48 protein-coding genes, 1 pseudogene and 1 riboswitch are annotated in these 57264 nt (G+C 67.9%); of the genes and pseudogenes, 38 read left to right on the top strand and 11 right to left on the bottom strand.

The annotated features are described in order from the left end of the window. The first annotated feature begins 211 nt into the window (after positions 1 to 211). The 10 genes from HAV18_RS07265 to HAV18_RS07220 all read left to right on the top strand — a co-directional run bounded on the left by HAV18_RS07265 (position 212) and on the right by HAV18_RS07220 (position 13376). Entirely contained in the window at positions 212 to 1795 is a 1584-nt protein-coding gene (locus HAV18_RS07265) for a Na+/H+ antiporter (protein WP_166954288.1), read from the top strand. Between the two features lie 482 nt (positions 1796 to 2277). Next, positions 2278 to 3411 carry a hybrid sensor histidine kinase/response regulator gene (locus HAV18_RS07260; protein ID WP_166954286.1) on the top strand — a complete coding sequence of 378 codons (1134 nt, stop codon included), beginning with the start codon at positions 2278 to 2280 and terminating at the stop codon, positions 3409 to 3411. 123 nt (positions 3412 to 3534) lie between these two features. Next, positions 3535 to 5211, top strand: a complete 1677-nt coding sequence (locus tag HAV18_RS07255) for a methyl-accepting chemotaxis protein (RefSeq protein ID WP_166954284.1) — start codon at positions 3535 to 3537, stop codon at positions 5209 to 5211. Continuing rightward, positions 5208 to 5723: a chemotaxis protein CheW gene (locus HAV18_RS07250; RefSeq protein ID WP_166954282.1), complete on the top strand. Its 516-nt coding sequence runs from the start codon at positions 5208 to 5210 to the stop codon at positions 5721 to 5723. The genes HAV18_RS07255 and HAV18_RS07250 overlap by 4 nt, the downstream gene beginning before the upstream one ends. Then, entirely contained in the window at positions 5720 to 7123 is a 1404-nt protein-coding gene (locus HAV18_RS07245; protein WP_166954280.1) for a protein-glutamate O-methyltransferase CheR, read from the top strand. The genes HAV18_RS07250 and HAV18_RS07245 overlap by 4 nt, the downstream gene beginning before the upstream one ends. Positions 7124 to 7169: 46 nt before the next feature. Further along, positions 7170 to 7877 (top strand): chemotaxis protein CheW, encoded by a 708-nt coding sequence (locus tag HAV18_RS07240; RefSeq protein WP_166954278.1) that lies wholly within the window; start codon positions 7170 to 7172, stop codon positions 7875 to 7877. Next, complete coding sequence (locus HAV18_RS07235) at positions 7874 to 10183, top strand: hybrid sensor histidine kinase/response regulator (protein WP_166954276.1); 2310 nt, start codon at positions 7874 to 7876, stop codon at positions 10181 to 10183. Before HAV18_RS07240 ends, HAV18_RS07235 begins: the two co-directional genes overlap by 4 nt. After that, on the top strand, positions 10180 to 11199 hold the full coding sequence (locus tag HAV18_RS07230) for a chemotaxis response regulator protein-glutamate methylesterase (RefSeq protein WP_166954274.1): 1020 nt from the start codon (positions 10180 to 10182) through the stop codon (positions 11197 to 11199). Before HAV18_RS07235 ends, HAV18_RS07230 begins: the two co-directional genes overlap by 4 nt. Before the next feature lie 86 nt (positions 11200 to 11285). Then, a riboswitch (Fluoride riboswitch) is annotated at positions 11286 to 11391 on the top strand. Positions 11392 to 11470: 79 nt separating this feature from the next. Next, a complete protein-coding gene (locus HAV18_RS07225; RefSeq protein WP_166954272.1) occupies positions 11471 to 12712 on the top strand; it encodes a voltage-gated chloride channel family protein in 1242 nt (413 codons plus the stop codon). A gap of 70 nt (positions 12713 to 12782) precedes the next feature. Further along, positions 12783 to 13376: a shikimate kinase gene (locus HAV18_RS07220; protein WP_166954270.1), complete on the top strand. Its 594-nt coding sequence runs from the start codon at positions 12783 to 12785 to the stop codon at positions 13374 to 13376. Positions 13377 to 13390: 14 nt separating this feature from the next. Here the strand turns inward: HAV18_RS07220 and HAV18_RS07215 are convergent, their stop codons facing one another. Together HAV18_RS07215 and HAV18_RS07210 are read right to left on the bottom strand one after the other, a co-directional pair. After that, positions 13391 to 14104 (bottom strand): riboflavin synthase subunit alpha, encoded by a 714-nt coding sequence (locus HAV18_RS07215; protein ID WP_166954268.1) that lies wholly within the window; start codon positions 14102 to 14104, stop codon positions 13391 to 13393. A 207-nt stretch (positions 14105 to 14311) separates the two neighbouring features. Then, positions 14312 to 16174 (bottom strand): ABC transporter ATP-binding protein, encoded by a 1863-nt coding sequence (locus tag HAV18_RS07210; protein ID WP_166954266.1) that lies wholly within the window; start codon positions 16172 to 16174, stop codon positions 14312 to 14314. Positions 16175 to 16663: 489 nt separating this feature from the next. On the opposite strand from HAV18_RS07210, the gene HAV18_RS07205 reads away from it, so the two are divergent. Further along, positions 16664 to 17545: a Dyp-type peroxidase gene (locus HAV18_RS07205; RefSeq protein ID WP_166954264.1), complete on the top strand. Its 882-nt coding sequence runs from the start codon at positions 16664 to 16666 to the stop codon at positions 17543 to 17545. Positions 17546 to 17650: 105 nt separating this feature from the next. On the opposite strand, the gene HAV18_RS07200 is transcribed toward HAV18_RS07205, so the two are convergent. Together HAV18_RS07200 and HAV18_RS07195 are read right to left on the bottom strand one after the other, a co-directional pair. Beyond that, positions 17651 to 18052 carry an OsmC family protein gene (locus HAV18_RS07200; protein WP_166954262.1) on the bottom strand — a complete coding sequence of 134 codons (402 nt, stop codon included), beginning with the start codon at positions 18050 to 18052 and terminating at the stop codon, positions 17651 to 17653. 98 nt (positions 18053 to 18150) lie between these two features. Next, positions 18151 to 19074, bottom strand: a complete 924-nt coding sequence (locus HAV18_RS07195; protein WP_166954260.1) for a LysR family transcriptional regulator — start codon at positions 19072 to 19074, stop codon at positions 18151 to 18153. A 498-nt stretch (positions 19075 to 19572) separates the two neighbouring features. Here HAV18_RS07195 and HAV18_RS07190 point away from each other — a divergent pair, with 498 nt between their 5' ends. The 6 genes from HAV18_RS07190 to HAV18_RS07165 all read left to right on the top strand — a co-directional run bounded on the left by HAV18_RS07190 (position 19573) and on the right by HAV18_RS07165 (position 25588). Then, the gene (locus HAV18_RS07190) at positions 19573 to 20517 is read left to right on the top strand and encodes a helix-turn-helix domain-containing protein (protein WP_407062407.1); all 945 of its coding nucleotides are present in this window, start codon (positions 19573 to 19575) and stop codon (positions 20515 to 20517) included. 56 nt (positions 20518 to 20573) lie between these two features. Next, entirely contained in the window at positions 20574 to 21890 is a 1317-nt protein-coding gene (locus tag HAV18_RS07185; RefSeq protein ID WP_166954258.1) for an Nramp family divalent metal transporter, read from the top strand. Positions 21891 to 21971: 81 nt separating this feature from the next. Then, complete coding sequence (locus HAV18_RS07180; RefSeq protein WP_166954256.1) at positions 21972 to 22562, top strand: phosphatase PAP2 family protein; 591 nt, start codon at positions 21972 to 21974, stop codon at positions 22560 to 22562. A gap of 459 nt (positions 22563 to 23021) precedes the next feature. Then, entirely contained in the window at positions 23022 to 23810 is a 789-nt protein-coding gene (locus HAV18_RS07175) for an SDR family oxidoreductase (protein WP_166954254.1), read from the top strand. Between the two features lie 37 nt (positions 23811 to 23847). After that, the gene (locus tag HAV18_RS07170) at positions 23848 to 24864 is read left to right on the top strand and encodes an NADP-dependent oxidoreductase (protein WP_166954252.1); all 1017 of its coding nucleotides are present in this window, start codon (positions 23848 to 23850) and stop codon (positions 24862 to 24864) included. A 208-nt stretch (positions 24865 to 25072) separates the two neighbouring features. Then, a complete protein-coding gene (locus HAV18_RS07165; RefSeq protein WP_166954250.1) occupies positions 25073 to 25588 on the top strand; it encodes a thioesterase in 516 nt (171 codons plus the stop codon). Positions 25589 to 25631: 43 nt separating this feature from the next. On the opposite strand, the gene HAV18_RS07160 is transcribed toward HAV18_RS07165, so the two are convergent. The 4 genes from HAV18_RS07160 to HAV18_RS07145 all read right to left on the bottom strand — a co-directional run bounded on the left by HAV18_RS07160 (position 25632) and on the right by HAV18_RS07145 (position 30122). Continuing rightward, complete coding sequence (locus tag HAV18_RS07160; protein ID WP_166954248.1) at positions 25632 to 26684, bottom strand: AI-2E family transporter; 1053 nt, start codon at positions 26682 to 26684, stop codon at positions 25632 to 25634. Between the two features lie 251 nt (positions 26685 to 26935). Continuing rightward, positions 26936 to 27520 (bottom strand): YSC84-related protein, encoded by a 585-nt coding sequence (locus HAV18_RS07155; protein ID WP_166954246.1) that lies wholly within the window; start codon positions 27518 to 27520, stop codon positions 26936 to 26938. 64 nt (positions 27521 to 27584) lie between these two features. Next, entirely contained in the window at positions 27585 to 27971 is a 387-nt protein-coding gene (locus HAV18_RS07150; protein ID WP_166954244.1) for a YqjD family protein, read from the bottom strand. Between the two features lie 285 nt (positions 27972 to 28256). Further along, positions 28257 to 30122: an ExeM/NucH family extracellular endonuclease gene (locus tag HAV18_RS07145; RefSeq protein WP_166954242.1), complete on the bottom strand. Its 1866-nt coding sequence runs from the start codon at positions 30120 to 30122 to the stop codon at positions 28257 to 28259. A gap of 204 nt (positions 30123 to 30326) precedes the next feature. On the opposite strand from HAV18_RS07145, the gene HAV18_RS07140 reads away from it, so the two are divergent. From HAV18_RS07140 to HAV18_RS07105, 8 genes and pseudogenes are all read left to right on the top strand, one after another. Next, positions 30327 to 30680: a YciI family protein gene (locus tag HAV18_RS07140; RefSeq protein ID WP_166954240.1), complete on the top strand. Its 354-nt coding sequence runs from the start codon at positions 30327 to 30329 to the stop codon at positions 30678 to 30680. Between the two features lie 125 nt (positions 30681 to 30805). Beyond that, a pseudogene (locus HAV18_RS07135) lies at positions 30806 to 31213 on the top strand (YciI family protein); the annotation flags it as partial. Positions 31214 to 31261: 48 nt separating this feature from the next. Next, positions 31262 to 31678, top strand: coding sequence for a VOC family protein (locus tag HAV18_RS07130; RefSeq protein ID WP_166956624.1), 417 nt, complete (start codon positions 31262 to 31264; stop codon positions 31676 to 31678). Next, complete coding sequence (locus HAV18_RS07125) at positions 31675 to 32943, top strand: DUF6596 domain-containing protein (protein WP_166954238.1); 1269 nt, start codon at positions 31675 to 31677, stop codon at positions 32941 to 32943. Before HAV18_RS07130 ends, HAV18_RS07125 begins: the two co-directional genes overlap by 4 nt. A gap of 432 nt (positions 32944 to 33375) precedes the next feature. Beyond that, positions 33376 to 33798: a rubrerythrin family protein gene (locus HAV18_RS07120; RefSeq protein WP_048250182.1), complete on the top strand. Its 423-nt coding sequence runs from the start codon at positions 33376 to 33378 to the stop codon at positions 33796 to 33798. Positions 33799 to 33917: 119 nt separating this feature from the next. Then, on the top strand, positions 33918 to 35255 hold the full coding sequence (locus HAV18_RS07115) for a heterodisulfide reductase-related iron-sulfur binding cluster (RefSeq protein WP_166954236.1): 1338 nt from the start codon (positions 33918 to 33920) through the stop codon (positions 35253 to 35255). A gap of 31 nt (positions 35256 to 35286) precedes the next feature. Continuing rightward, the gene (locus HAV18_RS07110) at positions 35287 to 35868 is read left to right on the top strand and encodes a DUF3501 family protein (protein WP_166954234.1); all 582 of its coding nucleotides are present in this window, start codon (positions 35287 to 35289) and stop codon (positions 35866 to 35868) included. Between the two features lie 733 nt (positions 35869 to 36601). Continuing rightward, complete coding sequence (locus tag HAV18_RS07105) at positions 36602 to 37543, top strand: transposase (RefSeq protein WP_166956622.1); 942 nt, start codon at positions 36602 to 36604, stop codon at positions 37541 to 37543. Positions 37544 to 37666: 123 nt separating this feature from the next. On the opposite strand, the gene HAV18_RS07100 is transcribed toward HAV18_RS07105, so the two are convergent. Then, on the bottom strand, positions 37667 to 39193 hold the full coding sequence (locus HAV18_RS07100; protein ID WP_166954232.1) for a mannose-1-phosphate guanylyltransferase/mannose-6-phosphate isomerase: 1527 nt from the start codon (positions 39191 to 39193) through the stop codon (positions 37667 to 37669). A gap of 428 nt (positions 39194 to 39621) precedes the next feature. Here HAV18_RS07100 and HAV18_RS07095 point away from each other — a divergent pair, with 428 nt between their 5' ends. From HAV18_RS07095 to HAV18_RS07045, 11 genes are all read left to right on the top strand, one after another. Further along, complete coding sequence (locus tag HAV18_RS07095; RefSeq protein WP_166954230.1) at positions 39622 to 40995, top strand: undecaprenyl-phosphate glucose phosphotransferase; 1374 nt, start codon at positions 39622 to 39624, stop codon at positions 40993 to 40995. Positions 40996 to 41068: 73 nt separating this feature from the next. Then, positions 41069 to 42481, top strand: coding sequence for a UDP-glucose/GDP-mannose dehydrogenase family protein (locus HAV18_RS07090; RefSeq protein WP_166954228.1), 1413 nt, complete (start codon positions 41069 to 41071; stop codon positions 42479 to 42481). A gap of 31 nt (positions 42482 to 42512) precedes the next feature. Next, entirely contained in the window at positions 42513 to 42956 is a 444-nt protein-coding gene (locus tag HAV18_RS07085; RefSeq protein ID WP_166954226.1) for a low molecular weight protein-tyrosine-phosphatase, read from the top strand. Next, positions 42950 to 44128, top strand: a complete 1179-nt coding sequence (locus HAV18_RS07080) for a polysaccharide biosynthesis/export family protein (RefSeq protein ID WP_166956620.1) — start codon at positions 42950 to 42952, stop codon at positions 44126 to 44128. The genes HAV18_RS07085 and HAV18_RS07080 overlap by 7 nt, the downstream gene beginning before the upstream one ends. Before the next feature lie 50 nt (positions 44129 to 44178). Then, on the top strand, positions 44179 to 46404 hold the full coding sequence (locus HAV18_RS07075; RefSeq protein WP_166954224.1) for a polysaccharide biosynthesis tyrosine autokinase: 2226 nt from the start codon (positions 44179 to 44181) through the stop codon (positions 46402 to 46404). Positions 46405 to 46468: 64 nt separating this feature from the next. Then, complete coding sequence (locus HAV18_RS07070) at positions 46469 to 47428, top strand: glycosyltransferase family 2 protein (protein WP_166954222.1); 960 nt, start codon at positions 46469 to 46471, stop codon at positions 47426 to 47428. Positions 47429 to 47477: 49 nt separating this feature from the next. Beyond that, positions 47478 to 48614: a glycosyltransferase family 4 protein gene (locus HAV18_RS07065; protein ID WP_166954220.1), complete on the top strand. Its 1137-nt coding sequence runs from the start codon at positions 47478 to 47480 to the stop codon at positions 48612 to 48614. A gap of 10 nt (positions 48615 to 48624) precedes the next feature. Further along, a complete protein-coding gene (locus tag HAV18_RS07060; protein WP_166954219.1) occupies positions 48625 to 50091 on the top strand; it encodes an O-antigen ligase in 1467 nt (488 codons plus the stop codon). After that, entirely contained in the window at positions 50088 to 51272 is a 1185-nt protein-coding gene (locus HAV18_RS07055; RefSeq protein ID WP_166954217.1) for a glycosyltransferase family 4 protein, read from the top strand. Before HAV18_RS07060 ends, HAV18_RS07055 begins: the two co-directional genes overlap by 4 nt. Continuing rightward, complete coding sequence (locus tag HAV18_RS07050) at positions 51272 to 52438, top strand: glycosyltransferase family 4 protein (RefSeq protein ID WP_166954215.1); 1167 nt, start codon at positions 51272 to 51274, stop codon at positions 52436 to 52438. The genes HAV18_RS07055 and HAV18_RS07050 overlap by 1 nt, the downstream gene beginning before the upstream one ends. Positions 52439 to 52444: 6 nt before the next feature. Continuing rightward, complete coding sequence (locus HAV18_RS07045; RefSeq protein WP_166954214.1) at positions 52445 to 52780, top strand: hypothetical protein; 336 nt, start codon at positions 52445 to 52447, stop codon at positions 52778 to 52780. Here the strand turns inward: HAV18_RS07045 and HAV18_RS07040 are convergent. Continuing rightward, complete coding sequence (locus HAV18_RS07040; RefSeq protein WP_166954212.1) at positions 52767 to 54002, bottom strand: MFS transporter; 1236 nt, start codon at positions 54000 to 54002, stop codon at positions 52767 to 52769. The two genes, HAV18_RS07045 and HAV18_RS07040, sit on opposite strands and share 14 nt — an antisense overlap. 153 nt (positions 54003 to 54155) lie before the next feature. On the opposite strand from HAV18_RS07040, the gene HAV18_RS07035 reads away from it, so the two are divergent. Both HAV18_RS07035 and HAV18_RS07030 read left to right on the top strand, forming a co-directional pair. Continuing rightward, complete coding sequence (locus HAV18_RS07035) at positions 54156 to 54626, top strand: helix-turn-helix domain-containing protein (RefSeq protein ID WP_208101842.1); 471 nt, start codon at positions 54156 to 54158, stop codon at positions 54624 to 54626. A 68-nt stretch (positions 54627 to 54694) separates the two neighbouring features. Further along, the gene (locus HAV18_RS07030) at positions 54695 to 55630 is read left to right on the top strand and encodes a hypothetical protein (RefSeq protein WP_166954209.1); all 936 of its coding nucleotides are present in this window, start codon (positions 54695 to 54697) and stop codon (positions 55628 to 55630) included. Positions 55631 to 55640: 10 nt separating this feature from the next. Here HAV18_RS07030 and HAV18_RS07025 read toward each other — a convergent pair whose 3' ends face one another. Beyond that, positions 55641 to 57089 (bottom strand): MFS transporter, encoded by a 1449-nt coding sequence (locus HAV18_RS07025; RefSeq protein WP_166954208.1) that lies wholly within the window; start codon positions 57087 to 57089, stop codon positions 55641 to 55643. Between the last annotated feature and the right edge of the window lie 175 nt (positions 57090 to 57264).

The raw sequence follows: 57264 nt of genomic DNA, 5'->3' as shown, positions 1-57264 counted from the left end.
CACGCGGGCAGGCGATCGGGCCGGCCCGCGTGCCGTTTTTCATGGCGTTGCGCGCAGCGGGCCGGCGCCGGGCTTGCATCGTGCCCGCACCGCGTGGCGGGCCGCCAGAACGCGCTCGACTGCGGCACTCGCCTCGTGATGTAATCGCGCGAAACTGCCGACCGGGGTACGACGCCGGAACGCGCGAATTCATTCTTCACGAGGTCGATTCATGTCTCCCGTCTCGGCATTCAAGCTGGTTTTGTTGTCATTCCTCGCGATCGTCGCGCTCGAATGCCTCGCCAAGCGGCTGCGGTTGCCGCCCGCGGCCGCGCTGCTGGTCGGCGGCATCGGCATCGCGTTCATCCCCGGCCTGCCGCCGATCAATCTCGATCCCGAACTGGTGCTGCTGGTGTTCCTGCCGCCGCTGCTGATGGATGGCGCGTACTTCTCGGTGTGGGAGGAGTTCAAGCGCAACGTCGGCGGCATCCTGCTGCTGGCGATCGGTGCGGTCGTGTTCACGACGTTCGCGGTCGGCTTCGCCGTGCACTGGGTGGCGCCGTCACTGCCGTGGGCCGCGTGCTTCGCGCTCGGCGCGATCGTGTCGCCGCCCGACGCCGTTGCCGCGAAGGCCGTGCTCGAACGCGTCGCGCTGCCGCGCCGGCTGATGGTGCTGCTCGAAGGCGAGAGCTTGCTGAACGATGCGGCGGGCCTCGTGCTGTTTCGCTTCGCGGTCGCGGCGGCACTCACCGGCGCGTTCAGCGTCGAGCACGCGGTCGTGCGCTTCGCGGAGCTCGGGCTCGGCGGCGTGGCGATCGGCTTCGCGGTCGGCAAGCTCGTCGTGTGGTTCCTGAAGCAGCTCGACGACGACTATCTCGTGATCACCGTCGCGGTGATTGCCGGCTGGATCGCCTATATCGCGGGCGAAATGGTCGAGGTGTCCGGCGTGATCGCCACCGTCACGGCCGGCATGATCATCGGCTGGCATCAGCACGAGGTGTTCTCGGCGGCCGTGCGCACGCGCGGCACCGCGTTCTGGCAGGTCATCGTGTTCCTGCTCGAAGCGATGGTGTTCGTGCTGATCGGGCTGTCGCTGCGCGGCGCGATCCACCGGCTCGGCGGCTTCGAGCAGGTGCTTGCCACGATGGTGCCGCCGATGCTCGCGGTGCTGGCGGCGGTGATCGTGTCGCGCTTCGTGTGGATCTACGCGGTCGAGATGCTGAAGTGGCCGGTGCGCGGGATCGCGCGGCGCGGCGAAGCGCCCGACTGGAAGGCCGCGACAATCATGAGCTGGGCCGGGATGCGCGGCGTCGTCACGCTGGCGATCGCGCTGTCGCTGCCCGAGGCGATGCCCGGCCGCGACGTGATCCTGGTCGCGTCGTTCGCGGTGATCCTCGTCACCGTGCTGCTGCAGGGCACGACGATCGGGCCGTTGATCCGGCTGCTGCGCCTGCCGCAGCGTGAAGAACGCGCGGCGCATCACCTGACCGAGCCGCAGACGTGGGCGTACGTCGAGGCTGCGCAACTCGCGGCGATCCAGCCGCTCGTACGCGACGAGAACGGGGTCGTGATCCATCCGCGCCTGCTCGAGCAGTACACGTATCGCGCGGAATTGACCGAGCGGGCGAAGGACGAGCCGGCATACCCGGCAGAAGTGCGTACCGCGCACTACGACGTCGTGCTGGCCGCGATCAAGGCCGGACGCGTGGAATTGTTGCGCCTGCACCGATCGGGGCGCATCCACGACGAAATGCTGCACGCGCTCGAACGCGACCTCGACCTGCAGGAAGTGTCCGCGCAGCACGCGCGCGGGTAAGGCAGCACCCCAGCGGCATCCCGCCATCGAGCGGCCGGTGCCAGCCGGCCCGAAGCGCGCACGGGCGATCGTTGCCCGGCGCGCTTTTTTCATTTCTCACACCCACCGATTCGACGTATTTCCATCCGGCCCCAAATGCGACGGGGAGCCAGCCTTGCAGCGCATGCAAACCTTATGGCGCTGGTCTCGCAAACGTTATCGTCTTTCGAATCCGGAAATGATCTGATTTAACTGATTCCGTCTCTTTCTGCATATTTGGCAAAACTAAACCGGAAGGAGATAGATGCTGTGTTCTAATTTCATTTAGAATCAGCCGGTTATGTTTATTGAGAGAAAGGATGCGGAGGTAATGCGGCCGCCAACGGGGAGAAATCGGCGTCCGGAGCCCTGCAAGGCGGTGCTGACAGGCCAAGTCGGCGGAATCAGGCGGGTTTTTCAACCGTCGAATTAAGATAGCGTCCAAAGTCTGATAAACAACTCCTATGAAAGAATCGATTGGAGAATCGGCGTTTGAAACTGTATTTATGAAAGAATCGAGCGGTGATAATGCCTCGGATTGTCTTGAATCGGGGTTGTCGGTTCTTCTCGTCGACGATCAACCGTTCGTCGGTGAGGTGATCCGCCGCGCGCTGCGCAGCGAACACGACATCGACCTGCACGTGTGCACTGACGCGCACCGGGCGATGGCGGTCGCGCGCGACGTGAAGCCGACGGTCATCCTGCAGGATCTCGTGATGCCGGAGATCGACGGCCTCGATCTCGTCCGCGCGTGGCGTGCGGACGCCGGCACCGCTCGCGTGCCGATCATTGTGCTGTCCGCGAAGGAGGAGCCGATCGTCAAGCGCGAGGCGTTCATCGCCGGCGCGAACGACTATCTGGTGAAGCTCCCCGACGCGATGGAGCTGGCCGCACGTATCCGCTATCACTCGAATTCGTACCTGATGTCCCGGCAGCGCGACGAGGCGCTCGATTTCCTGTCGCACGACATGCGTTCGCCGCAGACCTCGATCCTCGCGCTGCTCGACGTCTACCGGTCCGAGCACGGCGAGATGCCGGCGATCATGGAGCGCATTGCCGGCCATGCACGGCGCGCGCTCGCGCTTGCCGACGGCTTCATCCACCTGACCCGCGCGCAGTCCGAGCGCCGCGCACACGAGGTCGTGAGTCTCAACGAGATCGTGCTCGACGCCGTCGACCAGCTGTGGGAGAAGGCGGCCGGGCTCGGCAGCCGGGTCGCCGCGCACGTGCCCGACACCGAGTGCGTGACGATGGGCGACCGCATGATGCTGACGCGCGCCGTCGCGAACCTGATCGACAACGGGCTGAAGTACGGCCCGGCCGGCACGGACGTGCACTGCTCGCTGAGCAGCGAGGACGGTGCATGGCTGATCGGCGTCGAGGATACCGGCTCGGGAATCGCGCCGGAGCAGCGCACGGCCGCGACCGAGTCGTTCGTGCAGCTCGAATCCGCGCATGGCGCGGCACGCGGCGGCTTCGGCCTCGGGCTCGCGTTCGTCCGCGCGACGGCGGCACGACATCGCGGCCAGATCCTGATGCGCAATACGGCGCGCGGCTTCATGGTCGCGCTTCGGCTGCCGGCGCAAGCGGAGCGGTGATTTCGCGGCGCGGCCTGCCGGCGCCGCGCTGCCCGCAGACCCCGATGCGCTCGTGGCGCGCCGTCCGGCGCGCAGGCGGGTGCGGATTTTTTCAACGCTGATTTTAGAAAGCCCATAACGAACATGGCCACCGTGACGCCCCGCGCGACCAATGAAAGCCTGCATCCGACGATCGGCGCTGCCCGGCTGACGCTCGGCAATCGCATCCTGCTCAGCTTCGGCGTGCTGTTCGTGCTGATGCTGGTGACAGCCGGCGTGTCCTACGAGCGATTGCGCGCGATCAACAGCGAAGCCGTCAGCATCGAGCGCGACTCACTGCCAGGCGTCTACCTCGCGTCGTCGCTGCGCGGCGCGGTGAATGAATCATTCATGCTGCTGCAGCAGGCGACGTTCGTCGAGACCGATTCCGAAAACATCCAGCGCGATCTCGCGAAGATCGCCGATTCGGCGAAGGACGTCGATTCGTTGTCGGTCGAGTACCAGAACTCGATGTTTCGCGACGACGACCGGCAGCGCTTCGCGACCTTCCGGGGCGCCTACGACCACTACCTGCCGCTGCTGAACGAAGCGGTGCAGCGGCACCGTCAATCGCGCGACGATGCGGTTGCCGCGTATGCGAAGGTGCAGCCCGCATGGGCCGAGGTCGTGCGCAACGCGAATATCCTGGTGCAGGAAAACCGCAAGTTCGCCGATCAGTCGGCGAAGCTGATCCGCGAATCCGTGCAGGACACCGAAGCGGTGCTCGCGACCGCACTGGCGGTCATGCTGCTGTCCGCGCTGGGGTTCGGCTACATGCTGTTCCGTTCGGTAACGGTACCGATGGCGCGGCTCGTCGAGGTGCACGACGTGATGCGTACCGGCAACCTGACGCGCCGCCTCGACCTGCGCCGCCGCGACGAATTCGGCACGCTCGAGACGGGCTTCAACCGGATGGCCGACGAACTGACCGAGCTCGTTGCGCGTGCGCAGCAGTCGTCGCTGCAGGTGACGACGTCGGTCGCCGAGATCGCGGCGACGTCGCGCGAGCAGCAGGCGACCGCGAACGAAACCGCGGCGACGACGACCGAGATCGGCGCGACCTCGCGTGAAATCTTCGCGACCTCGCGCGACCTGGTGCGCACGATGAACGAAGTGGCCGGCGTGGCCGAGCAGTCGGCGACGCTCGCGGGCGTGAGCCAGAGCGGGCTCACGCGGATGGGCGAGACGATGCGCAGCGTGATGGACGCGGCCGGTTCCGTGAACGCGAAGCTCGCGATCCTCAACGAGAAGGCGCTGAACATCAACCAGGTGGTCGCGACGATCACCAAGGTGGCCGACCAGACCAACCTGCTGTCGCTGAACGCGGCGATCGAGGCCGAGAAAGCCGGCGAATACGGCCGCGGCTTCGCGGTCGTCGCGACCGAGATCCGCCGCCTCGCCGACCAGACGGCGGTCGCGACCTACGACATCGAGCAGACGGTGAAGGAAATCCAGTCGGCGGTGTCGGCGGGCGTGATGGGGATGGACAAGTTCTCCGAGGAAGTGCGCCGCGGGATGCTCGACGTGCAGCAGGTCGGCGGGCAGCTCTCGCAGATCATCGCCGAGGTGCAGACGCTCGCGCCGCGCTTCCAGATGGTCAACGAAGGGATGCAGACGCAGGCGAACGGCGCGGAGCAGATCACGCAGGCGCTGTCGCAGCTGTCGGAGGCCGCGCAGCAGACGGCCGAATCGCTGCGCCAGTCGTCGCAGGCGATCGACGACCTGACGCTGGTGGCGAACCAGTTGCGCACCAGCGTGTCGCGCTTCAAGGTCGACGCGTGACGCGCGCCGATACGCAGAACGGCGCACACGCGCTGTTCCTGATGTTCGAACTCGACGGCGAACGCTATGCGCTCGACGCGGCCGGCATCGGCGAGGTGCTGCCGCTCGCAGTCACGAAGGCCGTGCCCGGCGCCCCCGAATGGATCGCCGGGCTGCTGATGCGCGGCGGCCAGCCGGTGCCTGTGATCGACGTGCCGATGCTGGCGCTCGGGCGCCGCGCGCATGCGCTGCGCTCGACGCGGCTCGTGATGGTCCGCTACCGTGCCGACGAGGCAGGCGGCGAGCGCACGATCGGGCTGATCGTCGAGCGCGCGACGCAGACGATGCGGATCGATCGCGCGGCGTTTCGCGCGAGCGGCATCTCGACCGCGCGCACGCGCTGGCTCGGGCTCGTCGCGAACACGCCCGATGGCGTCGTGCAGCAGGTATCGGTTGCCGACCTGATCGACGATGTTGCACGCCTGTATCTGTTCGACGGCGGCCTGCCGGGCCATGGGGGAGAGTTCGCATGAAAGAGTCCGAATCGCGATTTCACGGCTGGCTGTTGCGCGAGACCGGCATCGACCCCGATTCGCTCGGCAACGATTTCATGACCCGCGCGCTGACGGAGCGCGTGCATGCGCTGCAGGCGGACGGCGAGCGCCTGCCGTCGGCGGCGCGGCCGCCCGTGACGCAGGACGCGCTCGACGCGTACTGGCAGCAGCTCAACGCGTCGGCCGACGAGCGGCGTGCGCTGATCGAGCTGTTCGTCGTGCCCGAGACCTGGTTCTTCCGCGACCGCGAGGCCTTCGCGACGCTCGCGCGGCTCGCGCTCGAACGGCTCGCCGCGCTGCCCGGGCGCGTGATCCGCGTGCTGAGCGCACCGTGCTCGACGGGCGAGGAGCCGTATTCGGCGGCGATGGCGCTGCTCGACGCGGGGCTCGACCCGGCCAGTTTCACGATCGACGCGATCGACCTCAGCGCGCGCGCGATCGAGCATGCCCGGCTCGGCTGCTACGGGCGCAATGCGTTCCGCGGCACCGCGACGGAGTTTCGTGCGCGGCACTTCACGCCGACCCGCGATGGCTGGCTGCTCGACGATCGCGTGCGAGCATGCGTGCAGTTCAGTCAGGCGAACCTCGTCGAACCGGCTGTGGACACGGGCATTCGCTACGATTTCGTGTTCTGCCGCAACGTGCTGATCTACTTCGATCGCGACGCGCAGGATCGCGTGATCCGCTCGCTCGACGAGCGTCTTGCCGACGACGGCATGCTGTTCGTCGGGCCGGCCGAAACGGGCGTCGCGATGCGGCACGGGATGCGCTCGGCGCGCGTGCCGCTGGCATTCGCGTTTCATCGCGAGCCCGCCGCCGCGGTGTCCGACGCATACGCGGCCCGGCCGGCGGCGCCGCTGTCCGTGGCGACGGCGCCGTACCGGCGCGCGGAGCGCTTCACGGTCGCGCCGCCCGCTGCGACGCGCCCGGTGCTGGCGGTCGCGCCGCCGGCCTGGCTCGGCGACGCGCGTCAGCCGTTCACGGTGCCGCCGCCCGCCATGCGCGCGGCCGCGTTCGACGCACGGGCCGACCTGTCGGCAGTGGCGGTCGAACCGGCCGCACCGGTTGCCGAAAGCGCCGCGCCGACGCTGGAAGATGCGCAGGCGCTTGCGAATGCCGGCGCGTTCGACGAGGCCGAGCGCGTGCTTGCGCAGTTCTCGGCACGCGTCGGGCCGCATGCCGATGCGTTCTACCTGAACGGGCTGATCGCGGATGCGCGCGGGCGTGCCGCGGAAGCCGGCGACTTCTACCGGAAGGCGTTGTACCTGCGGCCCACGCACCACGAAGCGCTGACCCATCTTGCGACGCTGCTCGACGTCGGCGGCGATCGCGCGGGCGCGCAATGGCTGCTCGAGCGCGCACGGCGCTCGGCCGGCTGACAAGACTACGGGTTGGGGACCGACACAGCGATGACCAGAGGAATTCATGAACCGCGCCGCCGCTGCCATTGACGAGACGACGATCGACGTCGACGATTGCTGGAACCGGATCGGCACGCGCGGCGACCGCACGTGCGAGCGGCTGAACGACTGCCTGCGCTGCCTGAACTGCCCGGTGTACGCGTATCACGCGGCGAAGCTGCTCGAGCGCCCGCTCGACGGGGCCGAGATGGCCGACACCACGCGCCGGATGAGCGCGCCCGGCGCGCCGCACGTGCACGACGCCGACGCCGATACGCGCCATGCGGCGCTGGCGTTCCGCGTGGCCGGCGAATGGCTCGCGCTGCCGATCGGCGTGCTGCGCGAGATCGCCGGCACGCGTCCGATCCATTCGCTGCCGTATCGCCGCAATTCGGCCGTGCGCGGCGTGGTCAACATCCGCGGCACGCTGCGCATCGCGATCTCGATCGGCGCGCTGCTCGGCCTCGATGCCGGCAAGGGCGGCACCGGCGGCGGCGATGGCCGCTTCACGCGGCTGCTGGTGGCCGCGCACCAGGGCGATCCGGTCGTGTTTCCGGTCGACGAAGTCGAGGGCGTGCTGCGCTTCGGCGCATCCGACTGGGTGCCGGTGCCGGCAACGGTCGGGCGCGCGAGCGCCGGCCTGTCGCGCGGTGTGCTGTCGTGGCGCGGCAAGTCGGTGGGCCTGCTCGACGACGACCGCCTGTTCGACGCCGTCACACGGAGCATGCGATGAGCGGCGATGACGACCTGAGCCACCTGTCGCTGCTCGAGCTGTATCGCGAGGAAACGCGCACGCAGACCCAGGCGCTGTCCGAGCGGCTGCTCGCGCTCGAATCGGGCGAGCCCGATTCCGTCGCGCTCGAGGCCTGCATGCGCGCCGCGCATTCGCTGAAGGGCGCCGCGCGCATCGTCGGCGTGCCGCTTGGCGTCGACATCGCGGGGCGGATGGAGGAGTGTTTCGTCGCCGCGCAGGCCGGCACGATCGCGCTGACGGCCACGCACGTCGACGTGCTGCTGGCGGGCGTCGATTTGCTGGTGCGCGTCGGCGATCCGCAGGCGCAGCCCGTGACGCAGACGGAGATCGAGGTGTTCGCGGCGGCGCTCACAGGCGCCGACGGCGCGCAGACGATGCAGGCGCCGGGCGCCGTCCCGCCGCCGGCGCCGCCGTCGGTCGTGCCGTATCGCGAGCACGACGGTGCCGCGAACGAGCCTGTCGGGGCCGGTGCCGCGGTGCCACCGCTTGCGGTATCGGGCGCGGTGCCCGATCCGGCCCAGGCCGGCCGCGTGGCCGGCGCCGGCGCGATGCGCCGCGTGCGCGCGGATACGCTGAACCGGCTGCTGAGCCTGTCCGGCGAATCGCTGGTCGAATCGCGCTGGCTCAAGCCGTTCGCCGAATCGATGCTGCGCGTGAAGCGCGCGCAGCGCGACGCAGCCCGCTCGCTCGATTTGATGTACGAACAATTCGCCGACGATCTCGACTCGGGCATGCTCGCGTCGATGAACGAAGTGCGGCACATGCTGAACGACCTGCAGCGTTCGCTTGCCGAGCGCATGGACGAATTCGACCGCTTCGAGCGGCGCAGCACGCATATCGCCGAGCAGCTGTACGACGAGGCGCTGCAATGCCGGATGCGGCCGTTCGGCGACGCGACGCGTGCGTACCCGCGCATCGTCCGCGATCTCGCGCGCTCGCTCGGCAAGCAGGTGCGGTTCTCGATCGTCGGCGAGAGCACGCAGGTCGACCGCGACATCCTCGACCTGCTCGACGCGCCGCTTGGCCACCTGCTGCGCAACGCGATCGACCACGGCGTCGATTCGCCGGACGCGCGGCGTGCCCGCGGCAAGCCGGCCGAGGCGAGCGTGACGCTGGAGGCGCGCCACAGTGCCGGCTCGCTGCTGGTCAGCGTGATCGACGACGGCCCGGGTGTCGACATGGACGCGCTGCGCGCGGCCGTCGTGCGCCAGCGCCTGACGGACGACGAGACGGCCGCGCGGCTGTCCGATCCCGAGCTGCTCGAATTCCTGCTGCTGCCGGGTTTCTCGATGCGCGATGCGGTGACCGACGTGTCGGGCCGCGGCGTCGGCCTCGACGCGGTGCAGGAGATGGTGCGCGGCGTGCGCGGCGCGGTGCGGATCTTCAACGAGCCGGGCGCGGGCATGCGCTTCGTGCTGCAGTTGCCGCTCACGCTGTCGGTGATCCGCAGCCTGCTCGTCGAGGTCGGGGGCGAGCCGTATGCGTTCCCGCTCGCCCACGTGCGCCGCACGCTCGAACTCGCACACGACGATATCGACGTGCTCGAAGGGCAGCCGCATTTCCCGTTCGACGGCCGGCGCGCGGGCCTCGTCGCCGCCCACCAGCTGCTCGACGCGGGCGAGCCCGACGCGGCTCGCGGGAGCACGGCGGTCGTGGTGGTCGGCGCCGAGCCGGAGCTGTACGGCGTCGCGGTCGACCGCTTCCTCGGCGAGCGGATGCTCGTCGTGCAGCCGCTCGACAGCCGCCTGCACAAGATCCAGAACATCGCGGCCGGCGCGCTGCTCGAGAACGGCGACCCGGTGCTGATCGTCGACGTCGAGGACCTGATCCGCTCGGTCGACAAGCTCGTGCGCGGCGGGCAGCTCGCGCGACTCACGCGTGACCCGCAACTCGCGCTGACTGACCGGCGCCGCCGCGTGCTCGTCGTCGACGATTCGCTGACGGTGCGCGAGCTCGAACGCAAGCTGCTGGAAAAGCGCGGCTACGACGTGACGGTCGCGGTCGACGGGATGGAAGGCTGGAACGCGGTGCGCAGCGATGCGTTCGATCTCGTCGTCACCGACGTCGACATGCCGCGCATGGACGGCATCGAGCTCGTCACGCTGATCAAGAGCGATCCGATGCTCAAGCGCGTGCCGGTGATGATCGTGTCGTACAAGGATCGCGACGAGGATCGCCGTCGCGGGCTCGATGCGGGCGCCGACTACTACCTCGCGAAGAGCAGCTTCCACGACGAGGCGTTGCTCGACGCCGTGCATGACCTGATCGGGGACGCGCGAGGATGAACATCGGTATCGTCAACGACTTGCCGCTCGCCGTGGAGGCGCTGCGCCGCGTGATCGCGCTGCGCACGGATCACCGCGTGCTGTGGGTCGCGACCGACGGCGACGAGGCGGTGGATTTCTGCGTCGCGCATCCGCCCGATCTCGTGCTGATGGATCTCGTGATGCCGAAGGTCGACGGCGTCGCGGCGACGCGCCGGATCATGGCGCGCGCGCCGTGCGCGATCCTGATCGTGACGGCGAGCGTCAGCGCGAACACGTCGTCGGTCTACGAGGCGATGGGCGCAGGCGCGCTCGATGCGGTCGACACGCCGACGCTCGCGCTCGGGCTGTCGGCCGACGCGTCGCCGCAGGCGCTGCTCGCGAAGATCGACCAGATCGGCCGGCTGCTCGAAAGCCGCACCACGACGCTCGTGCCGCCGGGGCCGACGCCCGAGCGCGGCCAGCCGACGCTTGTCGCGATCGGCGCGTCGGCGGGCGGGCCGACCGCGCTGACCGCGCTGCTGCGCGCGCTGCCGGCCGATTTTCCGGCGGCCATCGTGATCGTCCAGCATGTCGACCAGGCGTTCGCGCTCGGGATGGCCGAGTGGCTCGACGGCTATACGCGGCTGCCGGTGCGCGTCGCGCGACAGGGCAGCGTGCCGCAGTCCGGCGAGGTGCTGCTCGCGGCGACCAACGATCACCTGTACCTGTCGCCGCGCGGCGTGCTCGGCTATACGCGGCATCCGGTCGAGACACCGTACCGGCCGTCGATCGACGTGTTCTTCAACAGCGTCGCCGACGGCTGGCAGGGCGAAGCGTTCGGCGTGCTGCTGACGGGCATGGGGCGCGACGGCGCGCTCGGCCTGAAGGCGATGCGCGCGAAGGGCTGCTACACGATCGCGCAGGACGAGGCGACGAGCGCCGTCTACGGGATGCCGAAGGCGGCCGCGGCGATCGGGGCGGCGTCGGCGATCCTGCCGCTCGAACGGATCGCCCCCCAGCTGATCTCGCGCATCACACGCCCGCTGCGCGACTGACGGGGCGCTCGAGGGGCGCGCGACGCCGTCCCGTTCCGCTGCGCCGGCGGCCGCATTGCGGGCGGCGCGGGGCGTCGCGTACAATGGCGGCCAGCGGAGATGGCATGCCTCCCTGCGGTCGTACGTGGCGCGTTGCGCGCGCGGTGCGGCCCTCAACCGCCGGTCAGCCCGGCTGATGATGCCTGCGTGTTCCTGGGTCGTCAGGAGGTCGCAGGCCGTCCATGCGGTATTCTGCCGCCCAGGTTTTGATGTTCCGTCGAATCTGGAAATCATGTTCTTCACGACTTCTGCCGATCTTCTCGCGACCGTGCGCTACGTGTGCCGCTGGCTCGCGCTCTCGGCCCTGCTCGGCGCGCTGGCCGGCACGGCTTCCGCCCTGTTCCTGATCGCGCTCGACTGGGCCACCGGCACGCGCGTTGCGCATCCGTGGCTGCTGTGGGGGCTGCCGGCGGCCGGTTTCGCGACCGGCTGGATCTACCATCGCTTCGGCCAGTCCGTCGCGCGCGGCAACAACCTGCTGATCGACGAGATTCACGACCCGAAGGCGCTCGTGCCGAAACGGATGGGGCCGCTCGTGCTCGTCGCGACCGTCGTCACGCACCTGTTCGGCGGCTCGGCCGGCCGCGAGGGCACGGCCGTGCAGATGGGCGGCGCGCTCGCCGATCGCATCACGCACGTGTTTCGTCTCGATCGCGAACATCGCCGCGTGCTGCTGATGGGCGGCATCGCGGCCGGTTTCGCATCGGTGTTCGGCACGCCGCTCGCGGGCGCCGTGTTCGGGCTCGAGGTGCTGGCGATCGGGCGCGTGCGCTATGACGCGCTGCTGACCTGTGTCGCATCCGCGATCGTCGCGGACGTCGTCTGCCGCGCGTGGGGCGTGCATCACACGGCCTATGCGATTCCGTTCGTGCCGGCCGTATCGGCGACGGGGCTGGCCGTGACGGTCGTCGCGGGCATGGCGTTCGGCGTGGTCGGGCGGCTCTTCGCGTTTGCGACGCATGCGCTGACCGCGTGGTTCCGCCGCGTCGTCCGCTATGCGCCGCTGCAGCCGGTGCTCGGCGGCCTGCTGGTCGCCGCGGCCGCCACCGCGTTGAACGTGCCGCAGTATCTCGGCCTCGGCATCCCGACGATCGAAGCGGCGTTCCACGGCCCGCTGCCGCTCTACGATTTCGCGGGCAAGTTCGCGTTCACCGTCGTCACGCTCGCGTCGGGGTTCAAGGGCGGCGAAGTGACGCCGCTGTTCTACATCGGCGCGACGCTCGGCAACGCGCTCGGCCAGGTGCTGGCGCTGCCGGTGCCCGTGCTCGCGGGGCTCGGCTTCGTCGCGGTGTTCGCCGGCGCGGCCAACACGCCGATCGCGTCGACGATCATGGCGATCGAGCTGTTCGGCGCGGATATCGGCGTGTATGCGATCGTCGCGTGTGTCGTCGCGTATCTGTTCTCCGGGCACGCGGGGATTTATCGTGCGCAGCGTGTGGCGGTGGGGAAGGGCGCGCAGGCAGAAGCCGAATGAAACGGGGGCGCAAAGCAGATTCGTCGTGGCGGCTCAGGGAGCGGGATGCATGTGATGCGGGAGAGGGAGCGTGTCGTTGCTGGTCCATCTGATCGGGCCGGGCGGCGCCGGCAAGACCACGGTCGGGGCGATCGTCGCGGCGCGCCTGAACTGGCGGTTCGTCGATGTGGACCGATGCTTCCTGGAGGCGCACGGGAACATTGCCGATTTCATCCGCGATCGCGGCTATGCCGAGTATGCGTCGCACAACGTCCGGCTGTACGAGCAACTCAGGCGCGACGTGCCGGCGCCCGCGATCTGTGCGGTGTCGTCCGGGTTCATGCTGTATCCGGACGATGTCGCGCCGGCTTATCCGGCACTTCGCCGTGACATCGAGGAGGACCGGTTCACCGCGCTCCTGTTGCCTTCGTTCGATCTCGAACGCTGCGCGAAACGGATCGTGGCCCGGCAAATGTCCCGGCCGTACCTGAACGCGAATGAAGCCGACGAAATGCGCAAGATCCGCGATCGGTTTCCTGCCTTCATGCGCCTGAACTGCAGGCGGTTCGCGAGCGACGGCACGCCCGAACACGTGGCGGGCGACATCGAACGCTTTATCGTGGCGTCGATGTCATCGGGTGAACCCGATCCGTGTCCGGTCGCGGGCGAGTGGAACAGGGCCTAGCACGCCGGCATCCGTCACTGCTTCGGCAGCCGCGCGACATGGCGCGCCAGCAGTTCCTCGATATCGATGCCTTTTTCCGCCAGCAACGCCGTGACGACGCCGTTCAGTTCGCCGAGTGTTTCCTTGACCGATTCCCGGATCGTGTCCACGACCACCTGCGTGCTGCGCTCGATCTCGATGTTGACCGTGTCGTTGACGCCCTTCGCATCGAAGGTCGTCGCGCGTCGCGTTTCGGGAATCAGCCAGACGTCGAACCAGCCTTCGTCGCGGTTGACGTCGGACACCGTCAGGCTGCAGCCGTTGATCGCGATATAGCCCTTCGCGAACACGTACCGCTTGAATGCGTCCGGCACGCCGATGCGCACCATCCGGTTATGCTCGGACGTCGCGATGTGCCGGATGGTCCCGGTGAAGTCGACATGGCCGGACAGTGGATGCCCGCCGATCTCCGCGCCGTCCTTCGCGGCCCGCTCCACGTTGATGTGGGCACCCGTCGCGAGGTCGGCCAGCGTGGTGATCTTCAGGCTCGGCAGCATCACGTCGAAGTCGATCAGTTCCGGCGAATGGATGGTCGTCACGGTCAGGCAGACACCGTCGACCGAGACGCTGGCGCCGATCTCGATGTCGTGGGTAAACCGCTCCGGGAATTCGATGCTGAAGGTTCTCAGTTCCCCGTGGTCGGCGATGGTCTTGATGGTGGCAACACCCTGGACAATTCCTGTAAACATGATCGATCCCTAGTCGCAAATTTCCTGGTCGACATGATAAGGGATACCGGAAAAGGGCACGTCGTGCCGCGCAGCGTCAGGGCTGCAGGCGTGACGCGCGGACGTAAAAAAGGCCGTGCACCTGGCACGGCCTCGATCCGGATCCGTTTATCGACGCGCGCCGGCGGTGATGACCGCACCGCCAGCGCGCGTCGCGACACGCTTGCGTCACACCTCGGCAGGCTCGTCGAGCGGCCCGGCGGCGTCGTCCGCGGTGCGCCGCGGCGAATCGGCGAGCCCCTTCGCGAGCTCCAGCGCCTGCCGCTCGAACAGCCGGCGATAGATGCCGCCGTCGATACGGATCAGCGCGTCGTGACTGCCTTCCTCGATCACCTTGCCGCGCTCGAGCACCAGCAGCCGGTCGAGCGCACGCACGGTCGACAGCCGGTGCGCGACCACGAGCGTCGTGCGGCCGACCATCAGCCGCTCCATCGCCTGCTGGATCAGCAGCTCGCTTTCGCTGTCGAGGCTCGACGTGGCTTCGTCGAGGATCAGGATCGGCGCATCGGCGAGGAACGCGCGCGCGATCGCGACCCGCTGGCGTTCGCCACCCGACAGCTTGATCCCGCGTTCGCCGACGAGCGTGTCATAGCCGTCCGGCAGCGTGGCGATGAAGTCGTGCGCGCTGGCAAGCCGCGCGGCGCGCTCGATGTCGGCCCGGCTCGCGTCGGGGCGCGCATACGCGATGTTCTCCGCGAGCGTGCGGTGGAACAGCACGGGCTCCTGCTGGACGATCGCGATCTGGCTGCGCAGCGAATCCTGCCGCACCCGCGCGATGTCCTGGCCGTCGATCGTGATGCGGCCGCCCGACACGTCGTACAGGCGCTGGATCAGCTTGATGAACGACGTCTTGCCCGACCCGGAATGGCCGACGAGGCCCACGCGTTCGCCCGGCGCGATTCGCATCGAGAAATCGTCGTACAGCGGCACCGGATGGTTGTCGTAGCGGAACGTCACGTGCTCGAAGCGGATCTCGCCTTGCCCGATCCGGATCGCCGGCGCGCCGGGACGATCGTCGATGCCGAGCGGCTGGCGTTCGAGCGCGACGAGTTCTTCCATGTCGTTCACCGAGCGCTGCAGGTTGCGGATGTGCATGCCGACGTCGCGCAGGTAGCCCTGCAGCATGAAGAACATCGTCAGCGCGAACGCGATGTCGCCGACGCTCGCCTCGTCGTTCACCCACAGCCGCAGCGCGACGCCGATCATCGCGGCCTGCATCGCGACGAGCATCGCACCCTGCAGCCCGCCGTTGAACGTGCCGCGCACCCACGTGCGGCGCGTGCGTTGCCGCCACTTGCCGATCACGCGGGCGAGCCGCGCTTCCTCGCGTGTTTCCGCGCCGAATGCCTTGACGACCGCGTTGCAGCTCACGGCATCGGCGAGCGCGCCGCCCATGCGCGTATCCCACAGGTTGCCGAGCCGGGCGGCCGGCGCGACGATGCCGAGCGACACCACGACCGTCACCGTGATGTACAGCAGCGAACCCGCGCCGACGACGAGCCCCATCACGGGCCAGTGCGTGCCGAGCAGCACGGTTGCGCCGACGAGCATCGTGACCGACGGCAGCAGCGCGATCAGCACGGTGTCGTTCAGCAGGTCGAGCGCCCAGATGCCGCGCGTGATCTTGCGCACGGTCGAGCCCGCGAAGCTGTTCGCGTGCCAGTCGGTCGAGAAGCGCTGCACGCGATGGAACGACGCGGCCGCGATCTCGCTCATCATTTTCAGCGTGAGCGTGATGATGTTCAGGTAGACGCCTTGCCGCAGCACCGTCGCGCCGAGGCCGAGCGCGGCGAGCGTGCCGAACGCGACGAGGGCCGCATGCCACGCAGCGGCGCGGTCGGTCAGGCCGGTCGACAGCGCATCGACGAGGCGGCCGGCGAACAGCGGTGTGAGCACGTCGGCGAGCGCGGCGAGCAGCGCGAGGCTCGCGACCGTGGCGGTGCGGGCCGGCTGCTTGCGCCAGTAACGGAAGGTGAAGCCGAAGACGGCCTGGAATGCCTGGCCGCCCTGATGGGTGGTTTTTCTGGTCATTTATCGTTGCCCGGCGCGTCGCGCGACGGGGCTTTCCGGTTTGGCGAACATCGAAAACGCAACAGCCGGGCCGCGCGGAAACCGTGCGGCGAAACGAAACGGGCTGTCGGGAAACGGCGCGGCTGACGGGTTAGCGGAAAACTCGGGAGCCGGCGCGGACGGCGGGCTGGATCAGCTGCGCCGTGGGACCACGTTCGGGAAGGTTGCTGGCATTCGGAACATCTGCACCTCCCCTGAAGTGAACGGTTGAAAGGACGCCGAAAAGACGTGAAAAGATTCTATCAGCAGTGCCGGGCGCGCTGCAACGTCTGACGAATGCGGCGTTGCAGCGTCGATACGGTTAGTATTCCGGGTTTCGGCCCTTCCTTTGCGGCCCTTCCACGGTGCGACAGCGCATGGGCCGGCACACGCATCGATTACACTTCAGCGTTTGCGGCGCACCGCGCCGCGGCCCTCGCAGATTCACCACGATACATTCCTGAGGAAACGATGAGCGACGTTCAGCAAGGCATCCTGACCCCGATCGATACGGCGGCCCGATACCTCACTTTCACGATGTCGAACGACGGCAATGTGGCGGCGGCGCTGGCCGCGCTGCGCGAGATCGTCGACGGACGCGACACGGTCGCCGGGTTCGGGCATGCGCTGGCGGCGTACCTCGGGCACCCGGTGCCGGGCCTGACGGAATTCCCGGCGTTCGCGGTGAAGGATCGTGCGCTGCCGGCGACGCCGGCCGACGTGTGGGTCTGGCTGCGCGGCGACGATCGCGGCGAGATCGTGCTGCGCGCGCGGGCGATCGAACGCGCGCTGGCGCCGGCGTTCGCGTTGCAGGATGCGGTCGACGGTTTCCGCTATTCGAACGATCGCGACCTGTCCGGCTACGAGGACGGCACCGAAAACCCGGAAGGCGACGAAGCGGTGGCCGCGGCGATCGTGACGGGGCAGGGCGCGGGGCTCGACGGTGCGAGCTTCGTCGCGGTCCAGCAATGGCTGCACGACTTCGAGCAGATGGAGCGCATTCCGTCGGGCGACATGGACAACATCATCGGGCGCCGCCGCTCGGACAACGAAGAACTGGACGACGCACCCGAGTTCGCGCACGTGAAGCGCACCGCGCAGGAAAGCTTCGAGCCCGAAGCGTTCATGCTGCGCCGTTCGTCGCCGTGGTCGGACGCGCGCCGCGCGGGCCTCTACTTCGTTGCGTTCGGCTGCTCGTTCCGCGCGTTCGACGTGCAGATGCGCCGGATGAGCGGCGCGGAAGACGGGATCGTCGACGGCCTGTTCCGCTTCACGCGGCCGCTGACGGGCGCGTATTTCTGGTGCCCGCCGATGAACGGCGGCAAGCTCGACCTGTCCGCGCTCGGACTGTAAGCGCCTGACGGGTTCGACGAACGGGGGGCCGCGCATCGTGCGCGGCCCCCCGTTTCTTTTGGCGCGGCGATTCGCGCGGCGATCGGGTGTCGTATGCGTTGCGTGTCAGCTCAACGTCGTGTCGATCCGCGTGCCGCGCTTGATGAACTGCGTGACCGGCGTCTTTTCGCAGATTTCGGCGAGGCGCTGGCGTTGCGCATCGTCGAGCGGGCCGTCGTGCGTCACGACACGGCGCACGTACTGCGTGCCTTCGCGGTCGGCATGCAGCTCGGTGCGCACGTCGATGCGCGCAGCCGGCCACGCCTTGCGCTGCATGTACATGCGCAGCGTCGCGGCCGTGCATTGCGCGAGGCCGGCCAGCACGAATTCATAAGGCGCCGGCCCGCGATCCTGGCCACCTTCGCGTGGTGCTTCGTCGCCGGTCAGCGCGTGCGTGCCGGCCTGCAGCTGGACGACGTAGTCGGGCGCCTCGGCGTCGAGGACGGCGGCGGCATGGATGAGCGACATGGCAAGTCTCCGGTCAGCGGAAAGAGGGAAGCGGGCGCCGCGTGGCGGCGTGCAGCCGCCAGCATACCGCCCCGATCGCAACGGCGCGCGCGATGCGCCTACGCGTCGGCGCCGCCGGCGCTGCTGCGCACGAGCGCGGCGATGCGTTCGCGTACCCACTGGTGCGCGCGGTCGGCGTCGCGCGATTCGTGCCAGTACGCGAGGAGCGGGAACGGCTTGAGCCGCAACGGCAGCGGCCGCACGACGATCGGTAGCATCGCGGCCATCCGCAACGCATACGTGTACGGCAGCGTGACCAGCAGGTTGCCGGTCGCAGCGATCTGGCATGCGGCGAAATAGTGCTGGCAGGTGAGCCGGATATCGCGAAAGCGGCCGTCGTTGCCGAGCAGCACGTCGAGCGATTGCGGCTCGCCGAGCGACGACACCGCGACATGCTGCGCCGCGAAATAGTCGCCGCGCCGCAGCGGGTCGCGTGCAAGCGGATGATCGCTGCGCAGTGCGACGACGAGCGAATCGTCGAGCAGGTGTTCGGTGGCGATGCGCGGGCCGGTCGGCACGCGGCGATCGACGACGAGGTCGAGATTGCCCGATGCGAGTTCGCGTTCGATGTCGGCTACCGCGATGCGACGGCTCACGAGCCGCAGGCCCGGCGCTTCGTCGGCGAACGCGGCGACGATCCGCGGCAGCGCGATCGATTCGAGCACGTCGCGAATGCCGACCGCGATGCTCAGGTCGAGCGTCGCGGGATCGAATGCCGACGGCGCGCGCGCGGTGCCTTGCAGGCCCTTCAGGTGCAACTGCACGTCCGTGATGATCGAACGCGTGCGTTCGGTTGCGACAACGCGGTTGCCCTGGCGCACGAACAGCGGATCGTCGAAATGCGCGCGCAGCCGGTTGAGCGCATGCGTGACGGCCGGCTGCGTGAGATGCAGCGCGCGGGCCGCCGCGCCGATGCCGCCATGCACGTAGACGGCGTCGAGCACGCGAAACAGGTTCAGGTCGAGGCGATGATCGGCGGGCACGGGGCGCGGGCGGTGTGGTGAAGGGTGGAGCGATTCTAAAGGATGCGCAGGCAACGGATACGCGGGCTTTCCAGTGTGGCGACCGATGGTATTGGATACGTGTCGATATCGTTTGCGCCGATATTCGGCTGTGCATTTATCCGGATGCCCGACGCTATTCGTCGAAATGAAAATGCGCCGATTTCGACGCACACAATCGCAATAATTCGCGATATCGGCCTGCGCAATTCGGTGCAGGCCCGCCAGCAACCCCTGACAGCCTGTAGTAATCCGCCATCATGCTGTCCACGTCGGCCATTTCGCGCCAAAGCCGCGACCCGTTCGGCTAAGATGCCGTCGCTTCATATTTCGGGATAGCCGTCCTGTCGCACGCATTCAAACCAAATATAAGCCTGACAGTTCGACGGTATTAGAAGAAGTCGAAACGAGTCGGGGGCTTGGCCAGTGAATGCAGCAGATCAGAGGTGGGTCGTTATCTATTTGAGTACGGGGTTTTCGTTGGCCCAGGCCGCGCGTCTCGGCGAGGCTTTCAATCTGGCGAATCGCCTGCACGCATACAGTGCGGACTACCAGTTGAAGTACGTATCCGAAAGCGGGGGGCTGTTGCAATCGTCGTCCGGCGTGAGCATCGCGGCCGATCCGCTCGGCGACGAGCACGGCCGCCGCGCGCTCGCGTTCTTTCATCTTCACGGCGACCGAGCGGCCGTCAACTGGGATGACGCATTGCAGCGTCGCCTCATCGACATTCGCCGTCATGCGCGCTGGATCGTCGACGCGATGGACCTGCCCGCGCTTGCGGCCATGCAGCGTCCGTCGGCGGCGATCGAAGGGCGGCCCGGCAGGGCCGGGCGCCGGGTCGCCACGACGGTCGAGCTACAGGCCGGCGAAGCCGACGTGTTCGCCGCCGTGCTCGACATGTTCCGCGTCGATCTCGGCGACGGCGCCGCGCAGGAGATCGCCAGCAACATGCTGCGGCCGGTCGAGCAGCGCTATGCGCAGTCGATGTGGGCCTTTCGCGAGCTGAGCGCGAGCCCGTCGATCCGGATGTCGGCGCAGCAGCTGCGCGCGCAGAGCGTGAACCGCATCTCGATCGCGAACGCCGCACAGGCCGCCGCGATGAGCGAGCGCAATTTCCTGCGGCGCTTCAAGAAGGAGATCGGCGTGACGCCGACCGCGTTCGTCCAGCACGTGCGGCTCGAGCGCGCCTGCCACATGCTGGTCCACACGACGCTGCCGGCCGACAAGGTCGCGCGCCGCACCGGGTTCGGCAGCGGCGAGCGGCTCGCGAAGCTGTTTCGCCAGCGCATGCTGATGTCGCCGACCGAATTTCGCGTCACCGAGCGTGAAAGGATCCTCTCCCGCGGCGCCACGCCGCCCGACGCACACGAGGTGGGCTGCGACGGCGCCGGGGGGCATTGCGCCGCCTGCGCCGCCGCGCGGTAGAAAACCGGGCGGATACCCGTAGAATCGTCCTGTCGCGATCTCGATCCCCGGTTTCCATGCCCTTCCTCCCCACAACCGCCACCGCCCCTTTCTGCCCGTCGGAAGTAAAGGGCAGCATCACGATCGATGCCGGCGCGCCGCGCTGGCAGAAGCTCAAGCGCTTCTTCGGCCCTGGCCTGCTGGTCGCGATCGGCTACATGGATCCCGGCAACTGGGCGACCGACATCCAGGCCGGCTCGCAGTTCGGCTATTCGCTGCTGTGGGTCGTCGCGTTCTCGAGCCTCGCGGCGATCTTCCTGCAGATGCTCGCGGCGCGGCTCGGCCTCGTGGCGGGCAGGGATCTCGCGCAGGCCAGCTACGACCGCTACGGCCGGTTCGGCCGCATCGTGCAGTGGGTGACCGCCGAAGTATCGATCATCGCGTGCGACATCGCGGAAGTCCTCGGCTGCGCGCTCGCGTTCAAGCTGCTGCTCGGCGTGCCGCTCGCGTGGGGGATCGTGCTGACCGCGCTCGATACGGTGATCGTGCTCGGCCTGCAGGGCAAAGGGTTCCGGCAGATCGAGGCGATCGTGCTCGCGCTGATCGCGACGATGGCGTTCTGCTTCGTCGCGCAGGTCGCGATCACGCCGCCCGACTGGCACGCGGTGGTCGGCGGGCTGGTGCCGGGCGATCCGGGCCACGACCGCAAGGACGCGATCGTGCTCGCGCTCGGCATCGTCGGCGCGACGATCATGCCGCACAACCTGTACCTGCATTCGTCGGTGGTGCAGACGCGGCGCGTGGTCGGCGGTGCGCGCGGGATGATCCGCGACACGCTCGCGCTGGTGCGCATCGATACCTTCGTGTCGCTGTTCGTCGCGATGCTCGTCAACGCGGCGATCCTGGTCGTCGCGGGCGCGGCGTTCCATGCGACGGGCCAGCACAACGTGACCGACATCGAGCAGGCCTACAAGCTGATTACGCCGATCGCGGGCGGCGCGGCCGCGCTGCTGTTCGGCATCGCACTGCTCGCGTCGGGGCAGAGCTCGACGCTGACCGGCACGATCGCCGGCCAGGTGATCATGGACGGCTTCCTGCATACGAAGATTCCGTGCTACCAGCGCCGGCTGATCACGCGCGGGCTCGCGCTCGTGCCGGCGCTGATCGGCGTGCTGTGGCTTGGCGACGGCTCGGTCGGGCAGCTGCTCGTATGGAGCCAGGTGCTGCTGAGCCTGCAACTGCCGTTCGCGATGTGGCCGCTGATCCGCTCGGTCAGCGATCGCAACACGATGGGCGAGCACACGATCGGGCGCGGGATGCAGGCCGCCGCGTGGGCGCTGTTCGTCGTCATTACCGGCACGAACCTGTTGCTGATTACCGGTGTCGCGGGCTGATACAGCCTGTCACAGGCTGACACAGTCGCGCGGCGCGCATGCGGTAAACTGCGGCCTTTCGATCGTCGTCCGAAGTCCGTTATGTGGAGTGAAATCAGCAACATCGGCGATGCCGCGCTGACCTTGCCGATCGCGCTGACGTGCGCGGCGTGGTTCGCGCTGACCGACTGGCGCCTCGCCGCGCGCTGGGGCGTGCTGCTCGCCGCCGGCATGGGCGTCGTCGGCGCAACGAAGATCCTCTATGCCGGGTGCGGCATCGAGCTTCCGCAATTCGATTTCCGCGTGATCAGCGGCCATACGATGCTGTCGACGTCCGTGTGGACCGTCGCGCTGTCGATGCTCTGGCAGGCGTTCCGGTCGGGCAAGATGCCCGGCATCGCGGCCGGGCTGGCCATCGGCGCGGTCACGGCCGTCGCGCGCGTGTTCGATCATTCGCACACCGTTCCGGAAGTGATCGTCGGCTGGATGCTCGGTGCGCTGGTCGCGCTGGTGTTCCTGCGCGGCTACGACGGCGCGCGGCAGCGCGCATTCTCGCCGCGCGTCGCGGCCGTCTGCCTGCTGCTCGTGTCGGGCATCGCGTACGGGCACCGTGCGCCGTTCCAGCAGATGATCGACACGCATTCGCCGCAACTCTGCGCGTTCGTGCGCGCGCCGTCGGGCGACGGGTTCTGACGGTAGCCGGTCGCGGTGCCCCGGCGCCGCTTTCTTGCCGCATCCTCCCGGCGGTTGCGCGATTCCACACTGTCCAGCTTCCCGATTGCCTCCTCGCCTGCGCGGAACCCGGCCCTCTTCATTTCGCGATTCAACGAACCGGCTGGTCGACGTGACCGGCGGCGCCGGCTTGCGCATGCGTGCTGGTACGCGAAGGTCATGAACAAGGTCTATGACCGGGCATAACGATTATTCATTTCATCGATCGGCGGCATTCGCGTACGCTGGCTGTCGTTCAACGGGGGCAGGCTGCCCGGGGCTGTCCGGCGCGTGTCACGCTCATCTCGATATACTCGCGGAAACCGTGCGGTACCGCGTGATGTCGAGGCGCGGTCAACCGGCCCGCGCTGGCGGGAACCGGCACGGAACACCCGTCGCGGCAGCGTTCCGCGATGACGATTCATGAAAGGAGCAGGTCACATGACAGTCGTTTCTTCGCGCCTTGCCGGCAAGTGCGCATACATCACGGGCGCCGCGGGCGGCCTCGGCCGCGCGATCGCGCGCCGGATGGTCGAGCAGGGCGCGCGCGTGTTCGTGACCGACATCGCCGACGCGACGGTGCTCGACGCGTTCGCGCAGGAACTCAACGCAGGCCACGCGACGCCGGTCGCGTTCGCCGCGACGCAGGACGTGCGCGACGAAGCGCGCTGGCAGGCGCTGCTCGCGCAGGCGGTCGATGCGATGGGCGGGCTGTCGGTGCTCGTCAACAACGCGGGCGTCGGCTCGATCGGCTCGCCCGCGCAAATCGAGCTGGACGAATGGCGGCGCGTGATGGCGATCAACGTCGAGAGTATCGTGCTCGGCTGCAAGCATGCGCTGTCGTACCTGGCCGAAAGCCATCCCGCATCGATCATCAACATCTCGTCGGTCGCCGCGTTCAAGGTCGAGCCGGATTTCACCGCGTACAACGCGTCGAAGGCGGCAGTCGCGTCGCTGACGAAGTCGGTCGCGATCGACTGCGCACGCCGCGAGCTCGACGTGCGCTGCAACTCGATTCACCCGGCGTTCATCCGCACGGGGATCGTCGAGCCGCTGTTCCAGACGCTCGGCGAACGCGACGCGACACGCAAGCTGGCGCGCGGCATTCCACTGCGCCGGCTCGGCGAGCCGGACGACGTCGCGCATGCGGCCGTGTATCTCGCATCCGACGAGAGCCGCTTCGTGACGGCCGCCGAACTCGTGATCGACGGCGGCATGTGCGCGGTCTGACGCGCATCCCGAACTACAACGACCGGAGGAGAACATCGTGTCCACACCCGTGAACCGCCAACTGCTGCTGAAGACGCGCCCGGAAGGGCGGGTCGGCCGCGAATATTTCTCGCTCGTCGAAGCGCCCGTGCCGGCGCTCGCGGACGGCGAGGTGCTCGTGCGCGTGCTGTACCTGTCGATGGACCCGACCAACCGCGTATGGATGAGCGACGTGCCGCAGTACCTGCCGCCCGTTGCGATCGGCGAGGTGATGCGCGCGCTCGGCATCGGCCGCGTGGTGGCATCGCGCAACGCGGGTTTCGCGGAAGGCGATCTCGTGCAGGGGCTCGTCGGCTGGCAGGATTATGCGGTCGTGCCGGCCGACCAGGCCGCGCAGCTCGTGAAGCTGCCCGCGCAGTCGGGCCTGCCGCTGCCGACGCTGCTCGGCGCGTGCGGGATGAGCGGGCTGACCGCGTACTACGGGCTGACCGACATTGCGCCGGTGCAGCCGGGCGAGACGCTCGTGGTATCGGCGGCGGCCGGCTCGGTCGGCTCGATTGCCGGGCAGATCGGCAAGATCCACGGTGCGCGTGTGGTCGGCATCGCAGGCGGCGCGGACAAGTGCCGCTACCTGACCGAGACGCTCGGCTTCGACGTGGCCGTCGACTACAAGGCCGACGATTTTCGTCAGCAGCTGAAGGCCGCGACGCCGGACGGCGTGCACGTGAACTTCGAGAACGTCGGCGGCGAGGTGATGCGCGCGGTACTGTCGCGGATGGTGATCGGCGGGCGCGTCGCGCTGTGCGGCGTGATCTCGAATTACAACAGCGGGCGCGCGGCGGACGACGTCGGCGTGCTGATCTCGAAGCGGCTGACGATGCGCGGCTTCCTGATCCTCGACTATCGCAAGAGCCGCGAAGCCGTGCAGACGCTCTCGGGCTGGCTGCGCGACGGCCGGCTCAAGGCCGAGGAGACGGTCGCCGACGGTCTCGAAAACGCGCCCGACGTGCTGAATCGCCTGTTCGACGGCGACCATCGCGGCAAGCTCGTGCTGCGCGTCGATCCGGACGCGTGACCGGCCCGCGGCACAGCGTGCGAAGGCGTTCGTACGCTGCCGCGAGCGAGAGTCGAACGCGGTGCGTCCGATCAACCGGGCCTTAGTTTCGGACTTGTCTCATATATTGTCCGGGCGTCTCTCCCTAAAGTGACTACCAGCAGACAGGCGGCGTGACCGACGCGTCACGCCGCCTTTTTTTCTGGTTACACGGAAGAGGAGGGTGAGCATGCGAGACGACCCGAAGCGGGCGGCATCGGCAGCGATGCGCAATCGAACGGTGCGGCGCGCCGGTGCCGTGCGGAGGATGGCGATCGTGCTTGGCGTGGCATTCGCGATGTCGAATGCGGTGGCGGCCGGGCATGCCGTGCCGGGCGGTGTCGTGCGGTTCAGCGGCGCGCTCGTCGATCTCTACGACGTGACGCTCGACGCGCGGCCGGGCGTGGTGGTCGAAGGGCTCGAGGTGGCGAGCGGCGGGGCGGCGGCAACGCTGCGCTTCGATGCACATGGCCGGCGTTTGCCGGGCGCCCATGTGGCGCTGGTCGGGCCTGACGGCGCGCCGCTCGCGCCGGATGCCGCTTCGGGTGTGCGCGCAACGTGGCGCGATGCGCACGACGATCGAAGCGTGCCGCTGGTATCGGGCCGCCCGTATCGCGTGGGTCCGCATGGCGGCGTGATGATGCTGGCGGCAGATGACGCGACGGGCGCCGCGGCGCCCGTCGTGATCCACATTCGTCATCCGTGACGGCGAATGTCCGCAGGTGCGTGGCACGGGGCCACGTGACGTGTCATTCGCCCTGTTCGGACCGTGCGTAGATGTCCCAGCTCGCCATGAACAGTGCGGCGACGAGCGGCCCGATCACGAAGCCGGTGATGCCGAACAGCGCCATCCCGCCGAGCGTCGAGATCAGCACGACCCAGTCGGGCATCTTCGTGTCCTTGCCGACGAGGATCGGGCGCAGCAGGTTGTCGACGAGGCCGATCACGCCCACGCAGAACGCAACAAGGATCACGCATTTCCACACCGCGCCGATCATCAGGAGGTAGAGCGCGGCCGGCACCCACACGAGGCTCGCGCCGATCGCGGGCAGCAGCGACAGGAACGCCATCAGCGCGCCCCACAGCACGACGCCTTCGATCCCGAGGATCCAGAAGATCAGCCCGCCGAGCGCGCCCTGCACGAGCGCGACCGCGATGTTGCCCTTCACCGTCGCGCGCACGACCGTCGTGAACTTGGCCAGCAGCAGGTTCTTGTGCTCGTCGTCGAGCGGCAGCGCGCGGCGCACGCGGCGGCCGATCTCGCCACCGTCGCGCAGCAGGAAGAACACCATGTACAGCATCACGCCGAAGCTCACGACGAACTGGAACGTGTTCTGGCCGATGCTGAGCGCCTGGGATGCGGCGAGCTGGCTGATCTGCGCGGCGCCATCGGTCAGTTTCTTCTGGATGCCCGGGAGGTTGCTCAGCCCGTATTTCTGCAGCAGGTGCTGGAGCGACGACGGCAGCGCGTGGATGATGTCCTGGAAGTATTGCGAATAGTTCGGCTGCGCGGTCTTGATTTCCTGGTACACGTACGCGATTTCCTGCACGAGCGTCGCGGCGACGAACACGAGCGGGAGGATCACGATCAGGACGATCAGCGACAGCGTCAGGAGCGCGGCCAGGTTGCGCCGCTTGCCGAAGCGTGCGGCGAGCCAGCGCTGCACGGGCTGGAAGAGGATCGCGAGTATGGTGCCCCAGAACACGGCGCCGGAAAACGGCGCGAGGATCCAGCAGAGTCCGACGGTGACCGCGGCCAGCAGGAAATAGAAGAATTTTTGGTGGTCGTGTCCGCTATCCATGGATGACATTCGCGCAGATTGATGCGTGGTTTGATTGAATCTCGTTGCCCCGTGCGGGATCGGTTCGCGATCGTCACGGGTTCGCGGCGCAACGCGCCGCGGGGCGGCCATCCGCCGGGCAACCCGAACCGGAGTATGCCCGCAAAGGTGCCGCCATCATAGCCGCTGCGTGCGGCACATGCGAAAACGCCGCGGCCGGGGCCGCGGCGCTGCCGGGAAGCAAACGCGGCGCAACGCCGCGTGCCGCATCGTCAGATGTTGAGCTTCGTGACCTTCGTGCCGTTCACCGACAGGTCGCCCATCAGGCCGGCGTTGGTCAGGACCAGCACTTCGACCGGTGCGGTGGCCGTGGTCGTATCGACCGCGCCGTTCGCGCCGACCTTCACGACCGCGACCGATGCGTCGGCGCCCGCGGCCCACCCTTCGGACTTGCGGAACGAGTCGAGCGCATCCTGCGTCATGAACAGGAACACGATCGCCTTCGACTGCGCGCCGGCCTGCAGGCCGACCGACAGCGACGACGTGTTGTAGTAGCCGACCGTGCTGCCGCCGACGCGCAGCGCGCCGTTGCCGGACTGGCCGCCGACGATGAAGCCGGCCTGCAGCACGCTCGGGAACACGAGCACGCCGCGCGATTTCGCGACGAGTTCACGCGAACCCGGCACCGTCGAATAGAGGCGCGACAGTGTCGCGTTGACGCTGGCGTCGATCGACTGGCGCTTCGACGCGCTGGTCGCGGCGTTTTCCGGTTTGTCCGGGGTGGTCGTGCAGCCGGCGAGCGCGAGGCTGCCGAGCAGGACGGCGGCGGCGGCTTTCATGGCAAAGGTCTTCTGCATGGCGTTTCTCCTTCGTTGTCTGATTGAGGACGGACGGGGCGGGCGGCGGGGCGGCCGGCTCCGTTCAACGGCGGGCAAGGAGCAGGCCCGCGACGAACGCGAGGCCGGCAACGACGCCGGCGGTTTGCCACGGGTTGTCTTGCACGACCTGCGACACGCGTTCGGCCGAATCGCGCAGCCGGGCGGCCGCGCTGCCCGACGCATGGTCGAGCACGCCGCGCGCTTCATCGAGCCTGGATTGCACGCGCTTGCGCAGCGCGGCGATATCGCCGTCGCCGTCGTTTTTCAGCAGATCTTCCAGTTCGTCGACCAGCCCGCGCAGATCGTCGGTGACGTCGGCATGCAGGTCGCGGGCGGCGGAGCGCGTCGTGCGACCCACGCGTCGGCCCGTGCGACGAATGTCGGACAGGCCGCGGTCCAGCTTGTGTTCGATCGAGTCGGTGAGCGCCATGGTGTTTATCCTCCTTCGATTCAAGGCCAAATTGGAGATAAGACGAATCCCAGCAACTAATGTGATTCACTTGGCCCAATTGAGTTTCGAGACAAATTTTCAATTCGTCGCCAGGATCGCCGCGAAGCCCCGCCGCACGGGGCGGCACGGCGGTTGAAAAATATTCGCATTCCGGGCGAAGCGGCGTATCGGGCTGCGGTACGCGGTGAAGGTTCGGTAAATATCGCGTCGTCGGGGCTATCAGGTAAATAGTGCCGTTGCAGGCCTTGTGCTGATGCAAATGCACTAGTCGACGCTTTGTCGACGAGCAGGGTTCGTGCCCGGGGCGGCGAACGTGCCGGCGTCGCCAAGCGCGACGTCGATCACGACGGGATCATGGTCCGAGGAACGGAATGCGTCGGGTGCGTAATAGGACGACCGTTGCGCGGACGTCTTGTAATCGGGCACAGGTTGTAGCGCGACCGGTTCGTCGGCGTTGATGTGCCAGACGTGCACGGCCTTCACGCGTGCGGCGAGTGCCGGCGTGGCGAGCGCGTGGTCGAGGTTGCCCGCTTCGCCGCGAAATATGTAGCTGTACGCAGCATCGCCGACGAAGCGGGCAACCAGGTTCGTGTAGCCGCGTGATTCGAGCGCGCGAACCGGATCTTCCTTCGCATAGCTGTTCAGGTCGCCGATCAGCAGTACGCCGTCGGCCGCGGCACCTGTCGGCGTTGTGGCAAGCCAGTCGGCGACGCGCGCGGCGGCCCGCGTGCGCGCCGCATTCCAGCAGCCCTGGCCGTCCGACTGGTCGCGATCGGCGCCGGTCGCGTTCGGGCAGTTCTTCGACTTCAGGTGATTGACTGCGACCGTAAGCGCGCGCGTGCCGCCGATGCGCCGGAATGTCTGCGCGAGCGGCGGTCGGTGCCGGCCGCCGAGCGAGACGGTCGTGGCGCGCCCGATCGGCTCGACCGTGCGGCTGTCGTACAGCAGCGCGACCGCGATCGCATCGCGGCCGAGCCGCGCGGTGCCGGGATCGACCGCGCGCCAGCCTTCGCCAAGTTGCGCGGCGAGACGCCGCACGGCGCTCGCGTCGCCGTGGCCGTTGTTCGCGATTTCCATCAGCCCGATCACGTCGGCACGCGGCGCGCGCAACGCCGCGACGATCTTCGCCTCCTGCCGTGCGAATGCCGCGGGCGTTTTCGCACCGCGGTTGGCCGGGGCATCGAATCCGCCGCCGTTCCCGTCACCATTGAAATAGTTGAACACGTTGAACGACGCGATGCGCACGTCGGCATCGGGATGCCGGGCCGGCGCGTCGGTACGCGGGTTCGCGGCGGCATCGAACGTCGGCACCGCGCCGGCAACCGGTTGCAGCCGCCACGCGCCGTGGCGCAGTTCGAGCACGCCTTCGACGCCGCGTACCGTGTAGCCCGCGCGCAGCGTGTTGGCGGCGCTCAGCGCCGGCGGCGGATAGCGCACGGTCGCGGGATCGGTGCGGTTCGAGCCGTCGTCGAGCACGATGCGGTTGCGTGCGTTGGCTGCTGCGAGCGCGGCGGCCTCGGCCGGCGGTGCGACGTGGGTCGGGATGCGCAGCCGGCCGTTGCTGAGGACGACGCTGCCATAGCGACCGAGTTCGTGGGTATCGCTGACCGTCAGCGTTTGCGGCAGGCGCACGCGCATGCCTTCATGCGCGGCCAGCACGGATAGCGTGGCGACCGGCAGCGTGAGCGTCGCGGGGGTGATTTTCTGCCCGCGTGCGCAGACCGCCACGCCACCCGACAGCGTGAATTGCGTCCGGCCGTATCGCTCGTCGACGCGGCCCGTGAGATGCACGAGATCGCCGGCCTTCGCGCGCGCGTTCGGTGCATACACGAACACGCCTTCCGGGACGCCCGGCCGGTGCCGTCGCTGTGCGTCGGCCTGCTGGACGAAGAAGCCGGCGAGGCCTTCGGTGCCGCCGAACGCCGCCGTGACGACCGCCTCGATCGAGGTCGTTTGCCCGGCCAGCGGCGACGCGCCGCCGGTGCCGCGGAGGTCGGCAATCGGCGTGGTTGCGCCGCCGCAGCCGGCGCTGACCGGCGGTGCGGCCGCGGCCGGCCGGGCGAAGAAGGTGGCGAGGGCGGCGACGGCGATGAACGGTGCAACGGCAAGCGGCGCAAGCAGGCGTGACATGGGGCGGTCCACAGGAAGAAAATCCGACGGTTCGGGAAGGCATCTTGACGGCAAAATGTCAGGAAGCGGCCGAAATGGCCATCCGGCCAGTGGCCGATCGGCCGACGATGCAAGCCGCACGGCGGCTGTTACGCTTTTGCATCGGCCGGCGCATCCCGATCGCGCAGCGAACGCTGCCGCGCCCCGTTCCCACAGGAGAAATCCATGTCTTACATGCTGTTGATTGTCGAGCCGACCGACCAGCGCGCCGAGCGCACGCTCGACGAAGGTCAGGCGCTGTACGCGCGGATGGTCGATTTCGCCGAGACGCTGAAGGCGCGCGGCGTGCTGCGCGGGGTCGAGTCGCTGGAGCGTTCCGAGCGCGGTACGCGCGTGCAGGTGCGCGACGGCGAGACGCGCCTGCTCGACGGCCCGTTCGCGGAGGTGAAGGAGATGGTCGGCGGCTTCTTCCTCGTCGACGTCGACACGCGCGACGAAGCGATCGAGATCGCGCGCCAGTGCCCGGCCGCGCAATGGTGCACGGTCGAGGTGCGTGCGGTCGGCCCGTGCTTCCTGTGAATGCCGCGACTCGGTATTTACCCTGATTTGTCGTGGCGCGTGTCGATCCGGCCGTTTTCCGGCCGTCGTCCGGATAAGGCACCGATGAACGGGCGCCGCCTTCCACCGACGACAAGGAGTGAACGATGCGATTCATGATCATGATCCGGGCGAACGCCGTCAGCGAATCCGACGCGTTGCCGGACAACCGGCTGGTCGAAGCCATGACCGTCTACCACGAGGAACTGGCCAACGCCGGCGTGCTGCTCGACGCGAACGGGCTGCGGCCGACCGCGCAAGGCTGGCGCGTGCGCTACACGGGCGGCAAGGGCACGGTGGTCGACGGCCCGTTCGCCGAAACGAAGGAGCTGATCGCCGGCTATACGCTGATCCAGGTGCGTTCGCGCGACGAGGCGCTTGAATGGACCCGCCGGTTTCCCGCGCCGTTCGGCGCCGAAATGGATTGCGAGATCGAGGTGCGGCCGCTGTTCGAGCTCGACGACCTCACACCGAGCGACGCGGTCGAGCGGTTCCGCGATCTCCACGTCGGCCGCCCCGCGCCTGAATGTCCACCTGAATCCAATCTCACCGGAGCATCCGTCATGCACAAGATGGTCTTCATCAACCTGCCCGTGGCCGACCTGCCGCGCGCGAAGACGTTCTATCAGGCACTCGGTTTCGAGGTCGTGCCGGCCTATACCAACGACCAGGCCGCCTGCCTCAAGATCAGCGACACGATCTTTGCGATGCTGCTCGTGCGGCCGTTTTTCCAGACCTTTACCGACAAGACCATCGTCGATCCGGCGACGCACGTGCAGGTCTTGTCGTGCCTGTCATGCGAAAGCCCGGCCGAAGTCGATGCCGTCGTCGCGAAGGCGCTTGCCGCAGGCGGTACCGTGCCGCGTCCGCCGATGGAATACCCGGGCATGTACGGCCACAGCTTCGCCGATCCGGACGGCCACGCATGGGAGCTGATGTACGTGGAGCAGGACGCGTCCGCCCAGGGGCAGGCGTCGTGACGCTTGAGGCGACTCACCGTGCGATCGAAGCGGTCTGGCGGATCGATGCGCCCAAGATCATCGCGCGCGCCGCGCGCGTGGTGCGCGACGTCGGCGTGGCCGAGGAACTGGCGCAGGACACGCTCGTCGCGGCGCTCGAGCACTGGCCCGTCGACGGCGTGCCGGATAACCCGGCCGCATGGCTGATGACGGCCGTGAAGCGTCGCGCGCTCGACCGTGTCCGGCAGGAGTCGCTCCACGCGGCGAAGCGCGATCAGCTCGGCCACGAGATGGACGCGCTTGAAGCGCACGTCGTCCCCGACATCGCGGATGCGCTTGCCGACGCGAGCGACGACGACATCGGCGACGACCTGCTGCGGCTGATCTTCACGTCGTGCCACCCGGTGCTGTCCACCGACGCGCGCGTCGCGCTGACGCTGCGGCTGCTCGGCGGGCTGACGACGGGCGAGATCGCACGCGCGTTCCTGACACCCGAGCCGACGATCGCGCAGCGGATCGTGCGCGCCAAGCGCACGCTCGCGGCGGCACACGTGCCGTTCGAGGTGCCGGCTGCCGATGCGCGGCCCGCGCGGCTCGCGTCGGTGCTCGAAGTGATCTATCTCGTGTTCAACGAAGGTCATGCGGCGACCGCAGGCGACGACTGGACGCGCCCGGCGCTGTGCGACGAAGCATTGCGGCTCGGCCGCGTGCTGGCCGGGCTGGCGCCGGACGAGAGCGAGGTGCTCGGGCTCGTCGCGCTGATGGAGCTGCAGGCGTCGCGCATGCATGCGCGCACCGACGCGCAGGGCCGGCCCGTCCTGCTGCTCGACCAGGATCGCAGCCGCTGGGATCCGCTGCTGATCCGGCGCGGCCTTGCGGCGCTCGAACGCGCGACGAAGCTCGGCGGCGTACGCGGGGCGTATGCGCTGCAGGCCGCGCTGGCCGCCTGTCATGCGCGTGCACGGCAGGCGTCGGATACGGACTGGGCGCAGATCGTCGCGCTGTATGACGCGCTTGCGGAAGTCGCACCGTCGCCCGTCGTCGAGCTGAATCGCGCGGTGGCCGTCGGGATGGCGTTCGGGCCCGCTGCCGCGCTCGAACTTGTCGACGTGCTGCGCGACGATCCCGCGCTCGCGCGCTATCACTGGCTGCCGAGCGTGCGCGGTGACCTGCTGGCGAAGCTGGGCCGCGCCGATGAGGCCAAGGCCGAATTCCGCCGCGCGGCGGAGCTGACGCGCAACGAGCGCGAACGCGAATTGCTGCTCAGGCGCGCGACGGACGCGTGACGCACGGAGCACGGAGCACGGAGCACGGAGCACGGAGCACCGAGCACCGAGCACCGAGCACCGAGCACCGAGCACCGAGCACCGAGCAACGAGCAACGAGCAACGAGCAACGAGCAACGAGCAACGAGCAACGAGCAACGAGCACGCAGCACGCAGCACGCAGCACGCAGCACGCGCGAACCCGGCGCACCGTGCACCAAGCACACCCGGCGCACCCGCACACCCGGCACACCCCGCACACCCGGCAACGCCCCACGTCCCGCCGGGCAACCCACCGACTATCGCGCGGATTGAAAATGCCTATTGGGGGATGCGAATGCGAGCGCCTAGATTGAAGAGCACGATGCGCGCGCCGCGGCACACGCATCGTTCCCCACATACCTGATCGGCCCGGCTTCGCACGCGGCCGCGCCGACTCGAACGGAGGCGCAAATGGCTCAACTCAAGGGCAGCAAAACCGAAGAGAACCTGAAGGCCGCATTCGCGGGTGAATCGCAGGCGAACCGGCGTTATCTGTATTTCGCTTCGAAGGCTGACGTCGAAGGCCAGAACGACGTCGCCGCGCTGTTCCGCTCGACCGCCGAAGGCGAAACTGGCCATGCGCACGGCCATCTCGAATACCTGGAAGCCGTCGGCGATCCGGCAACGGGCCTGCCGTTCGGTTCATCTCGACTGAATCTCGAAGCAGCGATCGCCGGCGAAACGCACGAATACACGGACATGTATCCGGGCATGGCGAAGACGGCGCGCGACGAGGGCTTCGACGAAATCGCGAACTGGTTCGAGACGCTCGCGAAGGCTGAACGCAGCCACGCGAACCGCTATACGAAGGCGCTGGACAGTCTCGTCGACTGACGGGCCGCCGCGGGCCGCACGGCAGGCCGTGCGACCGGCAAGCGGCCGGCTGTTCGTTCATCGCTGCCCGCATCGCGCGGGCGGCGCCGGCGCGCATGCGCGCCACGCTGGAGCGCCCCATGCCCCACAAGGAAGGCAGTCTCGAAGCGCCGACCCGGCATCCGCTCGACTGGCAGTCCGATGCGTTCTATGACCCGGCCGCGATCGATGCGGAAATGACGCGCGTGTTCGACATCTGCGCCGGATGCCGGCGCTGCGTGTCGCTGTGCGGCGCGTTTCCGACGCTGTTCGACCTGGTCGACGACACGCCGATGGGCGATATCGAGGAGGTGCCGAAAGAAGCGTTCGGCAAGGTCGTCGACCAGTGCTACCTGTGCGACCTCTGCTACATGACGAAATGCCCGTACGTGCCGCCGCACGCGTGGAACGTCGACTTCCCGCACCTGATGCTGCGCGGCAAGGCCGCGCGCTACAAACGTGGCGAAGCGACGTTGCGTGACAAGGTGCTGTCGAACACCGACGCGCTCGGCCACTTCGCCGGCATTCCGATCGTCACGCAGGCAGTGAACGCGGTGAACCGCACGCCGCCCGCGCGCCATGCGCTCGAAGCGACGCTCGGCGTCGATCGCCATGCGTGGCTGCCGGAATTCGCGCCGCGCAAGTTCCGGCGCACGGCGAAGCCCTCGGACGGCCTGCCCGTGCGCGACGGCGAACGCACGCCCGGCAAGGTCGCGATCTACGCGACCTGCTACGTGAACTTCAACGAGCCGGGCATCGGCCACGACCTGCTCGCGATCCTCGCGCACAACGACGTCCCTTACGAGCTCGTCACGCGCGAAGCCTGCTGCGGGATGCCGCTGCTCGAGCAGGGTAATCTCGCCGGCGTCGCCGCGAAGAAGGACGTGAACCTGCCTGTACTCGAACGCTACGCGCGCGAAGGTTATGCGCTGATCGGCGCGATTCCGAGCTGCGTGCTGATGTACAAGAGCGAGCTGCCGCTGATGTTCCCCGGCGACGAAGCAGTGCGCGCGGTGGCCGACGCATTCTGGGATCCGTTCGAATACGTGATCGCGCGGCATCGCGACGGGTTGCTGAAAACCGATTTCAAGACGGGCCTCGGCACCGTGTCGTATCACGTGCCGTGCCACGCGCGCGTGCAGAACATCGGGCGCAAGACGGCCGACGCGCTGTCGCTCGTGCCCGATACGCGCGTGAATGTCGTCGAGCGCTGCTCGGGCCATGCGGGCACGTTCGGCGTGAAGAAGGAGTTTCATGCGGATGCGATGCGGATCGGCGGGCCCGTGTTCAAGGCGATGGCCGAGCCGCAGCCGGATTTCGTGTCGTCGGACTGCGCGCTGGCCGGCCATCACATCGTGCAGGGCATCGACGACAAGGGGCTGCCGTCCGCGCCGCTCGCGCATCCGCTCACGCTGCTGCGCCGCGCGTACGGCATCTGAGCCGCCGCCGGCCGACCCACGAGGACATCCCATGACGTTGACCCGCGACTCCCTGCTGACGCTCGAAGCGTACGCGAAGATCCGCACGGCCGAACACGCGCGGCTCGTCGCGTACAAGCGCCGCCGCGCGGTGGCGCTTGGCAACCACCTGCGCTTCCTGTTCGAGGACGAGACGACGATCCGCTATCAGATCCAGGAGATGCTGCACATCGAGAAGATCTTCGACCAGGCGGGCATCGAAGGGGAGCTGGAAGCGTATCTGCCGCTCGTGCCCGACGGCACGAACCTGAAGGCGACGATGCAGATCGAGTATGAGCACGAGATCGAACGGCGCGCGGCGCTCGCGCGGCTGATCGGTGTCGAGGATCGCGTGTACCTGCAGGTCGACGGGCACGAGCGCATCTACGCGATCGCCGACGAGGATCTCGAGCGCGACAACGCCGAGAAGACGTCGGCCGTGCACTTCGTGCGCTTCGAGCTCGGCGCGCCGATGCGCGCGGCGCTCAAGGGCGGGGCGGCGCTGTCGATCGGCTGCGATCACCCGGCCTACACGATGCCGGCGCGGCGCGTGGACGTGGACGTGACCGCATCGCTGGCCGGCGATCTGCGCTGACGCGTCCGCTGCACGTCCGGGACACCCTGCGCACCGGCTTCCGTTTTTCCGTTCCGACCCGAAACAAGATTCCCGCACGCGTTGCGGCGCTATCGCTCGCCTGCCGCCGCGAAGATGTAACAGACGTCACGAGTTTGCGTGTGGCGAAAAATGTGCATCGTGCGTCACCGTGCTTTCATCACTCGCAGAGAAACAATAAAAAGATTGTGCACGGAGATAATTAAAATCGGCGAAATTCGAATGATTTACCGATTCGTGAATATCTCGTTACTATTTTTTCCCTGATTTACCGATGTTGGGCAGCAATGCGCGGGATTGTTGCCGACAGGGGTCGGAGTAGCCCGAAAATGCCCATTCGCGGGTATTCTTCAGACGCTGTAGAGCCCCGCCTGGCGGGCCTTTGCAGCTGCGGGCATAAAGATCTCGCAAAAAAATTCAAGCGTAAATACATTACGCACCCTTGGCAGGTTGTTTCAGTGCGTAACATTAAGTCATTGTCATATTGAGATAAACCCTAGGGATGGTATGCTTCGTGCACAAAAATTCCCACATTGGAGTGAGACCGGGATTTGTGCGCCATTGCCGGGAATGGCGGCACCGTGAAAGTGCGGTGTCGCGCCGGCATGCACAACACCGGATAACCATAATGTGCAACCTGGCCGCCCCGCGACGCGATGTGTCGCGACGGCGCCGCCAATCGCAGCCCCGGCCTGGCTGCGTGGAGAGATCTACTATGTTCTTCGATGAGCTTAACGATGAAGAGTGGGTTCGTCTTTCAACGCTGATCGCCGATGAACCCATCCGGCTGAATCGTCGTGGGCGTCCGCGTGCCGAACCGCGCGTCGTCGCCAACGCGGTGCTCTGGATCCTGACGACCGGTGAAGCCTGGTCGAAGCTGCCCGGTCGTTATCCGTCCGGGCCGACGTGCCGTCGCCGTTACGAGGAATGGCTGGCGTCCGGCACGCTGTTGCAGATGATCGACGCGCTGACCCAGTTCAGCGGGCGCGCGTTCGCTTATATCCCGCCGCCGCCGGAGGCGGTCGTGCCCGCGCGCCGTGCCGAGCCCGTGCCCGACAATGATCGCTTGCGCGGTGTGTTCTGGCAAAACCCCGAGTCGTGGCAATTGCCGGTCGCGCACGCAAACGTTTGGGATGGCGAAGGTGCGTCGCAGACGGCCATGCCGGACGACGCCGAAGTCCGGCAGTCCGATGCGTCGTTCGTGGTGCCGGGTGCGCGGTCGGTGGAACTGCGCCATGCGCATGGGTCGTCGGCGAGCTTCGCCGCGGCCGAGCCGCAAGTCGACGAATATCGTGGCTATACGATCTGCGGCATCGCGCAGCCCGTGCAGAACCTGATGTTCCGCGCGTGGGCCGAGATTTCGCAGGACGAGCGGCGCGTCGAGCGCTCGGGCCTCATCGGCCCGCGTTTCACCGATGCCGAGGAAGCCGAGCAGTTCGCGCTCGACTGGGCACGTCAGTGGATCGATCGCCATGGCGCGAGCGACGAACCGGCGCGCGATCCGCAAGGCGAGGTGCTGGCCGGCCTGTCCGCGCTCGCGCGTGCGGAGTCGGACATCAAGCGCTTCATCGCCGAGCGTCACGCGAGCACGCTGTCCGAAAGCCGCAACGATCCGGTACAGCCGGAGCGTCGCGAATACGTGTACCGCGTAGGCTGATCGCCGTACCGGTGAAGCGCGCGGGCCGTCGTGTGCCACGACGCCCGCGCGGAAGACCCGTCTGTCCATGCCTGCCTCGCCCGGGGCGCCGCCGTCAAAGCGGCGCCCCGGGCGCACGATGCGTTACTGGCGGCCGTAGGTATCGTCGAAGCGGACGATGTCGTCCTCGCCGAGATACGCGCCCGATTGCACTTCGATCAGCTCGAGCGGCATCTTGCCCGGGTTCTCCAGGCGGTGCGACACGCCGAGCGGGATGTACGTCGATTCGTTTTCGGATAGCAGGAACGTTTCGTCGCCACGCGTGATGCGCGCGGTGCCGCGCACGACGATCCAGTGTTCGGCGCGGTGGTGGTGCATCTGCAGCGACAGTCGCGCACCCGGTTTCACGACGATGCGTTTCACCTGGAAGCGTTCGCCCGTGTCGACCGAGTCGTAGTGGCCCCACGGGCGATGCACCTTGCGGTGGTCGGTGGCTTCCGCGCCGCGTTGCGCCTTGAGGCGCCCGACGATTTTCTTCACGTCCTGCACGCGCGACTTGTCCGCGACGAGCACGGCGTCGGGGGTTTCGACGACGACGAGGTTCTGCGTGCCGACGCAGGCGACGAGCCGGCTTTCCGAATGCACGAACGTCGATTCCGCGCCTTCGAGCAGCACGTGGCCGCGGCCGACGTTCCCGGCTTCGTCCTTCGACGAGATCTGCCAGATCGCATCCCACGAGCCGACGTCCGACCAGCCCGCGTCGAGCGGCACGACGACGCTCTCGCACAGTTGCGGCAGGCTCGCGAGCGGCTCCATCACCGCGTAGTCGATCGAGTTCGACGGCGACGCGGCGAACGCATCGCGATCGACGCGGAAGAAATCGCCATCGGCCTTGCCTTGGGCGACGGCCTGTTCGCAGGCCGCGTAGATCGCGGGTTCGAGCTGGCGGATCGCCTTCAGCCACACCGACGCGCGCACGATGAAGATCCCGCTGTTCCACCAGTATTCGCCCGATGCGACGTACTGCTGAGCGAGTTCGAGATGCGGTTTCTCGACGAAACGATCGAGGCGGCGCACGTCGAGGCGGCCCGTCGCGGCGTCGCCGAGCGGCGCGCCGATGCGGATGTAGCCGTAACCGGTTTCCGCGTGCTTGGGCACGATGCCCATCGTCGCGATCCTGCCTTGCATCGCGCAGTGCACGCCGGCCGCGACGGCCGCGTGGAAGCGCGGCAGGTCGGCGACCGCATGGTCGGCCGGCATCACGGTCATCACCGCATCGTTACCGTCGGCAACGAGCCGCAGCGCGGCGAGCGTCAGCGCGGGCGCGGTGTCGCGGCCGATCGGCTCGAGCATGATCGACGCGGACTTGCCGGTCAGGCGCAGCTGTTCGGCGGTCGTGAAGCGGTGATCCTCGCCGCATACGATCAGCACGTCGTCGGCCAGCGGATGATCGACCGCCAGGCCGTCGAGGCGCAGCGCAGTTGACTGCAGCAGCGAATGTTCGCCGAGCAAGCCGATCAGCTGTTTCGGAAAACGTTCGCGCGACATCGGCCACAGGCGCGTGCCGGAGCCCCCGGCGAGAATCACCGGTTGCACGGCGACGCGCGTGCCGGCGGCGGGTGCGGCGGAAGAAGAATGGCGCGTTTCGGCAGCCACGGCCGGAGCATTCATGGTGACACTCTCCACGGTTGAAGTCAGTGCCTGTCGTTGTAGCATGAAGTAAATCGACAATAAAACCGGGTCCATTGCCTGATATTCGCCAGGCATGCATTGGGAAAAATTTTCCGCGCTAGCATCCGATGCAAATAAAAAATTAAAAAATAAATCCGTGAATCGGCTGGTCTTGACCGTCGGCAAAGGGTGAGCGGAAATCGGAAAGCTTCCGAAAAATTCCCGATTCCTGAGCATTTCGGGAAAACCTGCCGATTTAATTCAAAAACTTCTCAGCAAGAATTTCCGATTATTTTTCGAAATACTTGTGCGCTTGAGGAGAAATTTTCTTACCGCTTCAATAGCGTCATGCAACGTTTGAATCGAATGTGCGGCACGGGTCGCACAAGGAGCTGTTCGGCAAACGCCTGTTCAAAGAGGATGCAGACATGTTGAGCGTGCTGGCGAGAGTCATCGATATCGCGATGGTCGTGGCGGGGGCACTGATCGCTGCCGCACTGCACGGCGGCAGTATCTGGCTCAACGACCTGCAGCGCACGACGGTGTTGTTCGACTGCCTGCTCGTCGTCGTGTTCTTTCCGGCCATCGGCATTTACCAGTCGTGGCGCGGCAAGCGTCTCGTCGGGCTGGTGGGCCGGGTTGCGTTCGCGTGGCTCGTGGTCGAGCTCGCGGGCATCCTGATGAGCTTCAGCTTCCACCAGTCGGGCGACCTGTCGCGGATGTGGCTGGGTTACTGGGCGGTCGTGACAATGGCGCTGCTCGCGGGCTCGAAGGCCTGCGTGCACGTTGTGCTGCGGCAACTGCGTCGCGGCGGCTACAACCTGAAGGCGGTCGCGATCGTCGGCGGTACGCCGGCGGCGCGGCGGCTGATCGCGCAGATGCGGGCGCGGCCGGAAGCCGGTTTCAACCCGGTGTGCGTGTACGACGAAAGCGAAGCGCCGGGCGAGGTCGCGCTCGACGACGTGCGCATCGAGCGGCAGTTCGAATCGCTGGTGTGGCTGGTACGCAGCCGCGCGATCAGCGAGCTGTGGCTCACGCTGCCGATCACGGAGGAGCGCCGGATTCACCAGATCGTGACGGTGTTCCGCCACGACTTCGTGAATATCCGCTTCATCCCGGACGTGCGCACGCTGTCGTTCTTCAACCAGGAAGTGGTCGAGGTGCTCGGCGTGCCGGCGATCAACCTCGCGGCGTCGCCGATCACCGATGTGCGGATCCTGCCGAAGTTCGTGTTCGACCGGCTGTTCGCGCTGGCAGCGCTCACGGCGCTCGCGCCGGTGATGGTGCTGATTGCCGGCCTGATCAAGCTGACGTCGCGCGGGCCGGTGTTCTTCCGCCAGAAGCGCAAGGGCATCGACGGGCACGAGTTCGAGATCTACAAGTTCCGCTCGATGAAGGTGCACCAGGAAGTGGCCGGGCACGTGACGCAGGCCACGAAGAACGACACGCGCGTGACGCCGGTCGGCCGGTTCCTGCGCCGCACGAGCCTCGACGAGCTGCCGCAGTTCATCAACGTGCTGAAGGGCGAGATGTCGGTCGTCGGCCCGCGCCCGCATGCGCTCGCGCACGACGACATCTACAAGGATCTGGTCAAGGGCTACATGTTCCGCTACCGGATCAAGCCGGGCATCACCGGGTGGGCGCAGATCAACGGCTTTCGCGGCGAGACCGACCAGATCGAGAAGATGATGGGACGCGTGAAGCTCGATCTGTACTACATGCAGAACTGGTCGTTCTGGCTCGACATCAAGATCGTCGTGTTGACGCTCTGGAAAGGCTTCACCGGCAGCAACGCGTACTGAGTACCGAGATCGCGCCACGCAGGCATTGCGGTTTAACGAATTTCGAATCATTGGTCACGAGGTCCGACACATCATGAATCTGACTATCATCGGCAGCGGTTACGTAGGTCTTGTCACCGGCGCCTGTCTCGCCGACATCGGGCACGACGTGTTCTGTCTCGACGTCGACCAGGCAAAGATCGACGTCCTGAACAACGGCGGCGTGCCGATCCACGAGCCGGGCCTCAAGGAAGTCATCGCACGCAACCGCTCGGCGGGCCGCCTGCGCTTCTCGACCGATATCGAGGCCGCGGTCGCGCACGGCGACGTGCAGTTCATCGCGGTCGGCACGCCGCCCGACGAGGACGGCTCGGCCGACCTGCAATACGTGCTCGCGGCGGCACGCAACATCGGCCGTTACATGACGGGCTTCAAGGTGATCGTCGACAAGTCGACGGTGCCGGTCGGTACGGCCGAGCGCGTGCGCGCGGCGGTGGCGGAAGAGCTTGCGAAGCGCGGCGGCGACCAGATGTTCTCGGTCGTGTCGAATCCGGAATTCCTGAAGGAAGGCGCGGCGGTCGACGATTTCACGCGGCCGGACCGCATCGTGATCGGCTGCGACGAAGACGTGCCGGGCGAGCGCGCCCGCGAGCTGATGAAGAAGCTCTACGCGCCGTTCAACCGCAACCACGAACGCACGCTGTACATGGACGTGCGCTCGGCCGAGTTCACGAAATACGCGGCGAACGCGATGCTCGCGACCCGCATCTCGTTCATGAACGAACTGGCGAACCTCGCCGACCGCTTCGGCGCGGACATCGAGGCGGTGCGCCGCGGAATCGGTTCCGACCCGCGTATCGGCTATCACTTCCTGTATGCCGGCTGCGGCTACGGCGGCTCGTGCTTCCCGAAGGACGTCGAGGCGCTGATCCGCACGGCCGACGAGCACGGGCAGGCGCTGCAGATCCTGAAGGCCGTGTCGTCGGTCAATGCCACGCAAAAGCGCGTGCTCGCCGAGAAGATCATCGCGCGCTTCGGCGAGGACCTGACCGGCCGCACGTTCGCGATCTGGGGCCTCGCGTTCAAGCCGAACACCGACGACATGCGCGAAGCGCCGAGCCGCGAGCTGATCGCCGAGCTGCTGTCGCGCGGGGCGCGCGTCGCCGCGTACGACCCGGTCGCGCAGCAAGAGGCGCGCCGCGTGATCGCACTCGATCTCGCCGATCACCCGAGCTGGCTCGAGCGCCTGAGCTTCGTCGACGACGAGGCGCAGGCCGCACGCGATGCCGACGCGCTCGTGATCGTCACCGAATGGAAGATCTTCAAGAGCCCCGACTTCGTCGCGCTCGGCCGCCTGTGGAAAGCGCCGGTGATCTTCGACGGCCGCAACCTGTACGAGCCGGAGACGATGAGCGAGCAGGGCATCGAATACCACCCGATCGGCCGGCCGGGCTCGCGCCAGGCTGTCGCCGCCCGTGTGCCTGGCACTGCGCCCGCGAGCGCGTAACCCTTTTTCCCGTCACTCGTTACGAGACGCCATGTTCCGGAACATCCTGATCGTCTGCCACGCAAACGTCTGCCGCAGCCCGGCCGCGGAAATGCTGTTCAAGTCCCACGCCGCGTCGCGCGGCGGCCCGCGCCCGACGTTCCATTCGGCCGGCGTGCATGCGAACGACGGCGACGGCATCGATCCGGTGATGCGGCGACTGCTTGCCGAGCGCGGCGTCGATGCGACGACGCACCGCTCGCGGCGGCTGTCGCGCCGGTTCGTGCGCGACGCCGACCTGATTCTCGTGAGCGAGCGCGGACAGATCGCCGCCGTCGAAGCGGTCGATCCGTTCGCGCGCGGCAAGGTCCACCTGCTCGGCAAGTGGGAAGGGGCCGAGATTGCCGATCCGCACGGCGGCCCCGAGGCCGATTACCGCGAGAGCTACTCGCAGATCGAACGTCTGGTTCAAGGATGGCTACAGAAACTATGCTGAAACGCCCGATGCGCCCGGTGGCGCTTGCCGTCGCGCTGACGACTTTCCTGTCAGCCTGTGCAACCGCGCCCGGCAACTACCTCGACTCGTCGAACCTGAAGGACGAAGGCCGCCAGGAAGCGGCCGAAACCTATCCGGTTCATTACATCGACGCCAAAGTGGTGATGGACCAGCTGCAGAAAGCGCAGGTCGACCATCCGCTGCCGCCCGCACGCTATACCGATCCGTCGCAATACGTGTACCGCATCGGCCCGCAGGACATCCTCGGCGTCACCGTCTGGGACCACCCGGAGCTGACGACGCCGCAGGGCCAGTCGTTCTCGAGCGGCGGCAACACGACGCAGACGATCGCGGGCGCGCTGCAGCAGCCCTATTCGTCGTCGCTGCCGGGCCAGGCCGATCCTTATGGCCAGACGGTGGCCTCCGACGGCTCGATCTTCTTCCCGTTCGTCGGCCGTATCCACGTGGCGGGCAAGACGATTGCGCAGACCCGTGACGAGCTGGCCACGCGTCTCGCGCGCTATGTGAAGAATCCGCAGCTCGACGTGCGCGTGCTGTCGTTCCGCAGCCAGAAGGTGCAGGTGACGGGCGAAGTGAAGACGCCGGGCCCGCTCGCGATGAGCGACGTGCCGCTGACGCTGGTCGACGCGATCTCGCGCTCGGGCGGCTCGACCACCGACGCCGACCTGCAGCGCGTGCGCCTGACGCGCGACGGCAAGCTCTACACGCTCGACGCGAACGGCGTGCTCGACCGCGGCGAAGTGCGGCAGAACGTGATGCTGCAGCAGGGCGACATCGTCAACGTGCCGGACCGCAGCGACAGCCGCGTGTTCATCATGGGTGAGGTCAAGACGCCGGTCACGGTGCCGATGCTCAAGGGCAAGCTGACCATCGCGGACGCGTTGACGGCCGGCGGCGGCATCCTCGACACCGATGCGAACCCGCGCAAGATCTACGTGATGCGCGGCATGCGTGACAACCCGACGAAGCCTGAAGTGTTCCGTCTCGACATGACGCAGCCCGATGCGCTGATGCTGTCGAGCCGTTTCCCGCTTCAGCCGCTCGACGTGGTCTACGTCAGCACGGCCAGCTCGGTGCAGTTCAACCGTGTGCTGCAGCAGGTGCTGCCGACGATCCAGACGATCTTCTACATGCGGCAAATCACGCGCTGATAGCCCGCCGGGGCGGCGCCTCCGCCCCGGCACCACTCAAGCGGGAACGAATGGTGAACACGCAAGCGAAACACTCCTACGCGGATCTGTCCGTGAAAACCGAGGAAGAGGACGTCGTCCTCGGCCAGTTGCTCCAGGTGATCATGGACGACATCTGGCTGCTGCTCGGCATCGCGGTGACGGTCATCGCGCTCGCCGGCCTCTACTGCTATATCGCGAAGCCGGTGTATCAGGCCGACGTGCACGTGCGGGTCGAGAGCAACGACAACACGTCGCAGGCGCTCACGCAGACGCAGACCGGTGCGACGATCAACAGCGGTCCGCAGCAGGCGCAGACCGACGCGGAAATCGAAATCATCAAGAGCCGCGGCGTGGTCGCACCGGTGGTCGAACAGTTCAAGCTGAACTTCTCGGTCGTGCCGAAGACGATTCCGTTGCTCGGCAGCCTCGCCGCGCGCGTCGCGACGCCGGGCACGCCGGCTCGCCCGTGGCTCGGCCTGAAATCGTATGCGTGGGGCGGGGAAGTCGCCGACGTCGATTCGATCAGCGTCGTGCCCGCGCTCGAAGGCAAGAAGCTGACGCTGACGGCCGGGCCGAACGACACCTATTCGATCGTCGACGAGAACGGTACCCGGCTGCTGTCGGGCCGCGTCGGCGAAGCGGCGCAGGGCGGCGGCGTGACGCTGCTCGTGAAGCAGCTCGTCGCACGCCCCGGCACGCAGTTCACGGTGGTCCGCTACAACGATCTCGACGCGATCAGCGGCTTCCAGACCGGCATCCAGGTGACCGAGCAGGGCAAGCAGACGGGCGTCGTGCAGATCTCGCTCGAAGGCAAGGACCCGGACCAGACCGCCGCGATCGCGAACGCGCTCGCGCAGTCGTACCTGAACCAGCACGTGGTCGCGAAGCAGGCCGAAACGACCAAGATGCTCGACTTCCTGAAGGGCGAGGAGCCGCGCCTGAAGTCCGACCTCGAACGCGCGGAAGCCGCGCTGACGCAGTACCAGCGCACGTCGGGCTCGATCAACGCGAGCGACGAGGCGAAGGTCTACCTCGAGGGCAGCGTGCAGTACGAGCAGCAGATCGCCGCACAGCGCCTGCAACTCGCGTCGCTCGCGCAGCGCTTCACCGATTCGCATCCGATGGTGATCGCCGCGAAGCAGCAGCTCGCGGAGCTGCAGGGCGAGAAGGACAAGTTCAGCAACCGCTTCCGCAGCCTGCCGGCCACCGAAGTGAAGGCCGTCCAGCTCCAGCGCGACGCGAAGGTCGCCGAGGACATCTACGTGCTGCTGCTGAACCGCGTGCAGGAACTGTCGGTGCAGAAGGCCGGCACGGGCGGCAACATCCACCTCGTCGATTCGGCGCTGCGTCCGGGCGACCCGGTCAAGCCGAAGAAGGTGCTGATCCTGTCGGCCGCCGTGTTCCTGGGCCTGATTCTCGGCACGGGCGTCGTGTTCCTGCGCCGCAACATGTTCCAGGGCATCGAGGATCCCGACCGCATCGAGCGCGCGTTCAACCTGCCGCTGTACGGGCTGGTGCCGCAAAGCGCCGAGCAGGTGAAGCTCGACGCCGCGGCAGAAAAGGGCGGCGGCCGTGCGCGGCCGATCCTCGCGAGCCTGCGGCCGAAGGATCTCAGTGTCGAGAGCCTGCGCAGCCTGCGCACCGCGATGCAGTTCGCGATGATGGATGCGAAGAACCGCGTGATCGTGCTGACGGGCCCGACGCCCGGCATCGGCAAGAGCTTCCTGGCGGTCAACCTCGCGGTGCTGCTCGCGCATTCGGGCAAGCGTGTGTTGCTGATCGACGCCGACATGCGTCGCGGCCTGCTCGACCGCTACTTCGGCCTCACCTCTCAGCCGGGCCTGTCGGAACTGCTGAGCGACCAGTCGCCGCTCGAGGATGCCGTGCGCGAAACGCCGGTGCAGGGCCTGTCGTTCATCTCGGCCGGCACGCGCCCGCCGAACCCGTCGGAGCTGCTGATGTCGCCGCGCCTGCCGCAATACCTCGAAGGGCTCGGCAAGCGCTACGACGTGATACTGATCGATTCGCCGCCGGTGCTGGCGGTGACCGACGCGACCCTCATCGGCCGCATGGCCGGCTCGACGTTCCTCGTGCTGCGCTCGGGCATGCATACCGAAGGCGAGATCGCCGACGCGATCAAGCGCCTGCGCACCGCGGGCGTCGACCTGGAAGGCGGGATCTTCAACGGCGTGCCGCCGAAGGCGCGCGGCTACGGCCGCGGCTATGCGGCCGTGCATGAATACCTGAGCGCCTGATCGGCATCGCACGTAACCGGGCTGGCGGCGCGCGCCGCCTGCCCGGTCGACAGGAGAACCAACGATGAAAATTTCCGTGCTCGTTCCGACCTATCGGCGTCCCGCCGACCTCGCGCGCTGCCTGCTGGCGCTGCAGCGCCAGCATCGGCTGCCCGACGAGGTGATCGTCGTCGCGCGCCCGGAGGACGACGCCACGCACGAACGGCTCGCCGATCCGGCAGTCGGCGGTGCGCTGCCGCTGCGCATCGTGCCGGTCGACGTACCGGGCCAGGTCGCCGCGCTGAACAAGGGGCTCGACTCGGCGAACGGCGACATCGTCGCGATCACCGACGACGACGCGGCGCCGCACCCCGACTGGCTCGCCCGCGTCGCGTCGGCATTCGAAGCCGATCCGCGCGTGGGCGCGGTCGGCGGGCGCGACTGGGTGCACGAGAAGGGTCGCGTGCTCGACGAATCGCGCGAACTCGTCGGCCAGCTCACGCTGTCCGGCAAGATCGTCGGCAATCATCATCTCGGCATCGGCGGCATGCGCGAAGTCGACATGCTGAAAGGCGCGAACATGAGCTACCGCCGTGCCGCGATTGAGCGGCTGCGCTTCGACACGCGGCTGCGCGGTGCCGGTGCGCAGGTGCACAACGACATGGGTTTCAGCATGCAGGTGCAGCGCGACGGCTGGAAGCTCGTCTACGACCCGGCGATCGCGGTCGATCATTTTCCGGCCGAGCGCTTCGACGACGACCGGCGCGATGCCGCGTCGCTGAATGCGATCAGCAACGGCGCGTACAACCTGCACCTGATCCTGCGCGAGCATCTGCCGCCGGTGCGGCGCGAAATTGCGTGGTGGTGGTGGACGCTGGTCGGTACGCGCGTCTACCCGGGCCTCGCGCACGTGCTGCTGTCGCTGCATACGGCGAAGCGCGAGCGGATCCGCGAGCACTGGCGCGCGGTGCGCCGCGGCGCGCGCGATGCCCGCCGCGCGAACCTTGCCCCCCATCGTGCGGCGATGCCGCCGGTGACGTCTTGAACGAGCTGCGCACGCAACACCGCGCGGCCGAACCCGGAGAAGGGCTCGAATGACTGCAACCAAGGTCCATGTCCATCTGTTTTACGGCGCCGATCCGCGTACCTACCGGAAAGGCGAGAACATCGGCTGCCTGTACGGCTATCACCATGCCGAATCCGACGAATTCCGGCTGACCTATTCGCAGGACGGCGGCGAGAGCCGCGTCGCCAGCCTCGCGCGCCGCGCGCTGAAGGCGGCGCTCGGCTTCGACGTCGTGCATGCGTGGCGCAACCGTGCCGCGCTGCTGAACACCGACGTGATCTGGACGCATACGGAGCAGGAGCACCTTGCGGCCTCGCTGATCCTGAAGCTGGCCGGCGCGCAGGGCAAACGTCCGCTGCTGCTCGCGCAGAGCGTGTGGCTGTTCGACAAGTGGGGCAGCTTCGGCGGCCCGCGCCGCTGGCTGTACCGCAAGCTGATCGCGCGCGCCGACGCGCTGACCACGCTTGCCCGCGACAACGCCGACCTGTGCCGCCGCTATCTCGGCCGCGAAGCCGAGTTCGTCTACTACGGGCTGAACACGCAGGACTTCCCGATCACCGAGCCGCGGCAATGGCAACCGAACCGGCCGCTGCGGATCGCGGCGATCGGCAACGACCGCGACCGCGACTGGCGCACCTTCCTCGCCGCGTTCGGCGGCGACGAGCGTTACGACGTGCGGCTGGCGACGCGGCGCCGCGTGCCGAGCGAGTGGCATGCACCGAACGTGAAGATCGGCTCGGCGTCGGGGCTCGCGAAGCAGCACGAGCTGTACGCATGGGCCGATGTGATCGTCGTGCCGCTGCGGCCGAACTTTCATGCGTCCGGCATCACCGTGATGCTCGAGGCAGCTGCTGTCGGCAAGCCGATGATCGTGTCCGACGTCGGCGGGCTCAGCGACTACTTCCCGCACGATACGGCCGCCTATGTGCCGGCGTTCGACGCGCAGGCGATGCGCCAGGCCGCCGATCGCTTCGCGGCCGATCCGGTCGCGGCGCTGGGCTGCGCGCGGGCCGCTGCCGCGTGCCTGCGCGAACGCGACCTGACCACGCAGGCGTTCGCCGAGCAGCACGTGCGGATCACGCGCGACATGCTGCGCCGGCGCCGGACGCCGGCGGCTGCGGGCCTGGCGATGCCGCTCGCGGATTCGCGACCGTCGTCGCGCTGAGAGCGGATCGATGAGTACGATTGCCGCCGAACGCGCACCGTCGCGCAACCGCAGCTGGCTTCCCGAGCCGAAGCACTGGGTCGGGCAGGCCGGGCTGTGGACGTTCACCGCCGCGCTGATCGCCATTCACCAGGGCAAGGTGCTGACGCTCGCGTTTCCGGTGCTGGCCATTGCGGTCGGCATCTGGCTGTATTTCAAGAGTCCGGCGCGCTACGTCGGCTTCATGTGGTGGGTGTGGTTCCTGAGCCCGGAGGTGCGGCGTCTCGCCGACTGGTCGAAGGGCGCGTTCACGCCGACGAGCCTGATCCAGGTCGCGCCGCTCGCGGTGACGATGATCGCCGGCCTGGGCTTGATCCGGCATTACCGCGTGCTCGCGCAGCGACGCGGGATCCCCATCCTGCTGATGCTGTTCGGGCTTACGTACGCGTACCTCGTCGGGATCGTGTCGAGCGGCGTGATGGCCGCGACCTATGACCTGGCGAACTGGGTGTATCCGGTGCTGATCGGTTTCCACATCATGGTCAACGCGCGCGACTATCCCGAGTACCGCGACGTGCTGCTGTCCACGTTCATGTGGGGCATGCTCGTGATGGGCCTGTACGGCGTCGTGCAGTATTTCGTGATGCCGCAGTGGGACGTGCTGTGGATGATCGGCTCCGACATGGGTTCGCAGGGCGAGCCGGTACCGTACGGCGTGCGCGTGTTCAGCACGATGAACTCGTCCGGGCCGTTCGCGTTCGCGATCATGGGCGCGCTGGTGTTCGTGTTCGCCGCGCCGCAGAAGATCCGCTGGTTCGCGGGGGCGGCCGGCTTCGTGTCGTTCGCGCTGTGTCTCGTGCGCTCGACGTGGGGCGGCTGGGTGATCGCGCTCGCGATCCAGCTCGCGCAGTCGAACAACCGCGTGCGGATGCGGATCCTGATCAGCGGCGTCGTGCTGGTCGGGCTGTGCGTGCCGCTCCTGACCGTCGGGCCGGTGGCCGATCGTCTCGGCGCGCGTCTGCAGTCGATCACGAACCTGAAGGACGACCGCAGCTACGACGACCGCAACAAGTTCTACGCCACCTTCGCGCAGACGGCGTTCACCGACGTCGCCGGCGAAGGGATGGGCGCGACCGGCGCGTCCACGAAGCTGTCGAGCGACAGCGGCGAACTCGGCAAGTACGGCAGCTTCGACAGCGGCGTGATGAACGTGCCGTTCGTGCTCGGCTGGCCCGGCACGCTGCTGTACCTCTCCGGCGTCGTGATGCTGTTCGGCCGCACGCTGCGCGCCGCGTTCAAGCTGCGCAAGGACAAGTTCGTCGGCGCGTGCCTGAGCCTGTGCCTGTCGACCTTCGCGATGCTCGTGTTCACGAACTCGCTGATCGGCACGGGCGGCCTGCTGATGTTCACAGCCATTTTTTCGATACTAGCCGCGGCGCACTGGCAAAAGGCACAACGCCTGCTGGCCGCCGCGCGTTCACGGGGAGGCGACCATTGAGAATCGCGATCGTCACGCACGTTGTGCGACATAACGACGGGCAGGGCCGCGTCAATTACGAAATCGCGCGCGCGGCGCTGGCCGAGCACTACGAGGTCACGCTGGTCGCGTCGCACGTCGCGCCCGAACTGCTGGCCGACCCGCGCGTGCGCTGGGTGCCCGTGAAGGTCGGCGGCTTCTGGCCGTCGAATCTCGTCAAGCAGCAGGTGTTCGCGCTGAAGAGCGCGGCCTGGCTGCGCGCGCACCGCGGCGAATACGACGTGCTGCACGTGAACGGCTTCATCTCGTGGATCAAGGCCGACGTGAACACCGCGCATTTCGTGCACGGCGGCTGGTTCAAGAGTCCGTACTATCCGTTCGGGCCGACGAAGGGGCTATGGTCGGCTTACCAGTACGTCTATACGCGTGTGAATGCCACGCTCGAACGCTGGGCGTACAAGCGCTCGAGCGCGATCACGGCCGTGTCGCAGAAGGTCGCCGACGAGATCGCCGGGCTCGGCATCGACAGCCGCAAGATCAGCGTGATCTACAACGGCGTCGACGGCAGCGCGTTCGCGGGCGCGCAGGCTGACCGCGCGGCGTTCAAGCTGCCGGACGACGCGTTCCTGCTGCTGTTCGTCGGCGACTTGCGCACGCCGCGCAAGAACCTCGGCACCGTGCTGAAGGCGCTGACGAAGCTGCCGGCGAACGTGCACCTTGCGGTGGCCGGGTATCTGCCCGGCAGCCCGTATCCGGAAGAAGCGCGTGCGCTCGGCATCGATTCGCGCGTGCATTTCCTCGGCCTCGTGAAAAACATGCCGACGCTGATGCGCTCGGTCGACGCCTACGTGTTCCCGTCGCGCTACGAAGCGATGAGCCTGTCGCTGCTCGAGGCGATGGCGGCCGGGCTGCCGGTCGTCACGGCGCGCACGGCGGGCGGTGCGGAAATCATCACGCGCGAATGCGGGATCGTGCTGGAGGACCCGGACGATCCGGCCGCGCTCGCGCAGGCGATCGGCTCGCTCGCGGCATCGCGCGACACCTGTCGCGCGATGGGCGACGCGGCCCGCGAACTGATGACCCGTTTCGGCTGGGCGCATATGGGCGCCCAGTATGTGGCGCTTTACCGGCGCATCGGCCAACCCACGCAGCCGTCCGCCTTCGAGCGGGTCGAGCATGCAGTGACGCAGGAGCAATCGTAATGTCCCACTCTTCCCGGCCGATCAAATCGTTGCAGATCGGCATGCACTGGTTCCCCGAACGTGCGGGCGGCCTTGACCGGATGTACTACTCGCTCGTCGGCGCGCTGCCGGGCGCGGGCGTCGAGGTGCGCGGGCTCGTCGCCGGCTCGCCGAAGGTCGCCGACGACACGGGCGGTGCGATCCAGGGCTTCGGCCCGGCATCGGAGCCGCTCGCACGGCGGATGCTCGCCGCGCGGCGCGCGTTGCGCGAGGAGATCCGCAGCGAGCGGCCGGACGTGATCTCGTCGCACTTCGCGCTGTACACGTTTCCGGGCCTCGACGTCACGCGCGGGATTCCGCAGGTGTCGCACTTCCAGGGGCCGTGGGCCGACGAAAGCCAGGTCGAGGGTGCCGCGTCGCTCGGCCAGCGCGCGAAGCGCTATCTCGAACAGACCGTCTATACGCGCTCGTCGCGGCTGATCGTGCTGTCGCAGGCGTTCGGCCAGATCCTGACGAACCGCTACGGCATCGATCCGTCGCGCGTGCGCGTGATTCCCGGTTGCGTCGATACCGCGCAGTTCGACACGCCGCTCACGCCCGGCGAGGCGCGGCACAAGCTGCAACTGCCGCAGGACCGGCCGATCGTGCTGGCCGTGCGCCGGCTCGTGCGGCGCATGGGGCTCGAGGACCTGATCGACGCGATCGGCCTCCTCAAGCACCGTCACCCGGACGTGCTGCTGCTGATCGCCGGCAAGGGCAAGATTGGCGAGGAACTGCAGCAGCGCATCGATGCGGCGGGACTGCAGGACAACGTGAAGCTGCTCGGCTTCGTGCCCGACAACCATCTCGCGGCGCTGTACCGCGCGGCGACGGTCAGCGTCGTGCCGACGGTCGCACTCGAAGGCTTCGGGCTGATCACCGTCGAATCGCTCGCGTCGGGCACGCCCGTGCTGGTCACGCCGGTCGGCGGGCTGCCGGAAGCGGTGGCCGGGCTGTCCGACGATCTCGTGCTGCCGTCCACGGGCGCGGACGCGATCGCGGAAGGGCTCGGAGCCGCGCTGTCGGGTGCGATCACGCTGCCCGACGAGGCCGCGTGCAAGCGCTATGCGCGCGATCATTTCGACAACGCGGTGATCGCGCGGCGCGTGGCCGGCGTGTACGAAGAGGCGATCGAGGCGGCAGGCTGAGCGCCTGTGGCGCGCAACCTGCGCGCCGAACCGGGAGCTGAACTGGAAGCCGAACCGGCAGCCGAACCTGCAGCTGAACCGGAAGCTGAAGCTGAAGCTGAAGCCGAAGCTGAAGCCGAAGCTGAAGCCGAAGCCGAAGCCGAAGCCGAAGCCGAAGCCGAAGCCGAAGCCGAAGCCGAAGCCGAAGCCGAAGCCGAAGCCGAAGCCGAAGCCGAAGCCGAAGCCGAAGCCGAAGCCGAACCGGCGCGCATGCGCGGCCGGTTCGCGCGCCGGCCGCCCGCTGAGGGCAAGCCGGCCTTCTCCATGCGACGCGCGGCACCGGCACGCATCATGCGCGTCTGAGCGTCGCGGCCCAGACACCGAGCGCCGCCACGCTCACGACCGCGCCGAGCATGCAGACGCCCGTCCATCCGGCGCGCGCATACATCATCGTCGATGCAATCGCGCCGAGCCCGCTGCCGGCCGAATAGAACAGCATGTAGCAGCCGACGAGGCGCGCATGCGCGTCGGGCCGCGCGCCGAGAATCATGCTCTGGTTGACGACGTGGACGGCTTGCCCGCCGATATCGAGCAGCACGATGCCGACGATCAGCCACGCAATCGACGTAGCGCCGAACGCGAGCGGCAACCACGAGCACGCGAGCAGCGCGAGCGCGACGCCGGTCGTCGCTTCGCCGCGCTCGCGATCCGCGAGCCGGCCCGCGCGGGCGGCGGCCGCCGCGCCCAGTGCGCCGACGAGGCCGAATGCGCCGATCTGCGTATGCGACATCGCATGCGGCGGTGCGCTCAGCGGCAGCACCAGCGCGCTCCAGAAGATGCTGAATGCCGCGAACATCAGCAGCGCGATCGCACCGCGCACGCGCAGCACGCGTTCATCGCGCAGCAGCGACACCATCGATCGCAGCAGCGCCGCGTAGCCGATGCGCTCGCGCGGCCCGCTTTCGTCCGGCAACAGTCGCAACAGCACGACGAGCATGGCGATCGCGAGCGCGCCGGATACCAGATAGACGGCTCGCCAGCCCGCGATGTCGGTGATGACGCCGGCCAGCGAACGCGCGGCCAGCAACCCGACCACGACCCCGCCTTGCGCGGCCCCCACCACGCGCCCGCGTTCGCCGGCGCCCGCGAGCGCGGCCGAGCACGCGATCAGCCCTTGCGTCATCGCGGTGCCGAGCAGCCCGACCGCGACCATTCCTGCCAGCAGCGCGATGCGCGTCGACGATGCGGCGACGCCGATGCAGGCCGCCGTCAGCAGCAGAAGCTGCACGGTGATCAGGCGCTTGCGGTTCACCAGATCGCCGAGTGGCACGACGAACAGCAGCGCGAGCGCACAGCCGAGCTGCGTCGCGGTGATGACGCCGCCGACGGCCGCCTGCGATACGCCGAAATCCCGCGCGATCGAATCGAGCAGCGGCTGCGCGTAGTAGACGTTCGCGACGCTGGCCGCACTGCAGACGGCCAGCAACGCGACGCGCGCCGTGGACAGGTTGCCGACAGCGGCCGGATGCGCGGCATGCGCAGAGGCGTTCGATGCAACGGTGCCGGAATGACAGGAAGACTCCATGGGTTTCCTCGTGCAAAGTAGTTGCAAATTGAAACTGGTGTGAGTGTAGGAAAAGTAGTTTTAAAATGCAACCTGTTGTGCGGCGGGCGAGATGTCCGTGCACGGATGGCCGGTGTTGCCGCGAAGGCGGCCGGCGCGATTGTGGAGAGGGACATGGCCAGGCAGAAAAGTCTTGCGGATTCGCCGTGCCCGGTGGCGCGGGCGACCGATATCGTCGGCGATCGCTGGGCATTGCTGATCGTGCGCGATGCGTTCGACGGGGTGCGCCGGTTCGGCGATTTCCGGGCAAGCCTCGGCGTCGCGAGCAACATCCTGTCCGACCGGCTCAGGATGCTGGTGGACGCGGGCGTGTTCGACGTCGTGCCGGCGTCGGACGGCAGCGCGTATCAGGAGTACGCGCTGACCAAAAAGGGCGAGGGGCTGTTTCCGGTGATCGTGATGCTGCGGCAGTGGGGCGAGGCGAACCTGTTCGCGCGAGGCGAGCCGCATTCGGTGCTGGTCGATCGCCAGACGGGGCGCGCGATCCGCAAGCTCGCACTGCGGCACGACGACGGCCGGCCGGTGAAGGCGGGCGAGACGGTCGTGAGGAAGGTCGGCGACGAAGCCGGCGCACCGCGGCGATGAGCGTCGTGCGCGACGGCTGCACGCTCGGATAGACTGTCGCGATCGTCGTTGACCGGAGCCGCATCGTCATGTCCCACCCGCTGGATTCCGCCGGCTATCGGCTGCTGCTCGACCTGCAGCGGCGCATCCACGACCACTGCGAGCGCGAGGGCGCCGAGGACGGGCACGACCATGCCGATCCTGCGGAACCGCTGTGGCAGACCGATTTCAACCATGTCACCGTCGCGCCGATGCGGGCGGGGCTGCACGTGCGGTATTTCGGCGGCGCCTGGGAGGAACCGTTCGACTGGACGCTGCAATGTCTGGCAACGCGGGACGTCGCGGATCTCGTGACCGACCTCGCGTTCAGCGGCCTCGACGAAGGGGCGAACGGCACGCTTGAATGGGATTTCGGTCCGCTGCTCGATTCGGATGCGCGCTTCCCGATGCTGCGCTCGCTCCATGTGCGGCCGACCGAGCCGGCCGATCACAACCAGTCGATGATCGTGCGCCGCGACCTGATCATGCAGGAGGGCGGCGAGATTGCCCGCTTCGCCGCGAAGGCGCCGTTTCTCGCCGAACTGACGGTGCCGAATGCACCCGATGCGCGTTTCTTCGACGTGCCGCTTGCGCATCTCGGGCGGCTGCGCATCGGCGGCGGAGACGATACGCAGCAGTTCATCGATCGTCTGGCGGACAGCGACAACCTGTCGTCGCTCGGCTGGCTCGATTTCTCCGAGTCGACCGCATTGCATTCGACGTGGAAACGCGATCGCGACGCCGGCAGCGTGACGTCGTTCGAGGCGTACGAGCGCTTGCTGAAGAGCCGCGCCGGCCAGCGGCTCCACACGCTGACGCTGAGAAACACCTGCCTTGATCGGGAAGCGCTCGAAGCGCTGCAGGCCCTGCATCCGCGGCTGTCGTTGATGGTGATCCAGGCCGGCAGCGGCGGTTACGTGAGTCACTTCAAGGGCAACGTGTTTCCGTGGCGTCACCTGATCCAGCGCGACCCCGGCGACGCGTGACCGCACGCGGTCAATCGGCCGCCGGCACGGCCTGACGCACGGGCGATGCACCGCGATGCGCATCGGGCCGCACCAGCGTCGCGAGCAGTGCGGCGGTGACCAGCAGCGCGACCGACACGGCGGTTTCGATCCGTAACCCGTTCACGACCTGCGCCGCGGCGCCGCCGCCGGCGAGCGCGCCGAACGCGGCCACCCCCATCGCACCGCCGGCCTGCCGCGCGGTATTCAGCACGGCCGACGCGATGCCGGCCCGTTCGGGCGCGACCGACGCGAGCACGGCGGTCGTCATCGCCGGCACCGCGAAACCCATGCCCGTCGGAATCAGCAGGAACGGCACGAGCAGGACTGCCAGCGGCGTCGACGCGTCGATGAAATGCAGCGATCCGTAGCCGAGCGCGGCGACGAGCGCGCCCACCAGCATCGGCGCACGCGGGCCGTGACGCGCCACGACGCGGCCGCTCGCGAGGTTCGACAGCAGGAAGCCGCCCGTCAGCGGCAGGAACGCGAGGCCGGCCTGCAACGCCGATTCGCCGCGTGCGCGCTGCAGGTACAGCGCGAGCACGAACACGGTGCCGTAGTACGTGAGGTTCACGCAGATCCCGAACAGCACGGCCGCGCTGAACGTGCGATGTCGGAACAGCGACAGCGGCAGCATCGGCGTGGCCGTACGCGCCTCCACTGCGACGAATGCGAGCGCGGCGAGCGCCGCCAGCGCGAACCCGCCGGCGACGACCGGATGCGTGAAGCCGAGCGGTCGCCATTCGATCACGGCGCCGGTCAACGCGGTCAGCATTGCAATCGCGATGAACTGGCCGCGCAGGTCGAGTGCGCGGACGGAACGGGATGGCGCGCCTGGCGTCGTCGCTACGCGGTGCGCAGGTACCCACGCTAGGGCGGCCGCCAGGCCGGCCGCACACAGCGGCAGGTTCACGAGGAAGATGCCGCGCCAGCCCCACGCCGCGATCAGCAGACCGCCGACGACGGGGCCGGCCGCGATCGAAATCGAGCCGGCCGCCGTCCACCAGCCGACGGCGCGCGCGCGCAGGTGCGGGTCGTGCCGGCACGCGTCGTTGAGCAGCGCAAGCGAATTGGGCAGCATCGCCGCGGCGCCGACGCCTTGCAGCGCGCGCGCCGCGATCAGCATCGCAGGCGCACTCGCGGCGCCGCACGCGAGCGACGCAAGCGCGAACAGCACGAGGCCGGCGATGTACAGGCGGCGCGCGCCGAAGCGGTCGCCGAGTGCGCCGCCCGACAGCATCAGTACCGCGAACGCGAGCGTGTACGCATCGACGACCCACTGCAGGCCGGCGACCGGCAGGTGCAGGTCGCCGGCGAGATGCGCGAGCGCGATGTTGACGATCGTCACGTCGAGCTGCGTGACGACGAAACCGGTGCTGACGGTCGCGACGACGCGGGCGAGTGCAGGCGGGAAAGCGGAGGAGGGGGTGGTCGTATCCATGCGTCAATCGTAGGGCGCGGCGGCAGGCGATGTTTCAGCGGGACGTGAAGTGTCGACGAGCCGGAGGCGAAGCAGCGGAGCGGCGAGCGGGAACGAAGCGGGAACGAAGCGGGAACGAAGCGGGAACGAAGCGGGAACGAAGTGGGAACGAAGCAGGAACGAAGCGCGAACGAAG

This window comes from Burkholderia sp. D-99 (genome assembly GCF_011605345.1).
Classification (GTDB): Bacteria; Pseudomonadota; Gammaproteobacteria; order Burkholderiales; family Burkholderiaceae; genus Burkholderia.
This window is presented reverse-complemented; position numbering and strand designations above follow the sequence as displayed.

What these genes read in the sequence shown, in the direction of transcription:
- HAV18_RS07140 (WP_166954240.1), top strand. Translation starts at nt 30,327, where the DNA reads ATGTCTTACATGCTGTTGATTGTCGAGCCGACCGACCAGCGCGCCGAG.
- HAV18_RS07245 (WP_166954280.1), top strand. Translation starts at nt 5,720, where the DNA reads ATGAAAGAGTCCGAATCGCGATTTCACGGCTGGCTGTTGCGCGAGACC.
- HAV18_RS07095 (WP_166954230.1), top strand. Translation starts at nt 39,622, where the DNA reads ATGTTGAGCGTGCTGGCGAGAGTCATCGATATCGCGATGGTCGTGGCG.
- HAV18_RS07150 (WP_166954244.1), bottom strand. Translation starts at nt 27,971, where the DNA reads ATGGCGCTCACCGACTCGATCGAACACAAGCTGGACCGCGGCCTGTCC.
- HAV18_RS07035 (WP_208101842.1), top strand. Translation starts at nt 54,156, where the DNA reads ATGGCCAGGCAGAAAAGTCTTGCGGATTCGCCGTGCCCGGTGGCGCGG.
- HAV18_RS07030 (WP_166954209.1), top strand. Translation starts at nt 54,695, where the DNA reads ATGTCCCACCCGCTGGATTCCGCCGGCTATCGGCTGCTGCTCGACCTG.
- HAV18_RS07205 (WP_166954264.1), top strand. Translation starts at nt 16,664, where the DNA reads ATGAGCGACGTTCAGCAAGGCATCCTGACCCCGATCGATACGGCGGCC.
- HAV18_RS07255 (WP_166954284.1), top strand. Translation starts at nt 3,535, where the DNA reads ATGGCCACCGTGACGCCCCGCGCGACCAATGAAAGCCTGCATCCGACG.
- HAV18_RS07040 (WP_166954212.1), bottom strand. Translation starts at nt 54,002, where the DNA reads ATGGAGTCTTCCTGTCATTCCGGCACCGTTGCATCGAACGCCTCTGCG.
- HAV18_RS07060 (WP_166954219.1), top strand. Translation starts at nt 48,625, where the DNA reads ATGAGTACGATTGCCGCCGAACGCGCACCGTCGCGCAACCGCAGCTGG.
- HAV18_RS07110 (WP_166954234.1), top strand. Translation starts at nt 35,287, where the DNA reads ATGACGTTGACCCGCGACTCCCTGCTGACGCTCGAAGCGTACGCGAAG.
- HAV18_RS07070 (WP_166954222.1), top strand. Translation starts at nt 46,469, where the DNA reads ATGAAAATTTCCGTGCTCGTTCCGACCTATCGGCGTCCCGCCGACCTC.
- HAV18_RS07120 (WP_048250182.1), top strand. Translation starts at nt 33,376, where the DNA reads ATGGCTCAACTCAAGGGCAGCAAAACCGAAGAGAACCTGAAGGCCGCA.
- HAV18_RS07130 (WP_166956624.1), top strand. Translation starts at nt 31,262, where the DNA reads ATGCACAAGATGGTCTTCATCAACCTGCCCGTGGCCGACCTGCCGCGC.
- HAV18_RS07160 (WP_166954248.1), bottom strand. Translation starts at nt 26,684, where the DNA reads ATGGATAGCGGACACGACCACCAAAAATTCTTCTATTTCCTGCTGGCC.
- HAV18_RS07065 (WP_166954220.1), top strand. Translation starts at nt 47,478, where the DNA reads ATGACTGCAACCAAGGTCCATGTCCATCTGTTTTACGGCGCCGATCCG.
- HAV18_RS07145 (WP_166954242.1), bottom strand. Translation starts at nt 30,122, where the DNA reads ATGTCACGCCTGCTTGCGCCGCTTGCCGTTGCACCGTTCATCGCCGTC.
- HAV18_RS07075 (WP_166954224.1), top strand. Translation starts at nt 44,179, where the DNA reads ATGGTGAACACGCAAGCGAAACACTCCTACGCGGATCTGTCCGTGAAA.
- HAV18_RS07100 (WP_166954232.1), bottom strand. Translation starts at nt 39,193, where the DNA reads ATGAATGCTCCGGCCGTGGCTGCCGAAACGCGCCATTCTTCTTCCGCC.
- HAV18_RS07225 (WP_166954272.1), top strand. Translation starts at nt 11,471, where the DNA reads ATGTTCTTCACGACTTCTGCCGATCTTCTCGCGACCGTGCGCTACGTG.
- HAV18_RS07200 (WP_166954262.1), bottom strand. Translation starts at nt 18,052, where the DNA reads ATGTCGCTCATCCATGCCGCCGCCGTCCTCGACGCCGAGGCGCCCGAC.
- HAV18_RS07115 (WP_166954236.1), top strand. Translation starts at nt 33,918, where the DNA reads ATGCCCCACAAGGAAGGCAGTCTCGAAGCGCCGACCCGGCATCCGCTC.
- HAV18_RS07240 (WP_166954278.1), top strand. Translation starts at nt 7,170, where the DNA reads ATGAACCGCGCCGCCGCTGCCATTGACGAGACGACGATCGACGTCGAC.
- HAV18_RS07235 (WP_166954276.1), top strand. Translation starts at nt 7,874, where the DNA reads ATGAGCGGCGATGACGACCTGAGCCACCTGTCGCTGCTCGAGCTGTAT.
- HAV18_RS07050 (WP_166954215.1), top strand. Translation starts at nt 51,272, where the DNA reads ATGTCCCACTCTTCCCGGCCGATCAAATCGTTGCAGATCGGCATGCAC.
- HAV18_RS07165 (WP_166954250.1), top strand. Translation starts at nt 25,073, where the DNA reads ATGCGAGACGACCCGAAGCGGGCGGCATCGGCAGCGATGCGCAATCGA.
- HAV18_RS07230 (WP_166954274.1), top strand. Translation starts at nt 10,180, where the DNA reads ATGAACATCGGTATCGTCAACGACTTGCCGCTCGCCGTGGAGGCGCTG.
- HAV18_RS07260 (WP_166954286.1), top strand. Translation starts at nt 2,278, where the DNA reads ATGAAAGAATCGATTGGAGAATCGGCGTTTGAAACTGTATTTATGAAA.
- HAV18_RS07210 (WP_166954266.1), bottom strand. Translation starts at nt 16,174, where the DNA reads ATGACCAGAAAAACCACCCATCAGGGCGGCCAGGCATTCCAGGCCGTC.
- HAV18_RS07155 (WP_166954246.1), bottom strand. Translation starts at nt 27,520, where the DNA reads ATGCAGAAGACCTTTGCCATGAAAGCCGCCGCCGCCGTCCTGCTCGGC.
- HAV18_RS07090 (WP_166954228.1), top strand. Translation starts at nt 41,069, where the DNA reads ATGAATCTGACTATCATCGGCAGCGGTTACGTAGGTCTTGTCACCGGC.
- HAV18_RS07175 (WP_166954254.1), top strand. Translation starts at nt 23,022, where the DNA reads ATGACAGTCGTTTCTTCGCGCCTTGCCGGCAAGTGCGCATACATCACG.
- HAV18_RS07265 (WP_166954288.1), top strand. Translation starts at nt 212, where the DNA reads ATGTCTCCCGTCTCGGCATTCAAGCTGGTTTTGTTGTCATTCCTCGCG.
- HAV18_RS07215 (WP_166954268.1), bottom strand. Translation starts at nt 14,104, where the DNA reads ATGTTTACAGGAATTGTCCAGGGTGTTGCCACCATCAAGACCATCGCC.
- HAV18_RS07105 (WP_166956622.1), top strand. Translation starts at nt 36,602, where the DNA reads ATGTTCTTCGATGAGCTTAACGATGAAGAGTGGGTTCGTCTTTCAACG.
- HAV18_RS07185 (WP_166954258.1), top strand. Translation starts at nt 20,574, where the DNA reads ATGCCCTTCCTCCCCACAACCGCCACCGCCCCTTTCTGCCCGTCGGAA.
- HAV18_RS07080 (WP_166956620.1), top strand. Translation starts at nt 42,950, where the DNA reads ATGCTGAAACGCCCGATGCGCCCGGTGGCGCTTGCCGTCGCGCTGACG.
- HAV18_RS07085 (WP_166954226.1), top strand. Translation starts at nt 42,513, where the DNA reads ATGTTCCGGAACATCCTGATCGTCTGCCACGCAAACGTCTGCCGCAGC.
- HAV18_RS07180 (WP_166954256.1), top strand. Translation starts at nt 21,972, where the DNA reads ATGTGGAGTGAAATCAGCAACATCGGCGATGCCGCGCTGACCTTGCCG.
- HAV18_RS07025 (WP_166954208.1), bottom strand. Translation starts at nt 57,089, where the DNA reads ATGGATACGACCACCCCCTCCTCCGCTTTCCCGCCTGCACTCGCCCGC.